Source organism: Streptomyces sp. NPDC048349, assembly GCF_040651925.1.
In the GTDB taxonomy this organism is placed as follows: domain Bacteria; phylum Actinomycetota; class Actinomycetes; order Streptomycetales; family Streptomycetaceae; genus Streptomyces.
This window is the reverse complement of the sequence record NZ_JBEZLA010000010.1, coordinates 113,010-154,258: the sequence shown is the minus strand read 5'-3', so window position 1 is coordinate 154,258 and position 41,249 is coordinate 113,010. Positions and strand designations below refer to the sequence as shown.

At 68.7% G+C, this 41,249-nt stretch carries 39 protein-coding genes and 5 pseudogenes (1 of these 44 only partly in view); 18 read left to right on the top strand and 26 right to left on the bottom strand.

Annotation, left to right across the window (positions count from 1 at the left end):
• The 5 genes and pseudogenes from AB0D44_RS08900 to AB0D44_RS08880 form a co-directional block, all read left to right on the top strand.
• A pseudogene (locus AB0D44_RS08900) lies at positions 1-116 on the top strand (IS5/IS1182 family transposase); the annotation flags it as partial.
• A 92-nt stretch (positions 117-208) separates the two neighbouring features.
• Complete coding sequence (locus AB0D44_RS08895; protein ID WP_362586578.1) at positions 209-640, top strand: VOC family protein; 432 nt, start codon at positions 209-211, stop codon at positions 638-640.
• A 20-nt stretch (positions 641-660) separates the two neighbouring features.
• A pseudogene (locus AB0D44_RS08890) lies at positions 661-1,194 on the top strand (transposase family protein); the annotation flags it as partial.
• 102 nt (positions 1,195-1,296) lie between these two features.
• Positions 1,297-1,470: a hypothetical protein gene (locus tag AB0D44_RS08885; protein WP_362586575.1), complete on the top strand. Its 174-nt coding sequence runs from the start codon at positions 1,297-1,299 to the stop codon at positions 1,468-1,470.
• A 444-nt stretch (positions 1,471-1,914) separates the two neighbouring features.
• Entirely contained in the window at positions 1,915-2,406 is a 492-nt protein-coding gene (locus AB0D44_RS08880; protein WP_362586572.1) for a hypothetical protein, read from the top strand.
• A 104-nt stretch (positions 2,407-2,510) separates the two neighbouring features.
• Here the strand turns inward: AB0D44_RS08880 and istB (AB0D44_RS08875) are convergent, their stop codons facing one another.
• Positions 2,511-3,356: an IS21-like element helper ATPase IstB gene (gene istB, locus AB0D44_RS08875; protein WP_362586569.1), complete on the bottom strand. Its 846-nt coding sequence runs from the start codon at positions 3,354-3,356 to the stop codon at positions 2,511-2,513.
• Positions 3,353-4,999 carry an IS21 family transposase gene (gene istA / locus AB0D44_RS08870; RefSeq protein ID WP_362586602.1) on the bottom strand — a complete coding sequence of 549 codons (1,647 nt, stop codon included), beginning with the start codon at positions 4,997-4,999 and terminating at the stop codon, positions 3,353-3,355. Before istA ends, istB (AB0D44_RS08875) begins: the two co-directional genes overlap by 4 nt.
• A gap of 130 nt (positions 5,000-5,129) precedes the next feature.
• Between istA and AB0D44_RS08865 the strand changes: the two genes are divergently transcribed.
• Both AB0D44_RS08865 and AB0D44_RS08860 read left to right on the top strand, forming a co-directional pair.
• Entirely contained in the window at positions 5,130-5,303 is a 174-nt protein-coding gene (locus AB0D44_RS08865; RefSeq protein ID WP_362586566.1) for a hypothetical protein, read from the top strand.
• Between the two features lie 95 nt (positions 5,304-5,398).
• Entirely contained in the window at positions 5,399-5,533 is a 135-nt protein-coding gene (locus tag AB0D44_RS08860; protein WP_362586563.1) for a DUF6233 domain-containing protein, read from the top strand.
• Between the two features lie 158 nt (positions 5,534-5,691).
• Here the strand turns inward: AB0D44_RS08860 and AB0D44_RS08855 are convergent, their stop codons facing one another.
• Both AB0D44_RS08855 and AB0D44_RS08850 read right to left on the bottom strand, forming a co-directional pair.
• Positions 5,692-7,221 carry a hypothetical protein gene (locus AB0D44_RS08855; RefSeq protein ID WP_362586560.1) on the bottom strand — a complete coding sequence of 510 codons (1,530 nt, stop codon included), beginning with the start codon at positions 7,219-7,221 and terminating at the stop codon, positions 5,692-5,694.
• 845 nt (positions 7,222-8,066) lie between these two features.
• Positions 8,067-8,597, bottom strand: a complete 531-nt coding sequence (locus AB0D44_RS08850) for a hypothetical protein (RefSeq protein WP_362586557.1) — start codon at positions 8,595-8,597, stop codon at positions 8,067-8,069.
• A 40-nt stretch (positions 8,598-8,637) separates the two neighbouring features.
• On the opposite strand from AB0D44_RS08850, the pseudogene AB0D44_RS08845 reads away from it, so the two are divergent.
• Positions 8,638-8,765, top strand: a pseudogene (locus tag AB0D44_RS08845) (AAA family ATPase); the annotation flags it as partial.
• A gap of 525 nt (positions 8,766-9,290) precedes the next feature.
• Positions 9,291-9,659, top strand: coding sequence for a hypothetical protein (locus AB0D44_RS08840; RefSeq protein ID WP_362586554.1), 369 nt, complete (start codon positions 9,291-9,293; stop codon positions 9,657-9,659).
• A 77-nt stretch (positions 9,660-9,736) separates the two neighbouring features.
• On the opposite strand, the pseudogene istB (AB0D44_RS08835) reads toward AB0D44_RS08840, so the two are convergent.
• The 4 genes and pseudogenes from istB (AB0D44_RS08835) to AB0D44_RS08820 all read right to left on the bottom strand — a co-directional run bounded on the left by istB (AB0D44_RS08835) (position 9,737) and on the right by AB0D44_RS08820 (position 13,544).
• Positions 9,737-10,526, bottom strand: a pseudogene (gene istB, locus AB0D44_RS08835) (IS21-like element helper ATPase IstB).
• Between the two features lie 140 nt (positions 10,527-10,666).
• Positions 10,667-11,278: a hypothetical protein gene (locus AB0D44_RS08830; protein WP_362586551.1), complete on the bottom strand. Its 612-nt coding sequence runs from the start codon at positions 11,276-11,278 to the stop codon at positions 10,667-10,669.
• A gap of 176 nt (positions 11,279-11,454) precedes the next feature.
• A complete protein-coding gene (locus tag AB0D44_RS08825) occupies positions 11,455-11,886 on the bottom strand; it encodes a DUF4259 domain-containing protein (RefSeq protein WP_362586548.1) in 432 nt (143 codons plus the stop codon).
• A gap of 56 nt (positions 11,887-11,942) precedes the next feature.
• On the bottom strand, positions 11,943-13,544 hold the full coding sequence (locus tag AB0D44_RS08820; protein WP_362586546.1) for an ISL3 family transposase: 1,602 nt from the start codon (positions 13,542-13,544) through the stop codon (positions 11,943-11,945).
• Between the two features lie 548 nt (positions 13,545-14,092).
• Here AB0D44_RS08820 and AB0D44_RS08815 point away from each other — a divergent pair.
• Positions 14,093-14,344 (top strand): hypothetical protein, encoded by a 252-nt coding sequence (locus tag AB0D44_RS08815; protein ID WP_362586543.1) that lies wholly within the window; start codon positions 14,093-14,095, stop codon positions 14,342-14,344.
• A 107-nt stretch (positions 14,345-14,451) separates the two neighbouring features.
• Here the strand turns inward: AB0D44_RS08815 and AB0D44_RS08810 are convergent, their stop codons facing one another.
• Positions 14,452-14,748, bottom strand: a complete 297-nt coding sequence (locus AB0D44_RS08810; protein WP_362586540.1) for a hypothetical protein — start codon at positions 14,746-14,748, stop codon at positions 14,452-14,454.
• A gap of 337 nt (positions 14,749-15,085) precedes the next feature.
• On the opposite strand from AB0D44_RS08810, the gene AB0D44_RS08805 reads away from it, so the two are divergent.
• Positions 15,086-15,343 carry a hypothetical protein gene (locus AB0D44_RS08805; RefSeq protein WP_362586537.1) on the top strand — a complete coding sequence of 86 codons (258 nt, stop codon included), beginning with the start codon at positions 15,086-15,088 and terminating at the stop codon, positions 15,341-15,343.
• 289 nt (positions 15,344-15,632) lie between these two features.
• Here the strand turns inward: AB0D44_RS08805 and AB0D44_RS08800 are convergent, their stop codons facing one another.
• Positions 15,633-17,519 (bottom strand): exo-alpha-sialidase, encoded by a 1,887-nt coding sequence (locus tag AB0D44_RS08800; protein WP_362586599.1) that lies wholly within the window; start codon positions 17,517-17,519, stop codon positions 15,633-15,635.
• A 21-nt stretch (positions 17,520-17,540) separates the two neighbouring features.
• The gene (locus AB0D44_RS08795) at positions 17,541-17,864 is read right to left on the bottom strand and encodes a hypothetical protein (protein WP_362586535.1); all 324 of its coding nucleotides are present in this window, start codon (positions 17,862-17,864) and stop codon (positions 17,541-17,543) included.
• Positions 17,865-17,919: 55 nt separating this feature from the next.
• Here AB0D44_RS08795 and AB0D44_RS08790 point away from each other — a divergent pair, with 55 nt between their 5' ends.
• Positions 17,920-18,174 (top strand): hypothetical protein, encoded by a 255-nt coding sequence (locus AB0D44_RS08790; RefSeq protein ID WP_362586532.1) that lies wholly within the window; start codon positions 17,920-17,922, stop codon positions 18,172-18,174.
• A 428-nt stretch (positions 18,175-18,602) separates the two neighbouring features.
• Here the strand turns inward: AB0D44_RS08790 and AB0D44_RS08785 are convergent, their stop codons facing one another.
• The 4 genes from AB0D44_RS08785 to AB0D44_RS08770 all read right to left on the bottom strand — a co-directional run bounded on the left by AB0D44_RS08785 (position 18,603) and on the right by AB0D44_RS08770 (position 20,768).
• Positions 18,603-19,211, bottom strand: a complete 609-nt coding sequence (locus AB0D44_RS08785) for a hypothetical protein (RefSeq protein ID WP_362586529.1) — start codon at positions 19,209-19,211, stop codon at positions 18,603-18,605.
• Positions 19,212-19,232: 21 nt separating this feature from the next.
• The gene (locus AB0D44_RS08780; protein WP_362586526.1) at positions 19,233-19,553 is read right to left on the bottom strand and encodes a DUF6233 domain-containing protein; all 321 of its coding nucleotides are present in this window, start codon (positions 19,551-19,553) and stop codon (positions 19,233-19,235) included.
• 339 nt (positions 19,554-19,892) lie between these two features.
• Positions 19,893-20,498 carry a dihydrofolate reductase family protein gene (locus AB0D44_RS08775; RefSeq protein WP_362586523.1) on the bottom strand — a complete coding sequence of 202 codons (606 nt, stop codon included), beginning with the start codon at positions 20,496-20,498 and terminating at the stop codon, positions 19,893-19,895.
• Between the two features lie 54 nt (positions 20,499-20,552).
• Entirely contained in the window at positions 20,553-20,768 is a 216-nt protein-coding gene (locus AB0D44_RS08770; protein WP_362586610.1) for a hypothetical protein, read from the bottom strand.
• Here AB0D44_RS08770 and AB0D44_RS08765 point away from each other — a divergent pair.
• Positions 20,700-21,125 carry a hypothetical protein gene (locus tag AB0D44_RS08765; protein ID WP_362586596.1) on the top strand — a complete coding sequence of 142 codons (426 nt, stop codon included), beginning with the start codon at positions 20,700-20,702 and terminating at the stop codon, positions 21,123-21,125. The genes AB0D44_RS08770 and AB0D44_RS08765 overlap by 69 nt on opposite strands.
• Here AB0D44_RS08765 and AB0D44_RS08760 read toward each other — a convergent pair.
• Entirely contained in the window at positions 21,080-22,222 is a 1,143-nt protein-coding gene (locus tag AB0D44_RS08760; protein ID WP_362586520.1) for a hypothetical protein, read from the bottom strand. The genes AB0D44_RS08765 and AB0D44_RS08760 overlap by 46 nt on opposite strands.
• Before the next feature lie 1,978 nt (positions 22,223-24,200).
• Between AB0D44_RS08760 and AB0D44_RS08755 the strand changes: the two genes are divergently transcribed.
• Entirely contained in the window at positions 24,201-25,799 is a 1,599-nt protein-coding gene (locus tag AB0D44_RS08755) for a TROVE domain-containing protein (protein WP_362586517.1), read from the top strand.
• A gap of 168 nt (positions 25,800-25,967) precedes the next feature.
• Here AB0D44_RS08755 and AB0D44_RS08750 read toward each other — a convergent pair whose 3' ends face one another.
• From AB0D44_RS08750 to AB0D44_RS08730, 5 genes are all read right to left on the bottom strand, one after another.
• Complete coding sequence (locus tag AB0D44_RS08750; protein ID WP_362586514.1) at positions 25,968-26,483, bottom strand: hypothetical protein; 516 nt, start codon at positions 26,481-26,483, stop codon at positions 25,968-25,970.
• Positions 26,467-27,006 carry a hypothetical protein gene (locus tag AB0D44_RS08745; RefSeq protein WP_362586511.1) on the bottom strand — a complete coding sequence of 180 codons (540 nt, stop codon included), beginning with the start codon at positions 27,004-27,006 and terminating at the stop codon, positions 26,467-26,469. The genes AB0D44_RS08750 and AB0D44_RS08745 overlap by 17 nt, the downstream gene beginning before the upstream one ends.
• 846 nt (positions 27,007-27,852) lie before the next feature.
• Entirely contained in the window at positions 27,853-31,746 is a 3,894-nt protein-coding gene (locus tag AB0D44_RS08740; RefSeq protein WP_362586508.1) for a hypothetical protein, read from the bottom strand.
• A gap of 1,571 nt (positions 31,747-33,317) precedes the next feature.
• Positions 33,318-33,869 carry a hypothetical protein gene (locus tag AB0D44_RS08735; protein ID WP_362586505.1) on the bottom strand — a complete coding sequence of 184 codons (552 nt, stop codon included), beginning with the start codon at positions 33,867-33,869 and terminating at the stop codon, positions 33,318-33,320.
• A 17-nt stretch (positions 33,870-33,886) separates the two neighbouring features.
• Positions 33,887-34,186, bottom strand: coding sequence for a NucA/NucB deoxyribonuclease domain-containing protein (locus tag AB0D44_RS08730; protein WP_362586502.1), 300 nt, complete (start codon positions 34,184-34,186; stop codon positions 33,887-33,889).
• A 309-nt stretch (positions 34,187-34,495) separates the two neighbouring features.
• On the opposite strand from AB0D44_RS08730, the gene AB0D44_RS08725 reads away from it, so the two are divergent.
• Positions 34,496-34,693: a hypothetical protein gene (locus AB0D44_RS08725; protein WP_362586499.1), complete on the top strand. Its 198-nt coding sequence runs from the start codon at positions 34,496-34,498 to the stop codon at positions 34,691-34,693.
• A gap of 64 nt (positions 34,694-34,757) precedes the next feature.
• Here AB0D44_RS08725 and AB0D44_RS08720 read toward each other — a convergent pair whose 3' ends face one another.
• Genes AB0D44_RS08720 through AB0D44_RS08710 form a run of 3 tightly spaced genes read right to left on the bottom strand, consistent with a single transcriptional unit; the run spans position 34,758 to position 36,276 of the window.
• Positions 34,758-35,060 carry a hypothetical protein gene (locus AB0D44_RS08720; RefSeq protein WP_362586496.1) on the bottom strand — a complete coding sequence of 101 codons (303 nt, stop codon included), beginning with the start codon at positions 35,058-35,060 and terminating at the stop codon, positions 34,758-34,760.
• 44 nt (positions 35,061-35,104) lie between these two features.
• Entirely contained in the window at positions 35,105-35,560 is a 456-nt protein-coding gene (locus AB0D44_RS08715; RefSeq protein ID WP_362586493.1) for a hypothetical protein, read from the bottom strand.
• Positions 35,494-36,276, bottom strand: a complete 783-nt coding sequence (locus AB0D44_RS08710; protein ID WP_362586490.1) for a hypothetical protein — start codon at positions 36,274-36,276, stop codon at positions 35,494-35,496. The genes AB0D44_RS08715 and AB0D44_RS08710 overlap by 67 nt, the downstream gene beginning before the upstream one ends.
• Before the next feature lie 403 nt (positions 36,277-36,679).
• On the opposite strand from AB0D44_RS08710, the gene AB0D44_RS08705 reads away from it, so the two are divergent.
• Positions 36,680-37,549 (top strand): hypothetical protein, encoded by an 870-nt coding sequence (locus tag AB0D44_RS08705; protein ID WP_362586608.1) that lies wholly within the window; start codon positions 36,680-36,682, stop codon positions 37,547-37,549.
• A gap of 2 nt (positions 37,550-37,551) precedes the next feature.
• Positions 37,552-37,710: a hypothetical protein gene (locus tag AB0D44_RS08700; RefSeq protein ID WP_362586605.1), complete on the top strand. Its 159-nt coding sequence runs from the start codon at positions 37,552-37,554 to the stop codon at positions 37,708-37,710.
• Here the strand turns inward: AB0D44_RS08700 and AB0D44_RS08695 are convergent.
• Positions 37,684-37,839, bottom strand: a pseudogene (locus tag AB0D44_RS08695) (IS5/IS1182 family transposase); the annotation flags it as partial. The gene AB0D44_RS08700 and the pseudogene AB0D44_RS08695 overlap by 27 nt on opposite strands.
• A gap of 225 nt (positions 37,840-38,064) precedes the next feature.
• Here AB0D44_RS08695 and AB0D44_RS08690 point away from each other — a divergent pair.
• On the top strand, positions 38,065-38,757 hold the full coding sequence (locus AB0D44_RS08690) for a DUF6338 family protein (protein ID WP_362586487.1): 693 nt from the start codon (positions 38,065-38,067) through the stop codon (positions 38,755-38,757).
• 109 nt (positions 38,758-38,866) lie between these two features.
• On the opposite strand, the gene AB0D44_RS08685 is transcribed toward AB0D44_RS08690, so the two are convergent.
• Positions 38,867-41,249 carry the 3' end of a tetratricopeptide repeat protein gene (locus tag AB0D44_RS08685; protein ID WP_362586484.1) on the bottom strand. 2,555 nt of this gene lie beyond the right edge of the window, so the window shows 2,383 of its 4,938 coding nt (coding positions 2,556-4,938); the start codon falls outside the window, past its right edge; it ends in the stop codon at positions 38,867-38,869.

Here is a 41,249-nt window from a genome sequence, read left to right as displayed (position 1 = left end):
AACGCTGCTTCAACCGGCTCAAGCAGAACAAGGCCCTCGCCACCCGCTACGACAAACGAGCCCGCCACTACCAAGCCCTGGTCACCCTCGCCTGCTTACGGCTCTGGCTTCCATGACTTTGCGGACACGCCTTAGCAGACGCCTCCTCCCGACAACGTCTGGACCTCCCGACCTGGGGAGATGAGCAGGGCCCTGTTATCGTGCGCCGATGTCAACGATCAAACAGTTCCAAGTGACCTTCGACTGCGCGGAGCCTGCGCGCCTCGCCGCCTTCTGGTGCGAGGTGCTGGGGTACGTCGTGCCGACGGTCCCGGAGGGCTTCGCCACGTGGGAGGAGTACCACCGCTCGCTGCCGCCCGAGGACGAGATCTACTTCGCGTGCACTGATCCCTCGGGTGTGGCCCCGCGCTTGCTCTTCCAGCGAGTTCCCGAAGGCAAGGTCGTCAAGAACCGGGTGCATCTCGATGTGCGGGCCGGCGCCGGGCTCGTGGGTGAGGAGCGCCTTGCCACACTCGAGGCCGAATGCGCACGGCTGATGGCGCTCGGCGCGAAACACGTGCTGACGCAGCGCGCCGATGGCGTCAACGAGTCGTGCATCACGATGCAGGACATCGAGGGCAACGAGTTCTGCCTCGACTGATCCTCCTCTGAGACTGCGAGGTGGGGAGCCGCCTCCGGCCTCGGGGAACATCGGGGCAGCCGATATCGGCTGCCCCGAGCCCTCGCAGCTTCGGCAAGCTGGTGACGGTGGTTCGCCGTGAGGCCGCGGACGGGGCACGGCGCTGTCGGCCGTGGAGCCTGTCACTGGAAGACCGGGTGCTCCTGGTCGTGGCGTACTGCGCACGAACTTGACGCTGCGCCAGCTGGCTCCGCTCTTCGGGGTCTCCAAGTCGACCGACGCCCGGATCATCGAACATCTTGGTCCGAAACTGGCACTCCAGCCGCGCAAGCGGTTCAGTAAAGACACCGTGCTCATCGTGGACGGCACCCTCGTACCCACCCGAGACCGCAGCATGGCCGAGCAGTCCAAGAACTACCGCTACTCCACCGCGCACCAGGTCGTCAGCATGCCGACACCCGCCGGGTGGTCGTCGTCGGCCGACCGATGCCCGGCAACCGCCACGACTCCCGCGGCTGGAAGGAGTCCGGGGCGAACGAAGCCGTCGGTGACACGTGACGATCTCGGACGGCGGCTAACAGGGCACCGGACGCGTCAAAGGCCACGTAGAGGGCGGGCAGCGTCGAGCTGCGCCGTACCGCCCACACCCACACCCCTGCCGGACGGGAGGCCGCAGCATGACCGAGCAGACGACCACGACGCCCAGCCCGCAGGCCGGTCCTGTCACCTGGGCGCCGTCCCAGACCGTGTGCTGCGCCCTGTGCCATCGCCCGACAGCGCGGTACGGCGCTCCGGCCGGCCCCCTGTGCGAGGCGTGCCGCAAGGAGCGGCGGGTGCAGTACGGCGTCTGAGATGGACCAGCACTCCCCCGTGATTTTGTATCGGGTCATATGAGAGCCACTGCTTCGGTGTGAACGGGAGCCGGGTGTAGACCGTTTGTGGCGGTGGTGTACTCGCCCGGGATTGGTGCTCTTCGGTGAGTCCGGGGGGCCACTTCGGCGGGAATGGGAGCCACTGATCGGGTGACCGGGCGGGTCTGGGCGGAGTGTCCGAAAAGACCGGGTCAGCGTCGTCGATAACGTATGGTCGCGGGCCCGGGTTGCCTCCCTGACAAGTCGTGGCCAGGGCCCGCCCCACACGAAGCGAGAGCACTGCGACGGATGCCGTGATCGAGCCCGCTGGGTTCCTCGGAGTGCCTGAAGCACTGGTCCAACTGGCTGGCGCGTGGCGTACCCGGCCGTCCCCCCGTCTTCAGCACCGCTGTAGCGTTGTCCGCAGACGATCAGGGGGGTTCAGTGACGAGGTCCTTGCACTTCAGCTGGGAACTGAGCGGCTCCGGCTGGGCAACGTGCAGGATTTGGGACGGCTCGACGAAGCACCGGGAGAGCGTCAGCTACTGCACAAACGCGCTCGCCGACTTGTTGAAAGGCGTGACCGGCCTTTACGGCCCTCATGGCATCCAGCGGTTCTCGTTCGACCTTGAACCGGCAGAGGCGCGGTGGATTCTTCGTCGCCGAAACAGTGACGTGCACATCACGGTCCGTCGCTTCCCGGACATGTCGACCAGCTTCGACGCACCGGACGGCAAGGGCACCCTCGTGTGGACGTCCACACGTCCTCGCACCTCCCTGGCGCATGCGGTCCTGATGGCTGCCGAGAACGTGCGGCGAACCCACGGCGAGGACGGCTACCTCCAGAAGTGGCAGCTGCACGCCTTCCCCACCACCGAACTGGAAACCCTTCGGCACCTGCACCTGGCAGCGGATGACTGCGCTCTCCAGCACTGAACCAATGGCGCCTCACCGCGCAAACAAAAGCTGAGCCAGAACCGCTTCTTCTGCTCAGAGCCGGCCATCGGGGGGGCCAGTCCTTCGTGCTGCCTGGCGGGTTGTCAGCTCTGAGCGGTGAAGAGGGATTCCTGGGTGGCTTGGTAGCGGTAGGACTCGGTGCCGGTCTGGATCAGCGTGCAGCGGAAGGTGATCCGGTCGGCGATGGCCGCGCAGAGGCGGGCGTCGCCGAAGGTCTTGTCCCCCTCGGTGAACGGCGAGTTCGTGGCGACCGCGGTGGCCTTGCGCTCCTCGCGCTCGGTGAAGATCTGGAACAACAGCTTGGCGCCCTTGCGGTCCAGGTTGAGGTAGCCGAACTCGTCCAGACACAAAAGATCGATCTTGCTGTAGCGGGCGATCACGGAGGACAGGCGGCGGTTGGCGTCGGCTTCGGCGAGCTCGTTCACCAGCGCCGAGGTGGTGGTGTAGCGCACTGACAGGCCGGTCTCGGCGATCGCGGTGCCGATCCCGATCAGCAGGTGGGACTTGCCGGTGCCGGAGTCGCCGATCAGCACCAGCGGCCTGCCCTCGCGCACCCAGGTCGGGGACTTCAGGTCCGCGACGACCTCGGGGGTGACGTTCGGGTTCTTCGAGAAGTCGAAGTCCTCCAGCCGCTTGGGCTGCGGGAAGCGGGCCAGCCGCAGCAGCCGCTGCTGGCGGCGGAGGTCGCGGTCGGTGAGCTCGGCCTGCAGCATGTCCAGCAGGAACTGCTTGTAGGTGGCCTGGTCGCGCCGGGCGCCGGCGGCCAGGTCGATGAACCGCTCGCGGAAGGCCGGCAGTCGAAGCTCGCGGCATGCCTCGTCGATGAGCATGTCCTCCGGGTCTCCGGGCAGTGACAGTCGGCGGCCGGGGACCTTGCCGCCGGTGTCCGGCTCGTCGTCCTGGTCCGTGACGGTGATGGTCGGGTTCATGCGCCGTGGCCTTTGTGGGTCTCGCTGTCGCGGCTGGCGGCCGAACTCAGCAGCCGGTCGTACTTGCTCATGTCGGGCAACCCCTGGCGCGGGTCGGGCGGCAGGCGGCGCGCGTGCAGGGAGATCACCCGGGCCCCGCCGCCCGTCGCCGCCGAGCCGTCCTCGGTCTCCTCTTCGGCGTCGGCCAGCAGCTCAGCGTCGTCGGCGTCGGTGCCCTCCATCGCCTTGCGGGCCTCGATGGCGACCAGGTCGGTGGAGACCGACCCGATTCGCAGGCAGGTCTCCATCGCCTTCACCATCGCCTCGGCGGGCAGCTGGCGGTGCAGCAGCACCTCGATCAGCATCCGGGTGCCCTCACGGTCGCCGGCCTTCTTCTTCGCCGCCGCCCAGAACGCCTCGTGGACCTTGGTGAAGCCGCCCTCCGCGCGGGCTTGCGCGAGTGCCGAGGCTCCCGCGAACGCGCCCCGCTTGACCAGCAGGATCTCCAGGTAGTGGTCCAGGAAGTCGTGGTAGGTGTAGCGGCGCGTCAGGCGCGGGTGGCGGGCGACGACCTTGCGTCCGTCGAACACCCACGACTCGTTCGCCCGCGGCTTGACGCGGACCTTCGCGCCGATGAACTTCGCCGGCACCGAGTAGTAGCACTGCCTCACCGTGATCCGGGAGTTGCGCGCGACCACCGGCGTCAGGTCGATCCCGCAGTCGTAGTCGTCCACCGGCAGCGACCGCAGCCGCTCGCGCTCGGCCTCGAAGTCGAACCCGATCGAGGTCGGCCGACCGTGGATGTGCCGGGCGTCCTCGGCGACGTCGATCGCCGCCAGGCGCTCGTTCAGCTCCGCCAGCGACTCCACCTGCGGCGGCGGGACCAGGTGCTTGCGGCGGAACCGCCCGCCCTCGTGCTCCACCCCGCCCTTCTCGTGGGCACCATCCTCGCCTGGCGCGCAGTAGAACGCCGAGAACTGGTACCAGGACTTGAACGACGCCCACCTGGCCGATTCCAGCCGGGAGCGGCCGAACAGCACCTGCTTGACCGCCGGCTTCAAGTTGTCGTAGCGCATGTGCACCGACGGCACCCCGCCCAGCACCGTGAACGCCTCCACGTGCCCTTCCAGGAACGCCTCCTGCGAGGCGGTGGCGTAGACCCGGTGGACCGCCTTGCCGGAGTAGGACAGCCGCAGCGTGAACAGCACGCACTTGCGCCGCTGACCCGCCAGGTCCAGCCAGAAGTCCGCGAAGTCGACCTCCGCCTCCTCGCCCGGCCTCTTCGCCTGCGGCACCATCCCGTCCAGGTGCCGACGCCCCTCCAGAGCCTCCGCCTTGATCTCGGGGCGTCGCTTCCTTACGTACTCCCACACCGTGGTCTGCCGACCCAGTTCGAAGTCGTGCTCCGCGGCCAGACGCTCCATGATCCGCGGGATCGTGTGCTTCTGCTTCGCCGGCGCGTCCAGATCCTCGCGCAGCATCGCGTCAATGAAGCCCTTCACCGGCTCCAGCACGCTCTTGCGCGGCGGCGGCGCCTTGCATTTCGGCGGCACCGGCGACTCCAACGCCTTCTTCACCGTATTCCGCGACACCTTGAACCGCGCCGCGAGCTCCCGCCCCGACAGCCCCTGCTCGCGCTGAGCCCGGCGGATCCTTTCGAACAGCCACTCACGTGACCTGTGCACCAGCGGTCTCCCTGACCTGGACCGTGATCAACAGGCACAGCGTGACGGCCGAATAGCCCAAGCCACCGCGATTACTCCGAAAGCGGCATGTTCCACACCATCACACCGAGTGGCTCCCGAACTCACCGAAGAACCACCGGCTCCCGTTCACGCCGAAGCCCCGGCTCTACTTCACCCCGATGAAAACACCCCCGTCACCCTCCGCCTGGAACTGCTGCGCTTCCTCGAACACGTACAGCTCCAGGACCTGAAGCACCCCCGCGACTGGATCGCCACCGAGTAGCAGATGATCGCCGCTCAGGCCGAGCGGCGGCCTGCGCCGCCGCCTCCGGACTGGCTGATCGAGCACGGGATCGGCACCGGCCGGCCCGCCGTCCGGTGCCGACCGGGGAATGCTGGGACACCCGCAGCCGCTGCAAGCCCGCCACGACCGACGCCGCCCGGCCGGCCCTGGCCGAAGGAGTGCGGGCATGCCCGCAGTGCCGCCCGGAGACCGCGGGCATGCTCGACTGACCGCCACCCCGCAGGGTGGACGCATGAGCCCCGACCTGCGCGTGATCGTCTACCCGCCCGACGACCAGGGCGGCCGCCGCGTTAAAACGACGCCCTCAGGCGGCTGGGCACGCTCATCGCGCTGTCCACCGGCCGACACCCGTAGAAGAGGGCGGTTCTCAGGCGGGCCGGGGTGCTGCAAGCGTCTGCGCAGCCTCTGCGGCCTGGCGCAGATTCTCGGTGGGGTGAGCAAGGCCGTCGAGCATGGCTACTCCCGACCGGAGTGCTGCATGGGCCACCTCGTGTAGACCGAGCGGCACGGCGGCCAGCGTGATGAGGAAGTGTTCCTCGGTGACCGTCACCCCCAGACCGAGCTCCCGCCAAGTGAAGGTCTGACAAGACGGTTTCGTTAGATCAAGATCGAGCTCTAGCTGACGGGCAGGCGGCAGTGGCGGCGGGCCGTCGAGTACCGTGACCGCCCGTCGAAGGGACTGCCACGCTGCCTCTACCTCGCCGTGGCGGCGTTGCAAAGAGGCAAGGTCGACGAGGGCGGCGCCACGCTTGTCGGCGTCGTCCTGCAAGGACGCGTGCAAGCGGCGTGCCCGGATCGCCTGCCCGAGATCACCGAGGATCTTGAGCTCGTTGGCGAGACACTCGAGCAGGGCCCCATCGCGCGGGCCCGTGCCGTCGAGGATACGTATCAGGGGGGCGCGGGCCAGTTCGGTCCGCCCCTGGCGGCGGGCCAGCGCCGTCCAGGTGAGGTCGTATTCATCGTGGGGATCCTGGCCGTAGTTCGAATCGTCGACGTCCGCCGCCCACTGCGTGAGGGCTCGTGCGGAAGCGGGGAAACCGCCGAGCAGGAAGTGGACATCGGGGTTGGACTCCCGCAGGGACCACAGCAGAGCATGGTCCTCCGACTCACCGTGCAGGGCGACCAGGACCGCGGCGAGGCGGAGCTCTTCAGTGGGCCCGCGGCGGACTTCCTGCCGCAGGAGTACGCGCAGAAGCTGCAGGTCGCCCGGCTGCCGGTCGTACTGGGCAGCGCGCAGAACGGTGGCCCGCCGTACCGGATCACCCGCAATCGCGTCCCAGCAGGCGAGGTCCGCCCGCATCCGGGCCAGATCGGCCCGGCCGGGAGCGAGAACCGCCTGCCAGAGCGGCGGACGCCGAAGACGGTCCAGCAACTCGTACGCGCAGCCTTCATCCGCGTTCAGCAGCAGGAACTCCGGCTCGGTCCGCAGAAGGGACGCCTGGAGCCTGTGCAGCAGCTCCCTTCTGGGGAGCCGGCGCAGACCCAACCCGCTGAGCAGCGTGCTGCGATCGGCGTCCAGCTCAGGGTAGGAGCCCCGAATCTCCTCTTCGGTCCGGTTGAACACCGCCTCGAGCGCTTCGTCATCGGCCGCGAGGTCGAGATCGGTGTAGTCGTGCCAGCCCGGCAGACCGAAAAGGATCTCCAGAGCCTCGTCCATGCTGGCACCGATGAGACCCGCCTCGCCCTCGGAGCTTGCGTACAGCACAGCCCCGTCGGCACATATGAAATAGGTTCCCCCGGTGTCGTCGCCCGCCACTGCCGTCAGCGGCACTCCGCTCGCCAGACGGACCTCTTCCGCGTGCTCGGCCCGGTCAAGATCAAAATCGAAGGATGCAGCCAGCCTCACCAGATCAGGATTCCGGCGCAGGACAGCAAGTACGTGGTCGGGGCGCGTCATGGCCGGACCGTAACAGCCGCCGCTGACACCAGATCGTGCACGGTCTCAATACTGGAGGGTTTGCTCAGCGTGACCGGCCGGACACCGGACACCGCAAAGCCCTGTCCATAACTTCTCCTCATAGGCCACCCCCGCGCGCAGCGCGGCCGGGCCTGGCAAGGCTTCCGCGGCCTGGGCCGGCATCGGCTCTACCGGCGGCCTGAGCACCATCCGCGACGGCCTCCCTCCCTCCCTCCCTCCCTCCCTCCCTCCTGCCGTCCCCTTCAGGGTCCGCCGAAGCAGCGGGGGTGGCCGCAGGGCGGCCACCCACATCCTGACGGCTAGCCGTGACGTTGCGGTCTTGGGGGCGGCGTGCAGGTCCTACGCCTCCGGCAGCGTGACGCTCCGGTCCGCCTCTACGTAGTCGATTTCCTCGTCGTCCTTGATTTGGTCGAGGAGGCTGTCGGAATGGTTGCCGCGAAGGCGTTGATGATGGGGAGGTAGTGCGTGACCTCGCCTCCTCCTTCACGCACCTTTTCCGCTAACGCGTTGATGCGCTCGCGGGTCACGCGGGTGGGTGCACAGCCGGGCCGACAGGCTGATCAGCCGACGCCGCAGTGCGGCCGTGCCGGCTCCGGTGGGGGCCTGGGCGACGGCGGCGTAGGTCTGCTGCCACGCCTGTTGCAGGGTGATCAGGTCTTCGGGGAAACGGAACGGTGCTCCACCCCTACTGGGCGCAACCCGCCGGCTGGCGGGCTGGCGGCGTCGAGCTGCGCCGTGCCGCCCACACCTACACCCCAGGTGGACGAGAGGCCGCAGGATGACCGAGCAGACCACCGACACGCCGCGCCCACATGCCGTCCCCGTCACCTGGCACCGTCCCAGACCGGACCCTGCGCGCGGTGCCATCGCCCGACAGCGCGGTACGGCACTCCGCTGCCGGGGCCCTGCCCGAACCACGGCATGAACTGGAATAGCCGGGCCAGGTTCCGCGTCACCGCAGCCGCCATGATGCTTGTCAGGAAGAACACCACGACAACCAGCGGGACAAACACAGCACTGTCGGCCCCCGTCATCACTGCCAAGACCAGGGACCCGAAGGCAGCGATTCCGGCAGGGACGAATACTCTGGGCATCCACGGCTTGTCGTCGTCTTCGGGCCCGGGGTCGGCTGGGAGAGCCCCCGTGAGGAGCGCCCCGTAGGCAGCCTGGGCCTGCCTGATCCGGTTGACATGGCCCTCGACGACTCCGGAGTTCCACGGCTGCGAGAGTCCGGTGATGACGGGGTCGAGGTCGCGCTCCAAGTGCCGGGCGAACCGCTGGAGGCTGGGCAGCTCGGCGGTGGTCGCGGCTTCGATCCATGCCGGCAGTTGGTGACCTTGCAACTGGGTGAGCATGTGGGCGAAGGAACGAACGTGCCCGGCGAGTGCGTCCAGTTCGCAAGCCTTCACCGGCCCCCGCCTCTGCGCGGCATCGTTGACCGGCTCACCTTCGGCGGCAACATCATCGAGACCGGCACGGACTCCTACCGCCTGGCCACCACCCGAGCGTGCGCCGAACGCTGAGCATCAGCTAACGACACATGCCGGTGCCTCCCCCAGTCGGGTGGACGGTCGCCGGGACGGCAGCAGGGGCCTGTTGTTCAGGACCACGGCAGGCCTCGCACGCGTGGTTATAGATCGCGGCTACCAATCCTGAGCCACTGCGCTCTCCCGGGGGCGGCCATGCCCCCACGGGGCCAGGGCCGCCCTGCATGACGGGCAGCTCAGCTGACCTTGCCGCAGCTGCCGTTCCAGCAGGTCGTTGTCGACGATCAGCACCCAACAGCCTCCGCAGACCACGATGTGTTCCCGCTCCGAGCAGGACGAAGTACTGCAAGCCTGCCCAAACGTCAAATGGCCTTGTTCACGTTCAGCAGCAGCGTTTGTTGATGGGTTTCAGCAGCGGCTGGTCGGCATCTGGCTCGTGGATGTTCACGAGAAGTAGCGGCAGTGCCGTGTCGCTGAGGCGACCATCGTGAGGGGAGGCTGGTTCGGTTCACGTTGAGTCCCGGATGCTGGCGTCCCGAACGAAGGTGCGATGATCTGTTCGTGGTGACAGATGCCGAGTGGACTCGGATCCGGAGGGGCCTGCGCTTCGGGCAGGTATTTGAAGGCACCGTGGTGAAGGTTCCCCGGCCCGGTACGATCGGGATCTTCGTGGACATCGGCCTGAGCGTCGGAGGGTTTGTCGATGCCCTGTGGCTATCGGGCGAGATCGAGGACTGGCCAGCGGAAGGCACGGTTGCCGATTTCAAGATCTGGTGGGCTGACAGCCGCCAGCAGATCCGGCTGATGCCGTGCGATTCTCGGTATCTGCGGAACGACTTCACAGCCTTGGTCGAACGCTTCCGCCCCAATTGGTCATCCGATGTTGGCCAGCCCGTGGCTGACCCAGAGCCCGCGACCCTCGACGAGTAGCGGACCGCCCTTCGCGCTGATGGCCGCGGGCCAACTTCCCCTGAGGCTGGAGAAGTGGCCGACGGCCCTGGCGGGAGCTAGCTGGCCGCGGCTTCGGCGCGGGCTCGGGTGCCGGCGAGGCGGTAGGAGTCGGTGCCGGTCTCGATGATGGTGCCGTTGAAGGTGAGGCGGTCGACGATGGCCGCGCAGAGGCGGGGGTCGGTGAACGTCTTGGTCCAGCCGCCGAAGGACTCGTTCGAGGCGATGGCGACGCTGTTCTTCTCCTCGCGCTCGGTCAGGACCTGGAAGAGCAGTTCGGCCCCGCGTCGGTCGAGTTCCATGTAGCCGAGTTCGTCGATGCAGAGCAGGTCGACGCGACCGTAGCGGGCGATCGTCTGGTCAGCTGCTTCTCGTCGGCGGCCTCGACGAGCTCGTTGCCCAGCTTCGCCGCCAGCACGTACTTCACCCGGTAGCCGGCCATCGCCGCCTCGGTTCCCAGGGCGATCAGCATGTGGGACTTTCCGGTGCCGGAGTCGCCGATCAGGCAGAGCGGCTGGCTCTTCTTGATCCATTCGCAGCTGGCGAGGGTGGGATGGCGGCTGCGTCGATGTTGGGTTTCGCGTCGAAGTCGAAGGTCCGCAGGGACTTGTCCCGGGGGAAGCCTGCTGCCTTGATCCGCCGTTCCGAAGGGCGCCGGGCCCGGTCGTCGCACTCGGCCATCAGCAGCTCGGCGAGGAAGCCGCGGTAGGTCATCTGGTCCTTCATCGCCCGGTCGGCGATGTCGGAGAACTCGTTCCTGATCGACGGAAGCCGCAGCAGGCGGCAGGCGGTGTCGATGGCCGTGGTGGCGGCCTGCTCGGTCAGCCCTCGCTGGCGGGGCAGGGTCACTGTGCTTCTCCCTCTCGTTGTTCACCACCGCTGGCGCGACGGCGTCGGAGCAGTTGGTCGTAGTGGGTCACAGAGGCAGCGGCCTGGTATCCGGAGGAAGATGCGCGAGCCGCCACTCATGCAGAAACGTCACCGTCGCCTCACCCCCGGCGACGGCCCGCGAAGTGATCCCGGCCGGCTCGTCCTCGGCCTGGGCGACCTTGCGGGCCTCGAGCGCGACCGCGTCCGCGGTCAGAGCCCCAGCCCGCAGAGCGGTCGCCAGACCGGTCGCCAGACCGGCGAGCAGGGTGCTCGTGCGAGACGTGGCGGGCCAGCAGCAGCACCTCGATCAGGGCCCTGGTGCCGGCGGTGTCTCCGTGGGCCTTGACCGCCGCGGCCGGCACGAACGCTTCGACCGGCGCCTTCCCCGACTCGACGAGGATCTGCGGCTTCCGGTCCGAGACGTAGCGCCGGACCATCTGGTAGGAGACATCCGCGGCGTGTTCCTCGACCAGGCGATTGAAGATCCGCGTGATCGTGTGCCGCTTGCGCGGCGCATCCAGATCCGCCTGGAGCATCCCGTCGATCACCAGCTTGTACGGATCCAGCCCGGTCGGCCGGGGCGGCAGCTGCTTCCTCGGCTCTGGCCAGACCGAGTCGACGGCCTTGCGAACCGTCCGCCACGACACGTTGTACTTGCGCTCGATCTCCCGGATCTTCATGCCGCCGCGGTGGTCCCGACGGATCGCCGCGTACAGCTCGACCTTCGACATGCGGCATGACCAGGCCCTTTCACCAGGAGCATCCCGATGCTGCCCTGGCAAGAACCCCAGTGACTTCAAAACTCGTGAACATCACCCGACCGTGGATCCGGGCGCCTACCAAACCCATGAACAACTGACTTCACAACCCGGGTTCTGGCTCAGCTTCCGTGCTGAGTGACGCTCCGTTACGGCTGAACATCGAAGAGAGCAATGGACGGGGGTGGCGGGGCAAGCACTGCGCGAAGGCGCGCCAGTATGGCTCGCCACTGCTTCCAGTCCTCCGGGTCGACCCAGTTTGAGGCCGGCCCATCCTCGTCGCCGACGATGCGGGCGAGGGCTTCGTCGGCGAGTACCCGAAGGTCGGAAGGGAACACGGGCATCGGTGTTTCCGGACCGTAGGACATGTCGACGGGCTCACCTCCCGGGCATTGCGCCGCGATCAAGGCGGCGGCGGCCACCGCCTCTTCCGCTTCCGTGAGATAGCCGGTTGCATCGATCGTCCGTATCAGGACGCCTCGGATCAGGGCTTCGCGCGCCTCGGGCTCGGCTTCGTCGAGCGCGTTGGCGAAGTCCGCGGCTGTGTCGTTGTCGAAGGGACCGGTATCCCAGGTGCCCATGCTGATCTCCTTGCGTATGGTCGCCCGGATCCTCGCATCAGGCACTGACAACACGACTACGGGGCGAGCAGGACCCGTTTGCGAAGCAGGTCAAAGCCTGCGCGGCCGAACATCTGGCGCTTGAGCATCTTGATCCGGTTCACGTGACCTTCGACGACCCCGGAGTTCCAGGGCAGGGTCAGACCGGCGATGACGGCGTCGCGGTCCCGGTCGATGCCGGCCGCGAGAGTGTGGAGGCTGGGCAGGTCGTCCTGGCGGACGGCGTCGAGCCACTGCGGGAGCCGCTCGCCCTGGCGCTCGGTGAGCATCTGGGCGAAGGACCGAACGTGACCGGTCAGGGCATCGAGTTCAGGGCAGTTGGCCAGGACGGCTTTGAGCCGGAGCTGTTCGATCTCGGTCAGCGTCTCGGGACGGCTGAGAATCCATCTCGTCACCACGCGGGGTGCCGGCGGTTGCGCCGTGACCGGTCGTGGCGAGGTCCGTTTCTCTCGCAGGTAGGCGGTGACCCGGCCGTAGCTGCCGCGATAGCCCAAGGGAACGATCTCCTCCCAGAGCTTCCAGGCGTTGGTGCAGCCCTCGTCCCAGCGTTCGTCCAGGTAGGGCTTGTACTCGTCAAGGACGGAGGTCCGGCTGTGCTGCCACTGGCCGCGAAAGAGGTCTTCCGGCTTCGCAGCGTCAGCGAGGCTCTTGACGGTGCGGTGGGTCATCTGGAGCTGACGCCCGATGGAGCGGCGGCTGTGGCCGGCTTCCAGCAGCGCGTGGACCGTGGCATGCCGGGCTCGGACGCGGTTGGCGAACCGCTCGCTCCGCCATGGCGAGTCCGTCTTCTCCTCGGGCGGCGCCGGTTCGTCGCCCTTCGCCTCGGGATCGGGGACCAGGACGCGAAGGCACTGGCGGTGGCGGGCGACCGCCCGCTCAGCGGCTTCCCCGAGGTTGTGCAATAAATGCCAGGGGTCGGCGACCTGCGTCGCCTGGGGTGCCCCAGCTGTGGCGCCTTCCGCGAAGAACGGCGCGCGGTCCCGGCAGACGACCTCGATCCCTGGCCACTGGGCGAGCCAGGCGGCCAGGCTTGATGCCTCTCGATCAGGCAGGAGATCGATTGGACGACGGGTCTCGACGTCCACCAGGACAGTGCCGTAGCGGCGGCCCTTGCGGGTGGCGTACTCGTCGACGCCGACCACCCGAGGCGTCGGCACCTCCGGCTCGGGCAGCGCCTCGACCAGGCGCAAGACCGTGCTCCGGCTAATGGACATGCCAAGCACGGCAGCCAGGCGGGCGCCGGCCCGCCCAGCCAGGGCGAGGCCGACTGCGGTCAGGATGGAACGCAGTCGTTCGGTGCGCTGGCCGTGCCTGCGGGTGAGACCGGATATCTGCTCCACGAACGTCTGACGTGGGCACTTGGTGTTCCCGCACCGGAATCGCCGGACCCGCAGCTGGAGTACGACGCTTCGTCCGGCGCTCGGGACATCAGCGAGAACCCGCAGGTAGGAGCTGTGAACCCGACCCGAGCCGACTCCGCATCCCGGGCAGGCGGCGCCGGCCGTGGTGCACTGCGCGTCAAGGCGCACGTTCTCGATATCCATGTCCACCGACCGCACCGCGATGTCCGCGAGCGCCGGGAACAACAGCGCCTTCAACTGGAGTGCTACGTCTTCCACGGCCCGGACTGTCAGCCCAGCGCCACTGACCACCATCCATTTTCGGGCGACTTCACATACCGTCCGGAGACGCTCAGCCGTCACTCACCGTGGCCACTGCACGAAAGGTGAGCCAGAACCACAACCCGTGAACATAGCCAGTCAAAGAATCATGTTGCTCAAGGCGTCGTGGGTCGTGAACGTCGGAGGTCAGTGAAGGCTCGTGATCTGTCCTCTGGCACGCTGTCCCGGTGGACGCTCTCATCGGCACTCAAGTACCTCGCCAGCGACTGACTGATCCGGCCTCGGCGGTCGCGGCTCTGGAGCGGGCCGTCCCCGGCCTCGCCCTCCTTCGACGTACGGCTCCAGCCAGCATCGACTGGGCAACGGTCGAGGGGTGCCTGACCACGGAGCTGCCTTCCGACTTCAAGCTGCTTGCCGACAGCTACCCGTCCTTGGCTTTCGGGGACTTCCTCTGCGTCGGCTTCCCGAACCCCGGGCAGGAAACGGCCTGGTCAGAGGACTCCGAAGATCTTGAGATCCTCGCTGAGTGGTGTACGGACGCAGAGATGTCCGTTCCTCTGCACCCCTTTCCCGCCCCTGGAGGCCTGCTGCCGTGGGCCACCTCGAACCAGGGCGACTACTTCCTCTGGAACACCACAGGGCCTGGTCCCGACGACTGGACCGTCACCGTGGCCTCACGCAACGGTGGCTGGTGGCACTACACCGGAGGCGCGGTCCAGTTCCTCGCCGACCTGATCAGCGGAGCCCTGGAACTGTGGGAGCTGCCGTCGGTACGGCCTCGGGTCGAGGCCTTCTGAGCGTACGACGGCTCCACGACTCGCTCGTGTTCACCGTGTCGTCGCACACGAAGGGACAGCCGGCACCGGAGACAACTACATCCCATGTCCAACGGGGGGTGTCGCCGTTACCCCGTTTCATCACCACGCTGAGAGTCGTCCAACACCACCCGCACCACCGCCGCTCGAGCCTCCGCCACGACCTCCTCCAGCCCCGCCCCGGCTGTGCCGTCGGCGTCCAGCGCGTCGAGGCGGACCGCGAGCTCCCGCAGGCCGGCACGCGCCTGCACAAGCTCGCGCAGGACGTCGGCACGGTCCGCGGAGACCGGCACCAGGACGTGCTGCGCGACCGCCATCACCTGCTGCCCCACCCACCCGGCGACCGACGTCCCCTCGCGGTCAGCCGCAGCGCGGACGACCACCACTCGGCCGGGCTGAAGGCCCCCACCCACCCGCTCCGAACGCCGCTCCCCCGTCTTGCGCTCACGCCTGCGGCCGCCCTCACCGGCCATCCGTCAAGCCACCCCGACGCCCGCTACGAGGTGGGACGCATCCTCGCCACGGGCGACGCCTCCAGTCGGCCCGCCCACCACAAGAAGAGGACAGAGCCCGCGACGCCAAACCGATGCTGACCATGACCGCGATCACAGCACGGCATAGGCTGCTCGGGTAGTCGCAGCCGGATCAACGGGGGGCCTCATGGAGCACAGCTCTGAGCGAGAGAACAGCGAAGGCTCGGCTTCTGCTCGGTACACCCAGGACATGCAGGAAGAACGCCGCTCTGTGCGCGAAGCACTGCGCTCGGATCTCCCTGCCGCCCACATGGGTCTGGGCGTGACCGTCATCGCCCTCATCGTGGTCGCCAGTTTCTCCGGCCCTCGATGGACCTTGATCATTGCTGGTGCTTTCACGGCCTGGTTCATTCTTGCGCTAACAGTGATCCACATCGGCAGCGGCCGTGGCTGGGATGCCATCCGACGGGCCTATATCGCAACGTTCGGCTGGGGCAACTGGATCTGAACGTCCCTCACTGCCCACCCGTCCACCGCGGCCGAACCATAAACGACAAACTCAGTCAAGTACGGACGAACGTGCACAGCTCGAGGACTGGCCGCGTGCACGATCCGAGACCGGTGACGAGGACTTCGCCGCCGAACACCTCCCCCATGTGTTTCCCGCACCGACAGCAGGCATCAGGCTAACCGGGTCGGCGGATAGTCCTGCGGGGCGGCCACGTGCGGCGAAGTGGCACCAGCGGCCTGTCCCGGCGGCAAGGGCCATGCGTGTGGCCCTTGCCACCGGCCGGCGGTCAGTTCAGTGTGGTGAGGATCCGCCGACTGCCCCAGAACTCCTTCTGGATGCTGTCCGCAGAACTCCACGACCAGTGTGTGAGCCTCCCGTCAGGGTCCGCCCCGAAGATGTGCTGTGCGCCGTTGGCGGTGTGCGCCACCGGGTCGGAGTGCAGCGACCCTTCCCACACCCTGGAGTCCGTTGTGCGGGTGCTCTGGTCCCACCACCACTGGGCGAGCTTGTTGTCCTTGGTTCGGGCGAAGACGTGCTGCTGGTCGCCGTGGACGAAGGCGGCGGGCCGCCCGATCACCGGGAGCTGCGGGTCCATCACCTGCCGCTTGACTGCCCGGGTTCGGTAGTCCCACCACCAGTGGGCCAGCCGGCCGTCCTTGCCACTGGCGTAGACGTGTTGCTGGCCCTGGAACACGAAGGCCGTCGGCGCGCCATTGATGGATCCGCTCCAGATCTCGTGGCGTATGCCGAACTTCTTGGTCCACCACCAGTGGTGCAGCTTGCCGTCGGTGCCGGAGGCCCAGACGTGCTGCTGCTCGCCGTAGAGGAGGCTCACGGGATCCCCGGCGAGGGTACCCGCCTTGGCCCAGGTAGCCCGCTTCAGGAGCGCAGTACCGACGTCCCGCCAGATGTGCAGCAGTTCACCGTTCGCCGACCGGGCGAAGGCGTGCTGCTGGCCAGGTGTGACGATGGCTGCCGGTGTTCCGGCCACGGCAGTGCCCGCTTCAGACCAGGTCTCCTGGGTGAGGCCGCCCCCTCCCGGGACCCAGAAACGGTGGAGGAGACTTCCGCCGGTGCCGTGAACCAGTACGTGCTGCTCGGTGCCGTAGGCGAAAGACACTGCCCCGCCCTCGGTACCGGTGCCCCACGAGCCCTCTGCGACCGACCCGTCGGCATTCTGGAACCAGTTGCCGAGCGTGCCGTCCGTCGTGGGCGAGAAGAGGTGCAGCTGGCTGGGGTTGCTGGTGGCCAGCGCCCCGGTGTTCTGGTTGATGGTCAGACTGCCGACGTCCGCGGGCAGGTCGTCGTCCAGGTCAGCCTCCGTAAATGTGGCGAACCGGATGAACTCGTACGGGCCTGCCTCTCCGCCCTCGTAGAGGATGCCGTACTTGCCCTCACCCAGGGCCACCATGTCGGAGTACGCGGAGAAGCCCTCCCGGACCACGGTTCCCTGAGCAGGGCTCTGCCACGTGAGGCCTCCGTCGAAAGAGGACCGAATGGTCAGATTCTTGCGTGCGGTCGCGTCGGCCGGCCCTGGGGCCGGGGCGGCCAGCAGAGTACGGCCGATGCCCTCGCGCCCCTCCAGCGGTACAGCGAGAACGGATGCCTGTATGCCGCCGCTGGGCAGGCCGAGGTCCGGCAGCAGCTGCAGCTCATTCTTGAAGCTCACGCCCTGGTCCGTGGAGATCGCGTAGACCGCTCGGTTCCTCGTAGTCTGGTCCCCTTCTTCGTTGCGTGCCACTACGAAGATGCTTCCGTCGCCGTGTTCGACGAGGCTCGGCTCCTGTGCCCCGATCGCAGGCTCGGCTTTGAGGGAATGAGCCCCCGGTTTCCAGTCCATGCCGTTGTTGTCGCTGTAGATCAGACCGACGGTCATGTCTGACTGCCGCGGGGTGCCGGGGGCTTTGCGGAGCCAGATGCCGGCCACCATGCGGCCGGCATGTGTGCCCTTGGTGAGCTGGATGCCATGCGCGGGGGGTTTCTGGACCGCTTTCCGTGGATCATCACGCTGAGTGACGTTCGTCTGGCGGGCGGGGCCCTTGGGAAGGTGCCTGAAAATGATCCGTCCCCGACGGTGTGCTGACGTGCCAGGCATGCGGATCGTCCACTGACTGCTGGCGGGAGGGCTCAGCCGGAGGGCGATCGGGGGCCAGCTCCGCGTGCCCTCGCGCACCGTCAAGCTCTTGGGGCTGTCTCATGTGGTGCCGGGAAGATTCCTTGACGCGAGCACAGCGAGCTGGTGCAACCGCTGGCAGTACTGGGCTCCTGCAAGGTCGTTGATCTCAGGGATGACTCGGTCCAGGTCCTCGATGCGGCTCTGCAGGAGGATGCTGTCGTTCGAGTCGAGAGTGCCGCTGTTATCGAGCCAACGAAGAACGCAGCCGGCGATGTCCAACTCGAGGAGCCACACATGTGTGCCCCCGTACGTGGCATGTCGCAAGCTGTCGGGGAAGGGCTCTTGGCGGAATTCCTGCCAGAGACGATCTGCGGTCTCCACCTGCTCAGTCGATTCGCTCATTTGAACCATCATGCAGTAGCCGTTGAGCTGGTTCGCTGTTCCTCAGCAACCGGCGGTGGCAGATGAGGACTACAGCGATGCCTGCGAACGCCAGGAAGTGTTCGGCCTTGCGTTCATCGGCAACATCCCCTTGATCACCTTGCTTCCCGGTCTGTCGCCTGCTGCCGTGATCGCGCTGCAGGACGTCGCGCGTGGCGGTGACACGGCTCGCGTCGGCAGGGCCGGGACAGCGGGGGTGGGCACCGGATCACGCCGTCTTTCCCGGTCCGCAGCCATGGACGCTGATCATCCTCGGCCTGGATGTCATTGAGCATGCCGTTGAGGGTGACGAGCTGGAGTTCGTGCTTGATGTGGTGTGGACGGACAAGGGCAAGCTGGCGGTTGATGCAGCGGTGGTCGTGGCCTGCTGGTGCGGCACCGACCATGCCACGCATCAGGTCGATGCGTTCAGGTCCGTCGTCGGGAGGTGGCCCACTTGCCCGGGGCTTTCCGTGCAGGGGCCGAGCGTCCGATCGGGTGGCTGGCGGACCCGCGGGATGCTGACTACCGGCGTGCCGGGGCATCACTGCCGGCGCGCGCCCCTGCTGGGAACCGGGCCGCGGGGGAACCGGGCAGGCGTGAGTGATTCTGACAGGCCTGCCTCGCGCAAGAATCCGTCTCGAGTGCACGCGAGGTGGAGACGCTTGCGTCGCCTGGCCGAGTATCGCCATCCACGCTTCCAGGCCGCGGCGTGATCCTCTACACGGCTTGCGACTTCAATCGCCAAACGGCGTGCTCGAGGCCGGCGCGGTCGTGCCCGAGATGTTCAGCGGCCTCCTCGTACAGGGCTCGGAGCTGTTCGTATCCGAGGACCGAAATCCCGGCTTCCGCAGCGAACCGACGCAGGTGCACGTCCACCGCAACCTGGGATCGGCCGACGAGGTTGCCGATGTAGTCCACGCTCTTGGGACCCACGCCCTTCACCTTGCGCAACGCGGCGCGATTGTCCTGATCGCCGAGCCAGGCGTGGAGGTCTTCCCGAGTGTCGACCCCTCTGGCAGCCAGGAGGTTGGTGATGGCATGGGCCGTCGCGACGCGGGCTGGGCTGTTGTAATCCATGGCGAGCGCAAGGTCTTCTGCCGCGATCCGTGCCTGGAAGCCGCTCACGGTGGCGGCGTCGGGCCACAGCAGTTGCAGAGTACGGAGTCGAGGCCGGATGGTCGCTTCGTACTTGCGTTGGGCGTGGAAGCTGGTGTCACAGATGACAGCGCCCATGTGTGTCCAGCCGGCAGGCGGGGCGAACGGGCCACAGCCGAGAACGGTCTGGACGTGGCCGGCGAGGCGTTGGGCAAGGCTGAGTGTGGTCACGGGCACATGATGCCGAGAGGATCAGGTGTCGAGAAGGCCCAGCAGTGTGCTGTCGGGGCGGCATAGCGGGCAGGACAGGACGGCAGGGACTGTGAGGAAGACCTCTTGCACGGTCTCCAGGGTGGCGGCGCGGCCTCCGCCGGTCATGGGGCAGTCACCGGTGTGGACCCGTTCCGGTGCGCGGCGGACGCCGATGCCGTACTCGATCCACCACGGCGGCGCGCCGGGGAGCGGCCGACGCCGCGCTTTCTCGGCTTCTGCGACGCGGACAGCGGAGATCCGCTCGTCGACAGGAGCCAGGGTGAGTTCCAGCCAGCGGCGTATGACCAGCAGCTGATCCATGTTGGCGGCAGAGGGAGGAGCGGGTCAGGACCGGCCACTGCGCCTACGCCGCTTCCGCGGAGCTGGTGGCCATTGGGCGAGCCTGTTTTTTCAGCCCCATACGGGCGGCCACGACGTCCTCCCGGGACAGAGCCGAATGGTCTCCCTCGCCCACGTCGACCGCGACTGGGCCTGCTCCGCGCGCACGCGGGGATGGGCCCGGAGTGACCAGGCCGCGAGGTTGGCCAGGATCTGCTCCCCGACCATGCAGGGGATGGACGCCCCGCCGCCCTTACGGCACTTAGGTTTTGCTCCGCGCCCGCCAGCCTCACGCCATCCAGGCCGGCGGGCGGTGCCACGTCACTCCGGGGTGCCCAGCGGCGGGTGCTCGAGCACGCGGGGCCTGTATTCGACCAGCTGGATGCGGCCGTCGAAGGTGCGGTGCTCGATCATCTCGAGGGCAACGTCCGGATAGCCGTCGTAGATGCGTTCCTCGCCCGTGGCCCCGGTGATCACCGGGAACATCACGACCCGGAAGCGGTCGACGAGTCCGGCTCGTAGCAAGGACCGGCACAGGCTGAGGCTGCCGATCGTACTGAGGAGCCCGGAGCCGCTCGACTTCATGGCGCGGACCACCTCGACGGCGTCGTCGCGGACGAGCGTGGAGTTGGCCCACGACAGCGGCTCCTCGAGTGAGGAGGAGAACACCACCTTGGACGCTTGCGTGAGTTCGTCGACGGACGCTTCTTCTTCGGGCCTGAACTCGTCTTGGCCAGCCGGGACCTCGCCGGCGGCGAAGCCCGACATCAGGCGGTAGGTGTTCGCTCCCATCAGGTAGGTGGCCTCGGGTTGCTCGCCGAGCCATGCGAGGTACTCCGGGCCCTCGAGGCCCCAGAACCCGGGCCATCCCTCTGCGGAGGCGTGGCCGTCGAGGGAGGTGATGAAGTCGACGAGAAGCTCCGACATGGCGGTGTCCTTTCCTAGGCTGTCACGAGCTTGGACCGGCCGGACGGCACAAACTCATCGGCCGCGCGGTGGAGCAACGAGAAAACCCATGGTGCTGCAGCCGATCAGGTCGGCGGAGCGGCCTCCAGCCCATGCACCGAACACCTCCACATCCTCATCGCCCAAGGCAACCTCGCGGCATCGTACGGGGAGGCTGGGCGGATCGACGAGGCCATCGCCATCGAGGAGCAGGTGGCGGCCGACAGCGAACGGCTGCTCGGCGGCGAACACCCCAGCACCCTCCATCACGCTCCGCCTGAAGGGCGCGCCGAGCAGGTCCCTGGTGCTCTACCAACTCGGCATCGGCGAAGGCAACGCACCCGACCCGGGCCGCCCGACCGGATCGAGGCGTCCGGGCAAAGGGCTGGCTTGCCCTCCGGTTGGCGGGCACGAGCCGGAAGGAGGCGCCGGCCCGGCAGCAGGGGACCGTGCCTCCGCGGCTTCCGGCGCCGGCTGCGCCCCCGTACCGCTCTCCACCGGCGTCGAACCAGCGCCACGATCTCGGCCCCCGCCTGCCGGTCCGCTGACCGGGCCGTCGCCCTTCACTCCGGCTGGCGTTCGGGGCCCGCGAAGTCGGGGCTGGTGTAGCTCGGGCGGGGGCCCGGAGTGGTATCGGGGCTGGAGTCGGGCGAGGTGAAGTCCGGGCGGGTGGAGCCGAGGGCCGGCATGCGGCCGGGGGCGCGGGCGGAAGCGTCCGGGCGCGGAGGGGCCGGCTCGGCGAGAGCATCCGTCAGGAAGGGCACGATGCCCCGTTCCAGCAGGGCCTGCCGCCAGGCTTCCCTGGCCCGGGCCACCTGCTCATCGCTCACTTCATGGTCGCGCGCGGACTCCGGGAGGGGCTGGCCGCGGCTGCTGCGCAGAGCAGTCACCACCAGGCCGACCACACAGACGGCGATCGCGCCTACGGTCACGGCCACAAACAGCCATCCAGCAGCGAACATCGTCCGGCCGGACCCCGACTCGCCGCTGAACATCTCGAGGACGAGTCCGATGAGGAAGAACAACACGGCGGCGGTTCCCGAGAGGACGGGGGCGAGGACGGCGAAGACGGCGAACAACCCGGCTCCGCCCGCCTCGGTCATGTCCAGGGCTGGTGTTTCGCTGCTGGTCGGACGCGTGCGGGCGGCCGCCGGCGGCTCTGGCGTACGCGGTGACCGCGCCTCCGCCGCCCCCGGAACCGCTGGGCGTACGTGCAGGCCCAGCAGCGCTGCCAGCAGACGGCGACCGTAGGAGAGCCTCGCCCACCGTGACGCAGCGACTCCGTCGCTGATGCGGCGGCCGCCCGGTTGTCCGGCACCCAGGACGGCCGCGCCGAACCGCCGGCCCAGACCTGCCCCTGCACGGTGGTCGGTGGCCGTGGGGCCGCGGCCGGAGCGGGAAGGAGCGGAGGGGGCGGGGCCGGCCGAACGCGAGGACGAGTACACCCTGTCCGAGGACTTGTGCCGGGGCGACTCCGGCTCACGGTGTTCTTCCCGGACTTTCACATAGTGGGCGTACTCGGCCGCTGCGGCCGCCGTGAGGAGTGCGGTGGCGCCGAGCGCCATGGTGCGCAGTTGCTCCGCCGTGAGCCGTTCGCCCATGGCAGCCAGTTCCGGACGCTCGGGGGCTGAACGCAATGCGTCGTCGAGGATCCGCTCGTACTCCGGGCGGTCCTCGTTCAGCAGGTATGGCCTGTTGCCACTCACAGGCCCTCCTCCCCGATCGCCGGTCCCTGCCGCCATCGTGGCGCGCCTCGGCCATCGAAGCCAGATCCCGTTCCGTCGGCGGGGTCCGCGGGCACGGGCCTGTCCCCGGAGCGCATGGGATCCGGAAGCTGTGTCCGGCCCGCGGGGATCTCGCCGGATGTGGGACTCGGCGTGCCGGCTTCCGCGGCCGCGGCAGCCGGCCTGGGGGAAGGCATCGGTCGCGCTCGGAGCGGCCGGCCTTCAGCGGGGAGGGGAGGCTGGGCCTGGGCCTGGGCCCGGGCGCCGGGGGACGCAGCGGGCTGGGAGTCCGTTCGGGGCGGAACGGCGGACGGTGCTGCGGCACCAGCAGGGCCGTCCGCACCGCCGGCGCTCATCGCACCGGCGCTCGAAGGTGCCCCCGTTTCCGTGACTGCCTCCGCCGCCGCAGTCGGCTGCCGGTCGCCAGTCAGCACCTCGTTCACCGTCTGGATACGGCTGAGTTGGGTGAGCAGTATGGGCGCCGACATTCCGACCACGAGGGCGGCGTACTCACCGCTGATCTGTCCCGTGGTGCCGAACAGCACCGCGGCCCCGGAACCCATCACGCCGTGCAGGACAGCCGCGACGAGGTCGACGGCGGGGTCGAAGTACGTTCGGAACTGCGGGGGTGCCCCTTGTACCGTCCCTTCGGCGGCCGACTGCCTTTGGACGCGGCGATCGGCCTGCCAGGACACGAACCGGGTGTAAAAGTCCAGGAGACCACGCAGCAGGCCACCCGCCGCCCCCAAGAGAATCAACGCAGGAACGTCCACGCTCTCCCCTGGACACCGGTGCTACAGCCTGATTGTGAACCTCCGGACACCGGACGAGCGTAGAGCCGTGTGCAAGCCCCAGCAACGGACCTGACTCGATTCAGCCAGAGCCTGCCCACCCAAAGATCACCAACAGCATCCGGAAGCCCGGGCAGACCTTGAAACCGGCCGCACCTGCTCGGGAGTGGACCTCACACCTGCATGGGGAATCCGCACCCGTGGAACGTTGACGTGGGCTCTCCGCAGCCCGTCATCGTCTGCCGCTCAGGGCAGGATGACGGACGCCGAGGGGGGCGGAGGCACCGCGCGCAGCAACTCCCACAGGGAGTGCAAGCCGCCCGGCCCACTCGGCGAGCAGCCTGTGGTCCATCAGGTGCAGGCGCTGGTCCTCTAGACGGCGGGTACGTGCGCTCCGCGCGGTACGCGCGACACCTGCATCCACGCCGAGGCGTGCCGCTTGGTCGTCGAGCTGCTGTTCCGCCAGCAACAAGCCGACGGACCACAAGGTAAAGCCCCTCCTGTACCCCAAGACTGGGACCCCGTGCTGGCGCCTGAAGTTCGTACCCGTCTGATCTGCTGGGCCCTGGAGGGCGGCCGCTGCGTCGCGACGGTGAGCGCGCTTCCCAGTGCCATGACTCGGATCGGGGAGCCGTTCCCGGGCAAATTCGAGTCGGCCAGGCTGGCGCGCGTCCGCAGGACTGGGGCTGAAGGCATGAGGCCGAGACCCTCCTTGTATGGCCGCCCACCTGATCGGCACGTACCGGCGCCGACCCAGGGTCGGCCTGGCTCGATGCGAGTTATGAGCGGATTGCCGGATTTAGTGAAAGTGCGCGAGAACGGAGCCCTGGCCGCGTAGAGTCCCAGGTCAGCAAGCCTGCTCCCCCCGCACGCTGGGATGGGCCCGTAGGATGCCCGGCTGTTCAAGAACGGAGGCAGGCGTTCGCGCCGTTAATTCGATGGTGTGAGGACAGCCGACCTGCTTGAGTGTCATCGCGACCGCGCCCCCGATGCGCCCGGCTGCGGCTACTTCCTTCTGACAACCAAGTGACGCCGCCGCCTCTTTTGATCTCGGGCGGCGCGGCCGCACCTCGCCCCGTCGGACCTCTTGCCCGGGGCCGTCCGTTCTTTGGATCCGGGGGGATTCACTGCCTCGCTACACCCAGCGCGTTTCCAAGATGTGGTCCGAAATGCTCGTGGCCCCGCACGTCTCGGCGGCCGCCGCCCGCACCGCTTCCGCGGTCCACCACTGGCGCAGCGGACAGGCCCTGCGCACCTACGAAGGCGGACCGACCTTCGTCCGGGAACCCCGGGAGGAGCTCTTCCTCCTGGCCGTCGGCAACTTCGTCTCCCAGCAGACCTTCTACGAGAGCGGCCAGGACCGCGACGACCGCTACGCCCGCCTCGTGGGCCAACTCGCCGTCGAGGACCCCGTATGGACGGCCGGCCTGCTGCGCTGGCTCCGCGGGGAGGGGAACATGCGCACCGCGTCCCTGGTGGGCGCCGCCGCGTACGTCCGGGCTCGGCTCCAGGCCGGGGCGGCCGATGGCCCGTCCAACCGCTCCGTGATCGACTCGGTGCTCCAGCGGGCGGATGAGCCCGGAGAGCTGCTCGCCTACTGGACCTCGCGCTACGGGCGGAACGTGCCCCAGCCCGTGAAGCGGGGCATCGCCGATGCCGTGCGCCGGCTGTACTCCTCGCGGTCCCTGCTGAAGTACGACACCGCCTCCAAGGCCTTCCGCTTCGGGGACGTGCTCAACCTGGTGCACGCGTCCCCCGACCCGGTCAAGCCCTGGCAGGGTGCCCTCTTCCGGTACGCCCTGGACCGGCGCCATAACCCAGAACGGGCGGCTGTACCGGCCCGCGACCGGCTGCTGAGCGCGCACCGGGCGCTGATGGAGTTGCCGCCCGAGGAGCGGCGGGCTGCGGTGACCGGGCCGGGCGGCGCCGAGCGGCTGGCCGAGGCGGGCATGACCTGGGAGAGCCTGGCGGGCTGGCTCCACGGGCCGATGGACGCCGCCGTCTGGGAGGCCGTGATCCCTTCGATGGGCCCGATGGCGCTCCTGCGGAACCTGCGGAACTTCGACGAGGCAGGGGTCTCGGACGAGGCGGCGGCCCGGGTCGCCGCACGTATCTCGGACGCCGACGAGGTCGCCCGGTCCCGGCAGTTCCCCTTCCGGTACCTGGCCGCCCACCGGCACGCGCCCTCGCCCCGCTGGGCTGAACCGCTGGAACGGGCACTGGGCCACTGCCTGGCCAACGTGCCGGCCCTGCCCGGCCGGACGCTGATCCTGGTGGACCGGTCCGACTCCATGTTCTGGGACACCGTCTCCGAACGGTCCACGCTCACCCGCGCGGACGCGGCTGCCGTCTTCGGGACCGCCCTGGCGATGCGCGCCCAGCAGGCGGACCTGGTGGAGTTCGGCTGGTCCAGCGCCCGAGTGCCGTTCGAGGCGGGCGAACCGGTGCTCGAGGTGCTGAAACGGTTCCACAGCCTCGGGGGCACCCAGACCACCATGGCGCTGCGCACCCACTACCGGGACCACGACCGCGTACTGATCGTCACCGACGAGCAGGCAGCGCACCACGGCCCGGGCAGGCCGGCCGAACCAGTACCGTCCGCAGTCCCCGTCTACACCTGGAACCTGGCGGGATACCAGCCGGGCCACATCCGGCCGGGCCCCCACCGGCACACCTTCGGCGGGCTCACGGACGCCGCGTTCCGGATGGTCGGTCTCATCGAAGCCGGCCGCCACGCCGCTTGGCCGTGGACCACCAACCCGGCGTAACGACGGGCTCCCCTCCCCCGTGTGCGGCCGACCCGCTTCCCGGTCCCTGACCTACGGGGCATTGGCCGCAGATCTGCGGCGAGCCGCCTGGACCTGGTGCCACGGGTTCTGCGCCCGGGACTGGGCGCGGTCGAGGTACTCGCGTTTCAGCGTTGCCTAGCCCGGCTTTCAGCGGCCCTGCTGCGTCGGGTCGCCTCCGGCGTCCGCGATCTCCTGGGCGCCGCCGCGGCGCAGCCCGTGCGAGGTGACCAGGTGCCAGCCGGGCAGCCCGGCCAGGTAGGCGCGGTGGCGGACCCAGTCGCCCAGCGCGTCGCCGGTGACGTAGTCGCCCCGCGCAGTGGCCGCGGCTCGGTTCTGGAGACGACCCTTCGAGGTCAGCGCCCGCATCAGCGGGCCGTCGTGGACATCCATCCGGTGCAGGCAGCGCAGCCAGTCCCGTACGGCCGCGACCGGGTCGTAGCGCGGGTCGGCCAGATCGGCCGGGATAAAGGCGCTTTCGCCCTTTCCCTCCTGGTCGGTCTTGGAGTAGGCGATCCACAGGTCCACCCCGGCGTCCTCCACATCGACGTCGTCGATGTCCAGATCGGCCAGCTCGATACGGCGGTTCAGCGCACCGCGTACGACCAGCAGCGCGCACCGGTCCCGCAGGCCGGCCGGTGTCCGCAGGTCACAGGTGTCGACCATGGCCCGCAGCATGGACTCGGTGATGGCCGGGGCCTTGCGGACGCGGTTCCGCTTCCCCCACTCCTGCGGTACTCGGCCAGCATCCCCCGCGCCTCGGCCGTCCCGGGCCGCCGGTCCTCGGGCGCCATGTACGGACCCCCGACATGTACGTGCGGATGGTGTTCGGCGCCATCCCCCGCGCGATCAGTCCGGTGACCCGCTCCACGTACGCGGCCGTCGTGCAGGGCCTCGCCACCCGGCCCATCGCGGCGCACCACTCGGCGAAGTTCTTGCGCTGGCTGCTGTAGTTGCGGTTGGTGTTGGCCGGGGCGGCCTTGTTCCGCAGGCGATCCGCCGTGGCCGCGGACACCTCGAAGTCCGCGCGCGTGTACGTCGGAGCGTCCGCCTCCGTCGGCAGGGCGTCGCCCGGGTAGAGGATGGTGTGCTGGTCGACGAGCGGCCGGGACGGGTGCGGGACGGTGGCGGGCAGCAACTCGTCTTCGACGATCTCGACCTCGAGGACCTCGCTGTCCGCGTCCGTCACCGCAGCGAAGGGAATTTATACGAGGGTGGTCATCTCGGCGCCAGGCCAGGCAGCCCAACGAGGTGCCCCCCCCTGCCGGGTCCAGCCTGGAGCCGCCGAGCCGCCCGGTCGGCAGTACTCCCTCCAGAGGCGAGCACCCCCAAACGTTGATGTGGCTGTCTTCGCATACCGTTCAGGAATACCGTTCCCCGGTTAGCGCCCCGGATTAGCGCCGGAAGTCTTTCCGCGCATGTTGCGCAACTTACACACAATGCCGGTTAGCTGCGGTAGCGTGGAATCACCGAGCAAGAATCCCGGGAAAGTTACCGCTTACGGTTCCGCGGTAACAGCAGGAAAGCCCGTTGCGGTGAACTCCCCTGCAACGGGCCCGTCCTGGAGAGCTGCTGCCTCGGGCGTGCTAGTCCCACGCCCGAGGCAGCTACCCCAGCAGAGCGCGCAGAATCGTCGCGCCCGACGCCGCCACGGCTGCGATCGGCGCAACGGCCCGGCACACACGATGTGTGCGTACGAACCGCCGCCACCAGCGCTTTCGCCGCGGTGACCTTCCTTCTTCGTCAGGACCCATTGAGGCGTCCTCCTTCCGAGCAGGCTGCGCACCGTGCGCACGCCTCGGCACGACTCCCCATGTGGAGAGGCACGCCGACGAGCGGCACCGTGACACGAGCCGGCTGCGAAAGGACCTACGCAAAGAAGGGTATCGAGTCGGCTCGCGGTTGCGCGGCAGAACAGGGGAGTTGCAGGGAGATGTGTTCAGCGATTGCGTCTCAGGTACGGCCCCCATGAAAAGGCCGAGGGTCCCGCCCGATCTTCCGATCGGACAGGACCCTCGCTCGCCTATTCGGTTCGTCAGGACGTGAAGTAGCCGTTCAGATCGGCGATCACGTCGACGGAGCCCGAGTTGTTGAAGAACGTCACCCGCCCGTCCACCACCGGGACCACCACCAGGTTGGCGACGGTTTGCCCCGCCGTGTAGTTGAGGTTCGACACGTTGGGACGCGTGACTCCGTGCGGGTGGACGATCAGATGGCTGGCCTCGGTGGGGTTGGTGACCGTGACGTTCAGGACCACGGCGGTCACACCCTGCGCGGGAACTCCGGAAACTCCGGCCACCTGAAGACTGACGAAACCGCCAGGACCCACGGCGCCGGACCGCGCTCCGGTGCCGTCACGGGTGTCGAGCAGGCGGACCGGTCCCGCCGCCGAGAAGGTCGAACCGCTGGCCGCGTAGTAGCCGGTGACGTCAGCGATCAGGTCGACGGAACCGGAGTTGTTCCGCAGGTCCACCTTCCCGTTGATGACGGGGACGGTCACCAGGTTCGGCACGATCTGCCCGGCCGTGAAGTTGAGGTTCGACACATCCGGTGCAGACTGGCCGTTCGGATACACCGTGACATGGCCTGCCTCGGTCGGGCTGACGGCGGTCACATTCATGACGACCGCGGTCACTCCGGCGGCCGGAATGCCCTTGACCCCCGCAAGCTGGAGGGTGACGACCCCGCCGGGCCCGACGCGCTGCTTCTTCGCACCACTGCCGTCACGCGTGTCCAGGAACCGGGACGGCGTGATCGAGTTCAGCGCCGAGCCTGCCCCGGCCTTGTCGGTGTAATAGCCGGTGACGTCGGCGATCAGGTCCACCGAACCGGCGTTGTTGCGCAGGTCGACCTTTCCGTTGGTGACGGGGACGGTCACGAGGTTCGGGACGATCTGCCCGGGCGTGAAGTTGAGGTTCGACGACTGCGGCGCCGACTGACCATTCGGGTAGACGGTGACGTGGCCGGCCTGGGTCGGGTACACGGCGGTGACGTTCATGACCACGGCGGTCAACCCGGTAGCGGGAATGCCCTTAATCCCGGCGACCTGGAGGGTGACGACCCCACCGGGCCCCACCTGTTGCTTCTTCACCCCGGTGCCGTCACGCGTGTCCAGGAACCGGGACGGTCCGACCGGCACGAAGCGGCTTCCCTTCTGGACGGGCGTGGGGGCGGTGACGGTATAGGCCTTGGGGAGGTAACCCCGGGAGGGCACTCCATAGGTGTACTCGGCACCCTCGAGGACCAGGTCGTACTGCCCGGCCACCAGACCGGTCGTGTCGACCTTGACGCCCAGCGCGGTGCCCTCGGCATTCACCGAGACCGCCTCCAGCGCCCGGTCCGGGGAACCCTCGCGAACCAGCTTCAGCTTGGTGCCGAGAGTGAGGCCGGTCCCGCTGACGGCTGCCTGAGACCGTGTACCAGAGGGGCTCGAGGCGGGGCTGATCCCGTTCGGGGTCTGGGCCGGCGGGAGGACGCAGCCCTTGGCGCAGACGCCCTGCATGGTGAACTCGACGGGTGTCGGGGCCTTTCGGGGAGTGACCAGCAGGATGGCCTGGTCGGCGCGTGCGTACAGGCCGCTGCCGCAGGTCACACTGAACTGGCCCGCCCTCCCCTCGCAGCTGAATTCGGGATTCTCGTCGCCCCACTCGTAGGTGCCCACCAGGCTCACCCGGGGGTGCTCACCATTGGTGGTGCTGCTGGTGCCGTAGACGTTGAAGAACTGGTTCGCATTCATGTCGATCACCGCGCAGTAGGCGGTGGAGGACTCGGAGAGCACCCCGCCACGGGCGGGGAATCCATCGACCGAGACACGGTTCGCGGTGCATTCCGGAGCCCATCCGGCGGCCGTGCCCACCTTCCAGACGTCCACGTTGGTGTGAATCGGCTTGCCCTGGAAACCGGCGGTGGCGATGACCACGGTGTACGAGGCCAGGCCGGTCACCTGGCAGGAGACGTCGTGCTGACGGCAGACGATGTTGCCGTCGAGGTCCAGCACCTCGACCGTGGCGGTGGGTTCGCCCTGCCCTGAGAGCGTGCGCGCGCTGAACCACATCTTGTCGGTGGTGGAAGCGGGGACCCGAATGCAGCGGGCGTCCAGAGCCGACGCCAGGTCGAGGGGAGTGGAGGGCCCGCCGACCTTCGTCGAGGAGGGTACGTTGCAGCTCGCCGTGGGTGAGATGTCGCGTCGCACCAGCGTGTACGTGTCCGCTCCGCCCCAGCCGGTCAGCAGGGCCGTGTAGGGGACACCAGAGGCGAGGCGGCACGGGGTGGTCGTGCTGTATTCGTCCGTCGCGCACGCCACGGTGCCCGTAGGGTCCACGACCCGGATCTTGGCATTCACCTTGTTCTGTACGTTGGTGAAGTCGATCATCTCGGCAGCCGAGTGCTGATCGGCGGACAGGCTCAAGCAGGTTTGCCGGACGTCATCGGTCAGCTTCACCTGGACGCCGGGCGCGCCGCCGAAGGAGTCCTGCGGCCACGGGGTGCAGCCGGCAGTCTCACCGGTTCGGTGAACCACTACCCCGTACTTCGTCGCAGCGGTACCAGTCATGACGACGCGGAACGGCCCTGCGCCGATCAGCTGGCAGACGGTCTCCGGGGAGCCATAGCACTGCACCTTGTGGCCGGCAGCGCTGTAGACGACGAACTCGGCGATGCCACCTCCGGTTGGCGGCCTGTTGAGCAGGTAGACGCCCTCGCCGGTGGCCGTCGGCAGTGTCAGACACAGCTTCTGCCCGGGCCCGCCGAACGTTCCGGTCACAGGCCCGGCCACCAGACCGTTGTCGGGCGTCGCGGTACAGCCCCGGGTCTCGGCCGTGGCATGGAAGGCCACACCGAAGCCGCCGACGTCAGTGGCCCGACGGTCGATCGCCCAGGTGTATTCACCCGTCGGGAGGAAACAAACGCCGTACTCTCCGTGCTGACAGCCGTCTGCGTAGGTTCCCTCGGCTGTAAGCACTCCGCCGTAGGGTGCGGTGCCGGACGAGACCGGGCTGACGGTGTAGCTGCCGGTGGCTGGAACGCGCAGCACGCGGCAGCGAGCCGTAGAGCTCACGTCCGGGGAGATCCCGAAGGCCTGGGGCTCCACAACCGGGCAGCCTTCGGGGTTCGAGAGCCGAGCAGCAGTGAATTCGTAAGGCTCGGCCGAGCCGTACAGCTCCAACACCGACGCACGGAACGGCGCGGTGCCGGAGAGCTTGCAATCCTGCTGGAGGCTGAGGGGGGAGCAGAGCTGCTTGCCCGTGGCGTCGTAGATGCCCAGCGCGCCGGTGGACAAGCGCAGATCGGTGCGCACCACTTCGCCCGGAGGCACGTCCAGCGTGTAGCAGTCACCGGAGGAGCGGGGAGCCAGCGAGCGCTTGAAGACGGTCGGAGCAGCAAGCTTGGTGTCAGCGGCGCGGACCGGATTGCAGGCGGTCGTGGAGAGCAGCGGGGTGTACGCCACGGAAACGGCGTTCTCGACGCCGCGCGAGTTCGGGATCACCAGCGTGTATGTGCCCGCTGCGGTGGTGGGGCAGCTCAGGGGGGCGTAGTCGAGGCTGTGGCCGCGGACGTAGTCACACGCGACGGCCGAGCCGTCCGGTGCGGTGAGCTGAGACCGCACTTCGGCCGCGGCAACCACCTGCACCAGGAGCAGGTCCGTCTGCTGCGGCAGGGTCAGCTTGAGTCTGATCGTCGTGTCCGCCGGTATGACGCAGGTGACGACTTCATGCGGTTTCAGGGTCGCCGGGCACGCGCCCGCCGGCTCGCTCTCCTGCAGCGAGCGGACCGCGGCCTCCTTGGCAGCCTTGGGGTCCGGCGTCGGCGCGGCCTCAGGTCCCGCGGGATTCCGGGGCGCGGCGGTCGCGCCGGCGCCACCGGCGGAGCCAGTAACGGGACCGGGCGCCGGAGCCGCGAGGGCGGGCCCGTCCTGGCCGGTGAACGTCATCAGCACGGCGAGCAAAAGGGCGCTCGAGGCGAGAGCCGTACGGCTTCTCCCCCGGAACCCGGACAGACGTCTGCCACGTGGCAGCAAACTCATGAACCCCCCAGTTCAAACGGGCCCGACCCTGTGATCAGCACAGGAGCAGCGGGCAGGCGGAGCTTATACCGCCTGCGGGCCTGGCTGAAAACAACCCGGGGGCTGCTGAGTACGTCGGGTCCCCTCCCATGTTGGTGCCCTGCAGGATGATGACGGCCTTGGACTCCGAGATGTCTGGTAGACGTCCGGCAGCGGCTTCTCGCCGACCCTCACACTCGTGGGTGCTGTTTCAGCACGGCACGTGTGTCGTGCTGACTGCTCCTGAAGGCGAGCTGCCGAACAGGCCACCGAGATCCTGAGGGAGTTCAGCTCCGCGCGCGTCGGTTCTTCGGTCGGCGACTTTGCGGTGATCGACGTCAGTGATGCCGGGGGATGGGTCGTCATCGGGCATCACAAGGACGTCCTTACCTACGTCGGTCCCGATGAGCCTCATGATCAGTCGCAGATCTCTGTCGGACTGTGTGGACGATCCAAGCGGCATCGGGACGGCACCGAACTGCGCGTCCTCCATGTCGAGGACAGCCGAGCCGCAGCGGGCCCGGCGTAGCCACCGTGTGTCCCGCATGCGCAAGATCACCTCGGCGCGAGGGTCGGTCGGGCACTTCGCTTGAGGTGGTATGGGTTGGGAGCATCAGGGTCCCCAGCAAGGTGGTAGGGCTGAAGCCCATGGTTGGTCCGCTCCAAGCCGAACTCCCAGGTGTACTGGGCAATCGGAGGGAGTGGCTGGGTCGTCCACTCGTCGATGTTCCTGGGGGGACGCTGGATTTGTCCTGTCACGTTGGTGATCGAGATCTGGACCGCCGGGGCGCCACCGATCGTCTGCCCACTGCCCCCCTTGACCAGTTGCCAGGTTCCGGTGCCCGTCAGCCCCCAGCCTTTGTCGAAATCCCAGTCCGCGCCTCCAAGGGGGCGAATTTGCTGTTCATCCCCTTGGTGGTCGGGCTCGTCTCCGCATCGTGATCGCTGCGTTCACCAAGGCCCTCGGACCACTGGGACGGGTAGTGCCCACCATCTTCGGCCGGGAAGGCTCTCCCGGCGGCGGAGCAGTGTAGAGCCGCCGGACCACGACGGCCGCGCACACATCTCCTGGACCCTGGTGGTCAATTCAGGGTGGCGTTGGTCATGCCTTCAGGAGGGGCGGAGAAGGGGCCGCTGTTCGAATTCTTCCGCCGTGCTCGCGCATGCACAGCGGCATGAGGGGCTCCGCGGCGAGTACATGCCGCCTTCGACTAGGAGGGCAAGGAGGTGCATATCGACGACGAATCGGTGCAGTGAACGTGCCAGGCGCCCGGGCATCTGCGGGTGCAGGCCAGCGGCCGTGTCGTGGGACACAGCCGCCAGCAGTCGGCGATGTAGGCGGCCCGCTCCCGGAGTTCCTGGGCTTCGCTGTCGTCGTTCAAGCGCCTCGGCGGAGGCCTATGTCGGGCCGCTTGGACCTTCACGGAGCGGATGCCGCCCGCGTAGTCGAGGAAACTGCCTCAGGTGTCCAGAGGACATTCGTCGTCCTCGTCCTCGTCCTCGGGTTCGGATTCCCGTACGAACCAGAGATCGAGGGTGTACTGCTCAGCAGTGGGACACCGCTCCCATGCATTGCCGATCCGCTCCGGGCTCCATTGTTCCTCGACGGCACGGCGCATAGCGGCTTCATGATATGCGGCGGCCGCCGCTCGCCCACTCCACGTGGCGTGACCTTCGTAAACGCCGGGGCGGGGCAGGCTCATCTCCCCCGCCGGCCCGTAGGTGAGCTGGTTGACGACGAGCAATCCCGTCTCGGACTCCAGGGACACCGCAGTCGTGCCTTCGGCTTCCGCCGAGGCCTGCTGTGGGGCGTCCCAGATCCTGAGGGTGACCTGTACAGGGATGTCGGGCTGGAGGCTGTGAAGGTAGAGGTGGTAGCCGTTTCCGGCGACTACCCGGGTCCTTGACTGCCTCAGCGCCTCGTCGTCGCCGAGGTAGGCGTCGGAGTCGTAGACCTCCACGATCCCGCGGTCTGGCTGGGCCATGGTGATGTACTCGGCGGTGAGAGGCATGGGGTCTCCGTCGTTGCTCAGGGAGTGATCTTCACGTAGAACGCGTCTCCGTCGAGCACGCGGTTCAGGGTGAACATGTCGTTGAGGCGGCGGCCGCCCGTCTCGTTGTCGGTTCCCTCGATGAGCCGGGCGGAGAATCGGTTCCCCGGGGCAGCGGCGCCTTCCTTCGTTGAGGCGAAGGGGTACTCGTCGCATTGGAGCTTCGTTCCGCTGTAGTCACCCCAGACATCGTTGCATGTGGCGATCGCGTTCTCGCGGTTCTTTTTCTGCTTCTCCTTGTCGATGAGGCGATGCAGGGGTTCCGTGGCTCCGGGCACGGTCTTGCCAGCCCAGGATGGGAAGGTGCGTTCGGGGAGCTGCTGGCGTCGAGAATGTGCCGGGCACTCTGGTCGACGGCAGGGTCCTTCAGACTCATCACGAGTTCGACGCGGCCTTCTGTGAACACGGTGCCTTTGTGCTTGCCCGCGGTCGGCCCTGCGTAGTCGAAGCGGACGCTGGAGTAGGCCATGACGGGATCGGTCCAGGGCACTGCGGTAGGTGAGGACACCCGCATGTCCAGAGTGATCATCCCGGTGACGACCTGGGTGTTGGCGGGTTCGAGTTTCCCGGTATCGGGCGAGGTGTAGTTGAGCTGCCAGAAGGGTTTGGCGGTCCACTGCGCGATGTTCTCACTGCGGGTGGTGACGGCCGGTTTGGTCATCTGGGGGTTGGGGCCGCTGGCTGAGGCGTTGATCGTGTGGCTGAAGTTCTGTTCGATCTTCCACGTCGTGGGATTCTCGCCGGCAGTCGCCTTGGTGCGGATGTTCTCGATACTGCTGGTGTAGTCGACACGGCGGGATCCGTCGTAGGAGAAGCCGAGGATCCACAGGTCGAACCAGAGTTCGCCTCTCAGGCGGCGCTTGTCGTCGACCAGCTTAGGTACACGGGCTGGTGCACGCACGTCTCGAAGCGGTTCTTGACCCAGCCCTTGCGGGTCTTCGCCTCCGGGCGGGTGGCGCACTCGGTGCGCAGGTCCTTCTCCTCCTGGCCGATTGCGGCCGTGGTGTTCGGACCTGCTTGAGGAATCGTTTCTGCATTGGCTGGGCCAGCTGTTCCGAGACCGGCTGCGAGCACGAGCAGGGTGGACAGGACCGTGGTCGCGGTTCGGCGCCGACGGGTTCGGCCGGGCAAGGGCGGGCGGCCGTCAGGCACGGCGGGCTCCTCGGCTATGGGCGGGGCGGTCACGGCGGGGGTGGTCAGGAGCGGCACATCTGCCCCCAGCAGGCTTCCAGGAGCTGGCCGGTGCCGGCCGAGTAGGTGGCGCGGAACCCCTGGAAGGTCAGGCCATGCTGCTCCAGTCCGTGGTTCGGCGACGAGGACTCCACGGTCACCACAGCGGTGTCACCGGCGGTGGGCGACTGCAAGCCGAGGCCGAACGTGGCTGCGGCGCCGAGAGTTCGGGTTTCCGTGGTCACGCGCAAGGTGTTCTGGGCAACCCCGAAGGATTCGGCGGCGCGGGCGCCGATACCGGCGGTGTTCCCTGGGGCGCTGTCCATGCGCGCGGAGGAGCGGGGGGCGCTCTGGAGCGCGGCGGCGTTGCAGACCTTGGCGGTCTGCACACATGCGGACAGGCCGGGGACCGAGGTCAGACAGGTGTCGGGATCGGTGGCCAGGCACCGTGACAGCGCCTTCTGGTCGACGCCGTTGAGCATTCCCGTCGATCGGGGAGGCAGGGGGCTCCCAGCCACCCCTCGTCGTCCAGGCCCTGGCGGGCCTCGGCCCGCCGCAGCTGGTCGGCGGCGATGCGGGCGTCCAGGAAAGACGGCGCGACGGCGTCCGCGATGAGGCGCGCGGCTTCGCCGGCCGCGTCCGCGGCGTCGCGGTACGGGCTTTCGGCCGGGGCCAGCAACAGGCTGGCGACGTAGGCGGCGATGTCGTCGGCGCAGTCGGGGCCGTCGCTGCGCAGCAGGCCCGGCGCGATCCCCTCGGCGTCGAGGGCCTCGGTCAGCCGCCGCAGCAGCTCGTCGGCACGCTCGTCGAGGAGGTCCTCTCCTGTGGGGTAGACCACGTCCGGGGAACTGCGGATTCCCAGGAGGAGGCGCACGAGGCGCACCCGGCCCGGGCCCCTGAGGCGGGCGAGGGGCAGGACGACGTCGTTGAAGAGGGCGAGTGGTTCTTCGGCTTCGTCCAGCGCGTCGATGACCACGGTGAGGGGTCCGGCGGCGGCTTCCGCCCGCTGCCTCACCCGCCGAAGCAGCGACTGGAGGGGTGGCTGGTCGGCCGGACCCGGTGCCGCCGGCTCCCCGTGCCCGGAGGCGAGGCCGGTGAGCAGGTCCTCGACGATCATCCGGGCGGACTTGTTGCGGGCCAGCACGGCGACGTCGACGGCCCCTGGGTCCGGCCTCAGTTCGGCGGGGATTCCCGCCACCGTGGCCGCGTACCGGGGATTCGTGACGAAGCCCGGGTCGGAGAGGGTGACCGGCGGGCCAGCAGCGCGGACTTCCCGGAGCCGCTGCGCCGGTGACCACGAGAACGCCCTCGCCGCCGCGCAGGAAGCCGGTCATACGGCTCATCGGCTCGGCCCGGCCGCTGAAATACCAGCCCGGGTCGTCGTCGGCGGCCCGCCCCGATGCGCGCTCCAGCCAGAACTCGTCCAGGGCGTCCTTCTCCGCGCCCGTGTCCGCCCCAGACGTCAGGGCCAGCTGGCGCAGCGCCGGGCCGGTCGTGCTGGCTGGCGCCCGATAGCGGGGGTTGGGCAGGCAGGCGCTGGGTCCGCGCCTGCGGGAGTGCGGGACGATCCACTCGGCGCGCACGAGGGCCTTCTCACCACCGTGTTCGTCGCGCCCGACCTCGTCCAGGAGCTGCTCCCACTCCTGGAAGGAGAGGTAGGGGGCGGTGTACCCGGCGGCTTCATCCCGCATCCGTTCGCAGGCCAGTGCCACGCGTTCGGTGAACGAGCCGACCAGGGGCTGTTCCTCGTGGTTGCCGGAGGTGACCACGGCGGCCCCGTCGAATCCATGGCGTTCCGTGGACAGTGCTTCGAGCAGGCTTGCCAGTTCGGCGCGCAGGGTGCCGGAGAAGCAGGAGTCGACGAGGACCAGCACGTGCTCGGAATGGCTGTCCAGGACCGCGGTGATGACCTCGCTCGTGGGGAACGCCGTGGCGAACAGACGCTTGGGGTCGGTCTTGGCAAGCGTGAGGAAGTGCCGGGGCGCGACGCGGCGCAGGCCGTGCCCGGTGATGTAGACGATGACCGCTTCCCGGTACTTCGCCGCGGCGAGGTTCTCCTTGCGCAGGAACTCACGGAGCTCGTCCACCGAACGCACGGCGGGCGCCCGGCTCACGTGGAAGCGGCGGTCCTCGCCGAGGCCCGGGTCGGCCAGCCAGTCCGTGATCCGCTCCACCTGCGTGGCGATGGCCTCGTCGAAGCCGGGAGGGCTGTCTTTGTAGCCGTCCACTGCGACCACGACCAGCCGCCGCCGGACGATCCCGTCCAGCTCTTCCCCACCCACCGCTATCCCCCTGCTCCGTGCGCGATGTGCGGCGCGCGGCTGGTCCAGCCTATCCGCGGTGGACGGTGGACGGTGGACGGCGGGTCGGCCGTTGCGGGCCACGGATACGATCGGCAGCGAACAGTCCCGGTGGACTGCCGGACCGTTGGTTGCACGGTGGAGCGGTGTACGGGGAATGGGGGAACGTGAACATGCTGCAGATCGTCGGTGTGCATGGCATCCGGCAGGGGGCCTCGGCCACGACGGCGGAGCTGAGCGGGAGTTGGCAGGAGTCGGTGGACGAGGGGCTGGCCGACTCCGATCAGGCTGCTGCGGCCGGTCCCTCGCAGGTAGCGGCGGTTGCGGCGTGAGCTGCATGCCTTGTCACCGCCGCGGTGGTCCGGCCGGGTGCGTGGCCGTCCGCCCTGCGGGCGTAGAACGCGGATGCGTTCGAGGGCCTCGATCATCTGCGGTGCGTCGCCCCACTGGCCCGGCGTGAGACCGCGCTCGTGAGCAGCGCAACGGATACCCGCTACCCAACCCGCTGACTGGAGTCGGTTGCGTTTCGTCGAGTAGCGCTGCCCGAATCCCGAGCAGCGGCTTTCCAGACCGGAGCCAAGCTCACCGGTACCAGGCTGAAAGAGGCCGAGATCGCCTGAGCGGCGGGGCTGCGCGGAGGCCGCCGCGCTGGGATCATCGCTGTGGGGCACAAGCGGAGGAGGCCCATGGCGCCGGAGACAACCGAGTTGGCCAAGAACGTCATCGCATTCCTGCTGGCCGGGATCGGCTCGACCGTCCTGTTCCTCATGCCCGGCTACCTGCTGGGCACGACCATGGGCCGCGGACGACAGGGTCCGGCCGTCGTCAGCGAACGGGCGTTCATCGCCAAAGTGGCCGCCGGATCCATCGTCGTGCACCTCATGATGCTGTGGTGGACGGCCCCGCTCGCCTCCGACATCGTCCGGCACGGTCCGGGTCGGTACATCGGCCAGATCGCGGCCTGGACGATGATCGTCCTGGTGGTCGTCCCGGTGGCCCTGGGAGCCGGGCTGTCGTTCCTGGCCGATGTCCGCCGTCCCGCCTGGCTGCACCGGCTGCTGGTCCGGATCGGCCTGTCCTCGGTGACCAGGGTCTCCGAGGCCTGGGACTGGGTCTTCAGCCGCGGGTTCCCCGCCTACGTCCGGGTCAGGCTCACCGAGGACCGGGTCGTCTACGGGCTGCTCGCCGACCGGTCGTTCGCCTCGTCCGACCCCGCGCACCGGGACCTGTACCTGCAGCAGCAGTGGACCGTCGAGGACGACTGGTTCGCCGAGCCCTATCCCGGCAGCAGAGGCGTTTGGCTGAATGGGAGTTCCATCGTGTCGATCGAGTTCTTCGACGGCAGGAACGACGAGGAGGACCCCGATGACCCGGCCTGACGATCCTTCCGAGGACTGGGAGCCCGACTGGGACGACGACCCCCACCGCGGCTGGCAGGCGGCTGCTCCGATGCGTAAGCCGCTGCCGCCCAAGCGCCCGGCCCGACGGTCACCGCCTCCGCCTCCGCCGTCGCCTCCGGACGAGGGGGCCGAACCGGTCGACGAGGCGTCCGCCTAGCCCTCGCTCCTCCGGGACGGCATTCAGGTCGACGGTGTCCACTGGGAGCCCGGCCGTTTCGAAGAGGTCGAACATCAGGGCCTCAGTCGCGTGGCGCACCACCGGGCGAAGTTCTGCCAGGACGTGCTCGGCGGCGGGCCTGCCGCCGGGCAGCACGGCGAGCAGCGCCGCGAAGCGCACTCCCGGCACGGCGTCGACCGCCTCGATGAGATCGTCGAGCGAGCCGGGAAGGTCGTCGTAGCGGGTCGCCACCCAGCGCAGCCGGTCGATGGTCTCCTCGAGCCTGGACGAGCCGGTCAGCCGGTCGATGATCGATACGGCGAGCAGCTGGTGGAACGCCTCGGCGCCGATCGCACCGCCGTTCGTCAGATGCGCCGCCAGGGTCGCGTGGGTGTCCCTGATCGCAGCCGGGTCGGGAGTGTCGCGGGCGCTGTAGAGCAGGCGCAGGGCGTCCCGGAGCAGCTCGGCCGCCTCGGTGTACCGGCCCTCGCGCACCTCGAGCTCGGCCAGCGACTGCCGGACGCCGGCGAGCTGCGCCAGGTCCCGCTCCTTCTCGAAGACGGCCTGGCAGCGGCGCAGGACCTCGCGGGCACGGGCCGGCTGGCCGAACTCGCGCAGCAGGAACGCGTTGTTGTACTCCGCTTGGGCGATCTCCAGTTCCGGTGCACCGCGCTGCGCCATGCTCATGACGATGCCGTCGCCGAACTCCAGGGCCTCCTCCCACCGGCGGAGCTTCATCGCCGCCCGCACGCCCGCGTTGAGCAGGACCTCCGAAACGTGCCACCGGTCGTGTACCCCGGACTCGTCCGCGCCCAGCTTGCCGAGTCGGCGCGACAGCCGCCGCACGTGCGGAAGGGCCTCCTCGTAGCGTCCCGCGGCCACCAGGGCCTGCACGACCTGCAGCTGGGCGGTCAGCCGCCGCCACGGATCCCGCCCCGCGCGACGTGCGTGCTCCTCCCCCCGTTCGGCGACTTCCAGGGCCTCCTCCGCGCGGCCCGTCAAGATCAGCACATTGACCAGCTGGCCGCTGGTGAGCGCCGCGGCCTGGTGGTCCCCGGCCCCGACCGCGTTGTCGAGGGACGCCCGCAGCTCGGCCTCGATCGAGACGTTCCGGCTGCGGACCAGCAGATCGGTCCGCAGCTTGTCTACGTCCGGCTCTACATCGGTGCCCCGGGCGAGCTCGTCCACGTCGGCGAGCCACACCTGGACGGCGCTGACCGTCTCGGCCGACATGTCACGCCCCGTGATCATGCTGAGCACCGCGAGCGCTTCGCGTGGGCGCTCGAGGGCCAGCAGGTACGGGACGGCACGGCCGGCGTAGAAGACGACCATGCGGCTGTTCTCTTCGCGGCGGCTCTGCTGGATGCAGAACCACCAGAAAGCGGCGACCACACCAGTCACCGCTTCGTACTCCTCGCCGGTGAGCAGGCCGCGGCCTGCCTCGACCGTAATCGGATGCATCAGGACGGAGCGGACGGCGTTCTCGATCGCCGGATCGCGGACGACCTCCGCCAGGCCGGAGCGGGTCAGGGCAGCGAGCACGGGGTCCAGGGCGGGCGCCTCGCCCTCCCCGCCGAACGCCCCCCACACGTCCTCCCAGATCGAGTTGACGATGGGCCCTGCCTCGCGGTCCGCATCCTCCAGCGCGCACAGGAACCGGAACAGGATTCGGGCCTCCTGCGGCAGGGAGGCGGCCGCGTCCTCCACCCAAGCGGCGATCAGGGTTCTGTGACCAGTCTGCCCGGCCAGCAGCAGGGGGTGCCCCTCACCGCCGCGCGCCAGCGAGGCGTCCGCTCCGGGGACTTCGCGGGCGAGCAGCACGCAGTCCACCGGTGAAAGCGGGTGGACCGGCTCGATCTTCAGGTTCGGGGGCGGATCCGCCGGGACGAGCCGCGAGGTGAACACGACCTTGGGCCCGCCGGTGCGTTCCGCGTACTCCCGCCACCGGTCGTCGCGCCAGGCGTCGTCCATGCCGTCCATGACGATCAGCGTCCGCTCGTCGAGCGCGCCGGTGGTTTCGGGGACCGCTCCTTCGCACCAGAGGATGCGGTCGTAGGTGTCGGCGAAGGCGTGTGCGAACTCCAGGGCGGTCGTGGTCTTGCCGATGCCCGGCATCCCGGTCAGCAGCACCGGGCCGACCGCCGCCAGACTGCTGACCTGCGCGGCCCGGCCGACGAACACCTCCGGCCGCTCAGGGAGTTCGCCTGAAACGCCGGGCTGGCTCCGCCTCGGGCCGGGCGGGGGTGTGATAGGCATCAGATCGGCCGTTCCTGCGCTGAGCAGAACCGGTGTCGCCGACCACAGCGGACGCCAG

Bases quoted from the DNA above. Each gene is read 5' to 3' on its own strand.
- AB0D44_RS08895 (WP_362586578.1), top strand. From the start codon at position 209: ATGTCAACGATCAAACAGTTCCAAGTGACCTTCGACTGCGCGGAGCCT.
- AB0D44_RS08885 (WP_362586575.1), top strand. From the start codon at position 1,297: ATGACCGAGCAGACGACCACGACGCCCAGCCCGCAGGCCGGTCCTGTC.
- istB (WP_362586569.1), bottom strand. From the start codon at position 3,356: ATGAACCCGACCATCACCGTCACGGACCAGGACGACGAGCCGGACACC.
- AB0D44_RS08855 (WP_362586560.1), bottom strand. From the start codon at position 7,221: ATGACGCGCCCCGACCACGTACTTGCTGTCCTGCGCCGGAATCCTGAT.
- AB0D44_RS08850 (WP_362586557.1), bottom strand. From the start codon at position 8,597: ATGCTCACCCAGTTGCAAGGTCACCAACTGCCGGCATGGATCGAAGCC.
- AB0D44_RS08830 (WP_362586551.1), bottom strand. From the start codon at position 11,278: ATGTCGAAGGTCGAGCTGTACGCGGCGATCCGTCGGGACCACCGCGGC.
- AB0D44_RS08825 (WP_362586548.1), bottom strand. From the start codon at position 11,886: ATGGGCACCTGGGATACCGGTCCCTTCGACAACGACACAGCCGCGGAC.
- AB0D44_RS08815 (WP_362586543.1), top strand. From the start codon at position 14,093: ATGTCCGTTCCTCTGCACCCCTTTCCCGCCCCTGGAGGCCTGCTGCCG.
- AB0D44_RS08805 (WP_362586537.1), top strand. From the start codon at position 15,086: ATGCAGGAAGAACGCCGCTCTGTGCGCGAAGCACTGCGCTCGGATCTC.
- AB0D44_RS08795 (WP_362586535.1), bottom strand. From the start codon at position 17,864: ATGAGCGAATCGACTGAGCAGGTGGAGACCGCAGATCGTCTCTGGCAG.
- AB0D44_RS08780 (WP_362586526.1), bottom strand. From the start codon at position 19,553: ATGGATCAGCTGCTGGTCATACGCCGCTGGCTGGAACTCACCCTGGCT.
- AB0D44_RS08775 (WP_362586523.1), bottom strand. From the start codon at position 20,498: ATGTCGGAGCTTCTCGTCGACTTCATCACCTCCCTCGACGGCCACGCC.
- AB0D44_RS08755 (WP_362586517.1), top strand. From the start codon at position 24,201: ATGCTCGTGGCCCCGCACGTCTCGGCGGCCGCCGCCCGCACCGCTTCC.
- AB0D44_RS08750 (WP_362586514.1), bottom strand. From the start codon at position 26,483: ATGGTCGACACCTGTGACCTGCGGACACCGGCCGGCCTGCGGGACCGG.
- AB0D44_RS08740 (WP_362586508.1), bottom strand. From the start codon at position 31,746: ATGACGTTCACCGGCCAGGACGGGCCCGCCCTCGCGGCTCCGGCGCCC.
- AB0D44_RS08735 (WP_362586505.1), bottom strand. From the start codon at position 33,869: ATGCCTCTCACCGCCGAGTACATCACCATGGCCCAGCCAGACCGCGGG.
- AB0D44_RS08715 (WP_362586493.1), bottom strand. From the start codon at position 35,560: ATGCTCAACGGCGTCGACCAGAAGGCGCTGTCACGGTGCCTGGCCACC.
- AB0D44_RS08700 (WP_362586605.1), top strand. From the start codon at position 37,552: ATGCTGCAGATCGTCGGTGTGCATGGCATCCGGCAGGGGGCCTCGGCC.
- AB0D44_RS08690 (WP_362586487.1), top strand. From the start codon at position 38,065: ATGGCGCCGGAGACAACCGAGTTGGCCAAGAACGTCATCGCATTCCTG.